Origin of the sequence: Imhoffiella purpurea (assembly GCF_000585215.1) — a bacterium.
In the GTDB taxonomy this organism is placed as follows: domain Bacteria; phylum Pseudomonadota; class Gammaproteobacteria; order Chromatiales; family Chromatiaceae; genus Imhoffiella; species Imhoffiella purpurea.
Genome location: NZ_AONC01000002.1, coordinates 1 through 57671, shown reverse-complemented (window position 1 = coordinate 57671; position 57671 = coordinate 1). Strand labels below are relative to the sequence as shown.

The 57671-nt window shown below is 64.3% G+C and carries 51 protein-coding genes (1 of these 51 running past the window's edge); 20 read left to right on the top strand and 31 right to left on the bottom strand.

Annotated elements, in window-relative coordinates:
- The 8 genes from gltB to D779_RS00630 all read right to left on the bottom strand — a co-directional run.
- Positions 1 to 2582: the 5' portion of a glutamate synthase large subunit gene (gene gltB / locus D779_RS00665; RefSeq protein ID WP_043747919.1), read on the bottom strand. The gene continues 2074 nt to the left of window position 1, outside the view; the window shows 2582 of its 4656 coding nt (coding positions 1-2582); the start codon lies at positions 2580 to 2582; its stop codon lies off the left edge, out of view.
- Between the two features lie 437 nt (positions 2583 to 3019).
- Positions 3020 to 4105: a 3-dehydroquinate synthase gene (gene aroB, locus D779_RS00660; RefSeq protein ID WP_043747917.1), complete on the bottom strand. Its 1086-nt coding sequence runs from the start codon at positions 4103 to 4105 to the stop codon at positions 3020 to 3022.
- Between the two features lie 10 nt (positions 4106 to 4115).
- Complete coding sequence (gene aroK, locus D779_RS00655) at positions 4116 to 4640, bottom strand: shikimate kinase AroK (RefSeq protein WP_043747914.1); 525 nt, start codon at positions 4638 to 4640, stop codon at positions 4116 to 4118.
- A gap of 132 nt (positions 4641 to 4772) precedes the next feature.
- On the bottom strand, positions 4773 to 7100 hold the full coding sequence (gene pilQ, locus D779_RS00650; protein ID WP_052347633.1) for a type IV pilus secretin PilQ: 2328 nt from the start codon (positions 7098 to 7100) through the stop codon (positions 4773 to 4775).
- 20 nt (positions 7101 to 7120) lie between these two features.
- On the bottom strand, positions 7121 to 7651 hold the full coding sequence (locus tag D779_RS00645; protein WP_052347631.1) for a pilus assembly protein PilP: 531 nt from the start codon (positions 7649 to 7651) through the stop codon (positions 7121 to 7123).
- Positions 7648 to 8265 (bottom strand): type IV pilus inner membrane component PilO, encoded by a 618-nt coding sequence (locus tag D779_RS00640; protein ID WP_043747911.1) that lies wholly within the window; start codon positions 8263 to 8265, stop codon positions 7648 to 7650. The genes D779_RS00645 and D779_RS00640 overlap by 4 nt, the downstream gene beginning before the upstream one ends.
- Positions 8266 to 8327: 62 nt before the next feature.
- Positions 8328 to 8900 (bottom strand): PilN domain-containing protein, encoded by a 573-nt coding sequence (locus D779_RS00635; protein ID WP_043747908.1) that lies wholly within the window; start codon positions 8898 to 8900, stop codon positions 8328 to 8330.
- The gene (locus tag D779_RS00630; RefSeq protein ID WP_043747905.1) at positions 8901 to 9974 is read right to left on the bottom strand and encodes a pilus assembly protein PilM; all 1074 of its coding nucleotides are present in this window, start codon (positions 9972 to 9974) and stop codon (positions 8901 to 8903) included.
- A gap of 450 nt (positions 9975 to 10424) precedes the next feature.
- Between D779_RS00630 and D779_RS00625 the strand changes: the two genes are divergently transcribed.
- Positions 10425 to 11060 (top strand): hypothetical protein, encoded by a 636-nt coding sequence (locus tag D779_RS00625; RefSeq protein WP_043747902.1) that lies wholly within the window; start codon positions 10425 to 10427, stop codon positions 11058 to 11060.
- Here D779_RS00625 and D779_RS00620 read toward each other — a convergent pair.
- The 7 genes from D779_RS00620 to uvrD form a co-directional block, all read right to left on the bottom strand.
- Entirely contained in the window at positions 11036 to 12331 is a 1296-nt protein-coding gene (locus D779_RS00620; RefSeq protein ID WP_043747899.1) for a citrate synthase, read from the bottom strand. The genes D779_RS00625 and D779_RS00620 overlap by 25 nt on opposite strands.
- 92 nt (positions 12332 to 12423) lie before the next feature.
- Complete coding sequence (mdh, locus tag D779_RS00615; RefSeq protein ID WP_043747896.1) at positions 12424 to 13374, bottom strand: malate dehydrogenase; 951 nt, start codon at positions 13372 to 13374, stop codon at positions 12424 to 12426.
- Positions 13375 to 13486: 112 nt separating this feature from the next.
- Positions 13487 to 14749 carry a malic enzyme-like NAD(P)-binding protein gene (locus D779_RS00610; RefSeq protein WP_081763250.1) on the bottom strand — a complete coding sequence of 421 codons (1263 nt, stop codon included), beginning with the start codon at positions 14747 to 14749 and terminating at the stop codon, positions 13487 to 13489.
- A gap of 299 nt (positions 14750 to 15048) precedes the next feature.
- Positions 15049 to 15249 (bottom strand): 50S ribosomal protein L31, encoded by a 201-nt coding sequence (gene rpmE / locus D779_RS00605; protein ID WP_043747893.1) that lies wholly within the window; start codon positions 15247 to 15249, stop codon positions 15049 to 15051.
- Between the two features lie 147 nt (positions 15250 to 15396).
- Complete coding sequence (gene hemW, locus D779_RS00600) at positions 15397 to 16596, bottom strand: radical SAM family heme chaperone HemW (RefSeq protein WP_232424030.1); 1200 nt, start codon at positions 16594 to 16596, stop codon at positions 15397 to 15399.
- Complete coding sequence (locus D779_RS00595) at positions 16593 to 17807, bottom strand: 30S ribosomal protein S1 (RefSeq protein WP_043747890.1); 1215 nt, start codon at positions 17805 to 17807, stop codon at positions 16593 to 16595. The genes hemW and D779_RS00595 overlap by 4 nt, the downstream gene beginning before the upstream one ends.
- Positions 17808 to 17942: 135 nt before the next feature.
- Positions 17943 to 20120, bottom strand: a complete 2178-nt coding sequence (uvrD, locus tag D779_RS00590) for a DNA helicase II (RefSeq protein ID WP_043747888.1) — start codon at positions 20118 to 20120, stop codon at positions 17943 to 17945.
- Between the two features lie 458 nt (positions 20121 to 20578).
- Here uvrD and hemE point away from each other — a divergent pair, with 458 nt between their 5' ends.
- A complete protein-coding gene (gene hemE, locus D779_RS00585) occupies positions 20579 to 21643 on the top strand; it encodes a uroporphyrinogen decarboxylase (protein ID WP_043747885.1) in 1065 nt (354 codons plus the stop codon).
- Positions 21644 to 21794: 151 nt separating this feature from the next.
- On the opposite strand, the gene D779_RS00580 is transcribed toward hemE, so the two are convergent.
- The 7 genes from D779_RS00580 to glgC form a co-directional block, all read right to left on the bottom strand.
- Positions 21795 to 23216: an FAD-dependent oxidoreductase gene (locus tag D779_RS00580; RefSeq protein ID WP_043748096.1), complete on the bottom strand. Its 1422-nt coding sequence runs from the start codon at positions 23214 to 23216 to the stop codon at positions 21795 to 21797.
- A 252-nt stretch (positions 23217 to 23468) separates the two neighbouring features.
- Positions 23469 to 24266: an ABC transporter permease gene (locus D779_RS00575; protein WP_043747882.1), complete on the bottom strand. Its 798-nt coding sequence runs from the start codon at positions 24264 to 24266 to the stop codon at positions 23469 to 23471.
- Positions 24257 to 24868, bottom strand: a complete 612-nt coding sequence (locus D779_RS00570) for an ABC transporter ATP-binding protein (protein WP_043747880.1) — start codon at positions 24866 to 24868, stop codon at positions 24257 to 24259. Before D779_RS00570 ends, D779_RS00575 begins: the two co-directional genes overlap by 10 nt.
- A complete protein-coding gene (gene trmB / locus D779_RS00565) occupies positions 24868 to 25578 on the bottom strand; it encodes a tRNA (guanosine(46)-N7)-methyltransferase TrmB (protein WP_232424029.1) in 711 nt (236 codons plus the stop codon). The genes D779_RS00570 and trmB overlap by 1 nt, the downstream gene beginning before the upstream one ends.
- A gap of 49 nt (positions 25579 to 25627) precedes the next feature.
- Positions 25628 to 26428, bottom strand: a complete 801-nt coding sequence (locus D779_RS00560; protein WP_043747878.1) for a thiazole synthase — start codon at positions 26426 to 26428, stop codon at positions 25628 to 25630.
- Positions 26429 to 26483: 55 nt separating this feature from the next.
- Complete coding sequence (gene thiS, locus D779_RS00555) at positions 26484 to 26684, bottom strand: sulfur carrier protein ThiS (RefSeq protein WP_043747875.1); 201 nt, start codon at positions 26682 to 26684, stop codon at positions 26484 to 26486.
- An 86-nt stretch (positions 26685 to 26770) separates the two neighbouring features.
- Entirely contained in the window at positions 26771 to 28042 is a 1272-nt protein-coding gene (gene glgC, locus D779_RS00550; protein WP_043747873.1) for a glucose-1-phosphate adenylyltransferase, read from the bottom strand.
- A 262-nt stretch (positions 28043 to 28304) separates the two neighbouring features.
- On the opposite strand from glgC, the gene glgB reads away from it, so the two are divergent.
- The 7 genes from glgB to moaE all read left to right on the top strand — a co-directional run bounded on the left by glgB (position 28305) and on the right by moaE (position 34136).
- Positions 28305 to 30581 carry a 1,4-alpha-glucan branching protein GlgB gene (glgB, locus tag D779_RS00545; RefSeq protein WP_043747870.1) on the top strand — a complete coding sequence of 759 codons (2277 nt, stop codon included), beginning with the start codon at positions 28305 to 28307 and terminating at the stop codon, positions 30579 to 30581.
- Complete coding sequence (locus D779_RS00540; protein ID WP_052347641.1) at positions 30568 to 30897, top strand: DUF2288 domain-containing protein; 330 nt, start codon at positions 30568 to 30570, stop codon at positions 30895 to 30897. Before glgB ends, D779_RS00540 begins: the two co-directional genes overlap by 14 nt.
- A gap of 2 nt (positions 30898 to 30899) precedes the next feature.
- Complete coding sequence (locus tag D779_RS00535) at positions 30900 to 31355, top strand: YaiI/YqxD family protein (protein WP_043747868.1); 456 nt, start codon at positions 30900 to 30902, stop codon at positions 31353 to 31355.
- Positions 31312 to 32205 carry a helix-turn-helix transcriptional regulator gene (locus tag D779_RS20830; protein WP_052347629.1) on the top strand — a complete coding sequence of 298 codons (894 nt, stop codon included), beginning with the start codon at positions 31312 to 31314 and terminating at the stop codon, positions 32203 to 32205. Before D779_RS00535 ends, D779_RS20830 begins: the two co-directional genes overlap by 44 nt.
- Positions 32206 to 32289: 84 nt before the next feature.
- Positions 32290 to 32928, top strand: coding sequence for a class I SAM-dependent methyltransferase (locus D779_RS00525; RefSeq protein WP_043747865.1), 639 nt, complete (start codon positions 32290 to 32292; stop codon positions 32926 to 32928).
- A gap of 178 nt (positions 32929 to 33106) precedes the next feature.
- A complete protein-coding gene (locus tag D779_RS00520) occupies positions 33107 to 33679 on the top strand; it encodes an NnrU family protein (protein ID WP_043747864.1) in 573 nt (190 codons plus the stop codon).
- A gap of 7 nt (positions 33680 to 33686) precedes the next feature.
- Positions 33687 to 34136: a molybdopterin synthase catalytic subunit MoaE gene (gene moaE / locus D779_RS00515; protein ID WP_043747862.1), complete on the top strand. Its 450-nt coding sequence runs from the start codon at positions 33687 to 33689 to the stop codon at positions 34134 to 34136.
- Between the two features lie 38 nt (positions 34137 to 34174).
- Here the strand turns inward: moaE and D779_RS00510 are convergent, their stop codons facing one another.
- From D779_RS00510 to D779_RS00485, 6 genes are read right to left on the bottom strand one after another with little or no spacing between them, the layout of a single operon-like run.
- Positions 34175 to 34522, bottom strand: a complete 348-nt coding sequence (locus D779_RS00510; protein WP_081763248.1) for a Na+/H+ antiporter subunit G — start codon at positions 34520 to 34522, stop codon at positions 34175 to 34177.
- A 14-nt stretch (positions 34523 to 34536) separates the two neighbouring features.
- Positions 34537 to 34824 (bottom strand): K+/H+ antiporter subunit F, encoded by a 288-nt coding sequence (locus tag D779_RS00505; protein WP_198295639.1) that lies wholly within the window; start codon positions 34822 to 34824, stop codon positions 34537 to 34539.
- The gene (locus tag D779_RS00500; protein WP_043747859.1) at positions 34818 to 35312 is read right to left on the bottom strand and encodes a Na+/H+ antiporter subunit E; all 495 of its coding nucleotides are present in this window, start codon (positions 35310 to 35312) and stop codon (positions 34818 to 34820) included. The genes D779_RS00505 and D779_RS00500 overlap by 7 nt, the downstream gene beginning before the upstream one ends.
- Positions 35309 to 36838, bottom strand: coding sequence for a monovalent cation/H+ antiporter subunit D (locus tag D779_RS00495; RefSeq protein WP_043747856.1), 1530 nt, complete (start codon positions 36836 to 36838; stop codon positions 35309 to 35311). The genes D779_RS00500 and D779_RS00495 overlap by 4 nt, the downstream gene beginning before the upstream one ends.
- A complete protein-coding gene (locus D779_RS00490) occupies positions 36835 to 37176 on the bottom strand; it encodes a Na+/H+ antiporter subunit C (RefSeq protein WP_043747853.1) in 342 nt (113 codons plus the stop codon). The genes D779_RS00495 and D779_RS00490 overlap by 4 nt, the downstream gene beginning before the upstream one ends.
- A complete protein-coding gene (locus tag D779_RS00485) occupies positions 37164 to 39986 on the bottom strand; it encodes a monovalent cation/H+ antiporter subunit A (protein ID WP_043747849.1) in 2823 nt (940 codons plus the stop codon). The genes D779_RS00490 and D779_RS00485 overlap by 13 nt, the downstream gene beginning before the upstream one ends.
- Positions 39987 to 40273: 287 nt before the next feature.
- On the opposite strand from D779_RS00485, the gene D779_RS00480 reads away from it, so the two are divergent.
- Positions 40274 to 41008 carry a DUF3581 family protein gene (locus D779_RS00480; protein ID WP_043747847.1) on the top strand — a complete coding sequence of 245 codons (735 nt, stop codon included), beginning with the start codon at positions 40274 to 40276 and terminating at the stop codon, positions 41006 to 41008.
- A gap of 51 nt (positions 41009 to 41059) precedes the next feature.
- Here the strand turns inward: D779_RS00480 and D779_RS00475 are convergent, their stop codons facing one another.
- On the bottom strand, positions 41060 to 42265 hold the full coding sequence (locus tag D779_RS00475) for a hypothetical protein (protein ID WP_043747844.1): 1206 nt from the start codon (positions 42263 to 42265) through the stop codon (positions 41060 to 41062).
- 331 nt (positions 42266 to 42596) lie between these two features.
- On the opposite strand from D779_RS00475, the gene D779_RS00470 reads away from it, so the two are divergent.
- The 3 genes from D779_RS00470 (at position 42597) to D779_RS00460 (ending at position 45768) form a co-directional block, all read left to right on the top strand.
- Positions 42597 to 43817, top strand: coding sequence for an ammonium transporter (locus tag D779_RS00470; protein ID WP_232424028.1), 1221 nt, complete (start codon positions 42597 to 42599; stop codon positions 43815 to 43817).
- A 10-nt stretch (positions 43818 to 43827) separates the two neighbouring features.
- A complete protein-coding gene (locus tag D779_RS00465; RefSeq protein ID WP_157726288.1) occupies positions 43828 to 44505 on the top strand; it encodes a hypothetical protein in 678 nt (225 codons plus the stop codon).
- A 129-nt stretch (positions 44506 to 44634) separates the two neighbouring features.
- Positions 44635 to 45768, top strand: coding sequence for a glycosyltransferase (locus D779_RS00460; protein ID WP_043747836.1), 1134 nt, complete (start codon positions 44635 to 44637; stop codon positions 45766 to 45768).
- A 648-nt stretch (positions 45769 to 46416) separates the two neighbouring features.
- Here the strand turns inward: D779_RS00460 and D779_RS00455 are convergent.
- Positions 46417 to 47700, bottom strand: a complete 1284-nt coding sequence (locus D779_RS00455; protein WP_043747833.1) for a capsular polysaccharide export protein, LipB/KpsS family — start codon at positions 47698 to 47700, stop codon at positions 46417 to 46419.
- A gap of 136 nt (positions 47701 to 47836) precedes the next feature.
- Here D779_RS00455 and D779_RS00450 point away from each other — a divergent pair, with 136 nt between their 5' ends.
- Both D779_RS00450 and D779_RS00445 read left to right on the top strand, forming a co-directional pair.
- Complete coding sequence (locus D779_RS00450) at positions 47837 to 48877, top strand: glycosyltransferase family 9 protein (protein ID WP_043747832.1); 1041 nt, start codon at positions 47837 to 47839, stop codon at positions 48875 to 48877.
- Entirely contained in the window at positions 48874 to 49950 is a 1077-nt protein-coding gene (locus D779_RS00445; RefSeq protein ID WP_043747829.1) for a glycosyltransferase, read from the top strand. Before D779_RS00450 ends, D779_RS00445 begins: the two co-directional genes overlap by 4 nt.
- Before the next feature lie 101 nt (positions 49951 to 50051).
- Here the strand turns inward: D779_RS00445 and D779_RS00440 are convergent, their stop codons facing one another.
- Positions 50052 to 50456: a secondary thiamine-phosphate synthase enzyme YjbQ gene (locus D779_RS00440; RefSeq protein WP_043747826.1), complete on the bottom strand. Its 405-nt coding sequence runs from the start codon at positions 50454 to 50456 to the stop codon at positions 50052 to 50054.
- Between the two features lie 259 nt (positions 50457 to 50715).
- Here D779_RS00440 and D779_RS00435 point away from each other — a divergent pair, with 259 nt between their 5' ends.
- The 5 genes from D779_RS00435 to D779_RS00415 form a co-directional block, all read left to right on the top strand.
- Positions 50716 to 51405, top strand: coding sequence for a Crp/Fnr family transcriptional regulator (locus D779_RS00435; RefSeq protein ID WP_052347627.1), 690 nt, complete (start codon positions 50716 to 50718; stop codon positions 51403 to 51405).
- 13 nt (positions 51406 to 51418) lie between these two features.
- Complete coding sequence (locus D779_RS00430; RefSeq protein ID WP_157726287.1) at positions 51419 to 54970, top strand: TonB-dependent receptor domain-containing protein; 3552 nt, start codon at positions 51419 to 51421, stop codon at positions 54968 to 54970.
- Between the two features lie 77 nt (positions 54971 to 55047).
- Positions 55048 to 55317, top strand: coding sequence for a hypothetical protein (locus tag D779_RS00425; protein ID WP_043747821.1), 270 nt, complete (start codon positions 55048 to 55050; stop codon positions 55315 to 55317).
- A 171-nt stretch (positions 55318 to 55488) separates the two neighbouring features.
- Positions 55489 to 55746, top strand: a complete 258-nt coding sequence (locus D779_RS00420) for a hypothetical protein (protein WP_043747817.1) — start codon at positions 55489 to 55491, stop codon at positions 55744 to 55746.
- Between the two features lie 302 nt (positions 55747 to 56048).
- A partial coding sequence (locus D779_RS00415; protein WP_157726286.1) for a CHASE2 domain-containing protein occupies positions 56049 to 57671 on the top strand: 1623 nt, incomplete at its 3' end.

Below are 57671 nucleotides of genomic sequence, written 5' to 3'. Positions count from 1 at the left end.
AACTTGAAGTCCAGCAGACCGCGGAAGGTCAGCAGGTGCTCGTTCTGCTCGTTGATGATGCGCGAATATTCCTGATAGGTGCTCCAGTTGTTGGAGCGGGTCGCGTGCTGCAGCTTGGCGATGGTCTCCGGGGTCCAGATATGATCCTCGCCACGGATCCGGAAGGCGTAGTCGCCGCCGACGTCCAGATGCTTGCGATAGATCTGCTCGTTGCCGTAGCCCTGCGAATGCCAGCGCACGGCCTCCTGAGCGACCTCGGCCAGACCGATCCCCTCGACCTTGGACTGGGTGCCGGTGAAGTATCTAGACAGGAAATCGCCGTTGAGACCGACTGCGTCGAAGATCTGGGCGCCGCAATAGGACTGGAAGGTCGAGATGCCCATCTTGGACATGACCTTGAGCAGCCCCTTGCCGACCGCCTTGATGTAGCGCTTCTGCGCCTCCTCGAAGGTCAGATTCTCGGGCAGGCGGGGCAGCATCGACTGGATGGTGTCGAAGGCCAGATAGGGATTGATGGCCTCGGCGCCGTATCCGGCCAGGGTGGCGAAATGATGCACCTCGAGCGCGGCGCCGGTCTCTACGACCAGACCCGAGCTGGTGCGCAGACCGCGGCGAATCAGGTGGTGATGCACCGCCGAGGTTGCCAGCAGGGCCGGAATCGGGATGTAGTCCAGATTGGTGTTGCGGTCGGACAGGATGAGGATGTTGTATCCGGCCAGAACCGCTTCTTCGGCCTCCTTGCAGAGCCTGTCGAGGGCGCCCGCCATGCCTTCGGCACCCTCGGCCGAGGGGTAGACCATGTGCAGGTTCTTGGTGCGGAAGGCGCCGCCCGAGCTGTCCTCGATATGGCGTACCCGCTCCAGATCCTGATTGGTGAGGACCGGCTGGTTCACCTCCAGGCGCCAGTGCTTGCCGGCCTCGTTCAGACCCAGCAGATTGGGCCGCGGTCCGATGAGCGAGACCAGCGACATGACCAGCTCTTCGCGGATCGGGTCGATCGGCGGATTGGTGACCTGGGCGAAGTTCTGCTTGAAGTAGGTCGAGAGATGCTTGGCCCGGCTGGAGAGCACCGAGGGCGGATTGTCCGCGCCCATGGAGCCGATGGCCTCCTGTCCCGTCATCACCATGGGGGTGAGCAGGAATTTGAGGTCCTCCTGGGTGTAGCCGAATGCCTGCTGGGCATCGAGCAGGGTGTCGTCGTCCGGCGCCATGGGGGCGACGTTGGTCGGCAGCTCATCGAGATGGATCTGGGTCTTGGTCAGCCATTCGCGATAGGGCTGCGCCGAGGCGAGCTCGGCCTTGATCTCGGCGTCGTCGATGATGCGGCCCTGCTCCAGATCGATCAGGAACATCTTGCCGGGCTGCAGACGCCATTTCTTGACGATGCGCTCCTCGGCGATGTCGAGCACGCCCATCTCCGAGCCCATGATCACCATGTCGTCGTTGGTGACCAGATAGCGCGCCGGACGCAGACCGTTGCGGTCCAGGGTCGCGCCGATCTGACGGCCGTCGGTGAAGGCGACGGCGGCCGGCCCATCCCAGGGCTCCATAAGTGCGGCATGGTATTCGTAGAAGGCGCGGCGGTCGCTGTCCATCTGCTTGTTGCCGGACCAGGCCTCCGGGATCAGCAGCATCATGGCATGGGCCAGGGAGTAGCCGCCCATGACCAGCAGTTCGAGCGCATTGTCGAAACAGGCCGAGTCGGACTGACCCTCGGGGATCAGGGGCCAGATCGAATCCAGGTCCTCGCCGAGGATGTCGGAGCGCATGGTATGACGGCGCGCCGCCATCCAGTTGACATTGCCGCGCATCGTGTTGATCTCGCCGTTGTGACAGATCATGCGGAACGGCTGTGCCAGGTCCCAGGTCGGGAAGGTGTTGGTCGAGAAGCGCTGATGGACCAGGGCCAGGGCCGAGTCGAAGCGTTCGTCGCTCAGGTCCAGGTAGTACTTGCCGACCTGGTCGGCCAGCAGCATGCCCTTGTAGTTGAGGGTACGCGAGGACATGGAGGCGACGTAGTAGGCCGTCTTGTCGTATCCGGCGCTACGGATCTCGTTGTCCATGCGCTTGCGGATCACGAACAGCCGACGCTCGAAGCTGTCCTGGTCCGAGCAGTTGTCACCGCGGGCGACGAAGACCTGCCGGACCACGGGCTCGGTCGGGAGCACGCTGACGCCGAGATCGCTGTTGTCGACGGGGACATCGCGCCACCCCAGCACGGTCTGACCGCCCTCGACAAGGCGGCGCTCGACCGTTTCCTGCATGCTGTTGCGATCCTGCTCGTCGCGCGGCAGAAAGACCATGCCGATGCCATAGGAGCCGACCGGCGGCAGATCGAAATCCACGACCGCGCGGAAGAAGGCGTCCGGGATCTGAACCAGGATGCCGGCACCGTCTCCAGCCTTGGGATCGGCGCCGACGGCACCCCGGTGGGTCAGGCGTTCGAGGATTTCGAGCCCTTGCTGGACGATCGCGTGGCTTTTCTTGTTCTTGATGTGACAGACGAAGCCGACGCCACAGGCGTCACGCTCATTGGCTGGGTCATAGAGACCCTGTGCGGGTGGTAGGGCACGAAGGCTCATCGCTGACCTCGTTGATACCTAAGGTAAGTAATTCCGACTGTATGGCATCCTTCGTCTGGGCCTTCCTTTCGAAGGCCGTGGAAGACCGAGCGGACTCGATCCTGGACGGAAGCCAACATCCTGTGATCCTTGATACCGGATAGATCCCGTCCGACGGCGGGCGGGCCGTACTCGGCGTTGCGATATCCAGTGTGATCAGACTTCAGCGATCCGGTCGTCCAGCGCGGAAGTCCGGCGGGAGATCGTCGCTCGAGGCGACGCGTCACGAGGTAACCAGACCGGGTTGAAATCGCGAACCCCCAATCATATCGCCTTTGCATTGGTCGTGCCAGAGAAAACAAGGGCATCGAAGCGGTTCTGGGGCGGGACGGGCACCGAATCCGTTCGGAATTCGCACCCTGATGGTGCGATCTGCTACAGGATCGCGCGGCCGACTATCACAAGGAACGCCGATCGGCCAGAGTGGCATAGAGGGTGTCGCGATCCACTTCGTCCGTGACGATGGCCTCTCCCAATTCCTTCAGCAGGACGAAGCGCATCTTGCCGTCGAGGACCTTTTTGTCGACCGCCATGAGTTCGAGCATCTGGTCCGGCGAAAGATCCGCCGGCGGTTCGGTCGGCAGTCCGGCACAGGAGATGAGCCGACGCAGGCGTTCCACGTCCTTGTCCTCGAGCCAGCCGAGACGCTGCGAGAGATTGGCCGCCATGCAGGTTCCGACCGCGACCGCCTCGCCATGCAGCCAGGCCCCGTAGCCGGCCCCGGCCTCGATCGCATGACCGAAGGTGTGCCCCAGATTGAGCAGGGCGCGCTGGCCGGCCTCGAGTTCGTCTTCGGCGACGATCAGGGCCTTGATCTCGCACGAGCGCTTGATCGCATGAGACAAGGCATTGGGATCTCGAGACAGGAGCTCGGCCATATGGGATTCCAGCCAGGCGAGAAAGGCGGCATCGCGGATGAAACCGTATTTCAGGACCTCTGCCAGACCGGCCGACAGCTCCTTCTGAGGTAGGGTTTCGAGCGTATCCGTGTCGGCGATCACCGCCAGCGGCTGATGGAAGGCGCCGATCATGTTCTTGCCGGCCGGATGATTGATGCCGGTCTTGCCGCCAACGGAGGAGTCGACCTGGGCAAGCAGCGTCGTCGGGACCTGGATGAAGGGTACGCCACGCTGATAGCAGGCGGCCGCGAATCCGGCCATGTCTCCGATCACTCCTCCGCCGAGCGCGACGAGCGTGCAGTCCCGTCCGAAACGTTCCTGCAACAGGGCGTCGAAGATTCGGTTCCAGACCTCCATCGTCTTGTACTGTTCGCCGTCCGGAAGCACCACCCGAGAGACCCGATAGTCGCTCAGAGCTTGCTCCAGGGGATCCAGATAGAGAGGAGCGACCGTCTCGTTGGTGACGATCATGATCCTGTCGCCCCGAACGTGCGGACGATAAGACTCCGGATCGGCGAGCAATCCGCTTCCGATATGAATCGGGTAGCTGCGCAACCCCAGATCGACGTTCAGTGTTTGCGACATAATGAAGGCTTCAGATCTCTTCGGATTCGAGTCGTCGACAGATTTCCTTCACGACCGAACTGGTTCCGCGCTTCTCGGTCGACACCACCATATCGGCAACCTGTCGATAGAGCGGTTCCCGTTCCTCCATGATACCGCGCAGTCGCTCGAGCGGATCCTGTGTCTCGAGCAGAGGTCGATTGCGATCGCGCGCCGTTCTGGCGTATTGCTGTTCGGGACTGCAATGCAGGTAGATGACGACGCCCCGCGCGGATAGATCCTGACGATTTTCCGGACTCAGTATAGCGCCGCCTCCCGTGGCAAGCACGATCCGCTCCTCCGCGACCAGTTCCTCGATGACCTGTCGCTCGCGGCTGCGGAAGCCCGCCTCCCCTTCGAATTCGAAGATGGTCGGAATATCGACGCCGGTCCGTCGCTGAATCTCCTGATCGCTGTCCTTGAAGGTGTAGGACAGCGTTTCGGCCAATTGCCGGCCGACAGTGCTTTTGCCGGCCCCCATGGGGCCGATGATAAAAATATTCTGTGCACGCATCATAGCGGAAGGTATGCCAGATTTTCGGCATGCAAGCAAGGGCGCGGCCCGTGAGCCGCGCATCGTGGACGAAAAGAATGAGCGACCGCGGAATGAACCGAACCTCTCGTACGGGCTCCAATCTTGCTCAAGACGTCAACGCTGTACGATATCCGTCTCGAGAATCTTCGGGGTGACGAAGATCAGGAGTTCGGAATTGTTTTCCTTGCGGCTCTCGTTCTTGAACAGGCGGCCGAGTAGCGGAATGTCGCCCAGCCAGGGGACCTGCTCCTTGTTGAAGGTCTTCTCCCGCTCGTAGACCCCCCCGAGAACGACGGTTTCTCCATTGTCGACCAGGACGTTCGTTTCGATGGCGCGGGTATCGATCGGGGGTACATCGTTCAGGACATTCGAAAAGTCAGGGGCATCTTTGTTGACCTTGAGGTCCATCATGATGCGGTCGTCGGGAGTGATATGCGGTATCACGTCCAATTTGAGCACCGCTTCCTTGAAGGAGACGGTGTTGGTCGCGGAATTCTGCGAGGACTCCTGATAAGGGATCTCCGATCCGACCTTGATGGTGGCCTGATGCTGGTCCGAGGTGATGACGCGTGGGCTGGATATGATCTCGCCTCGACCCTCGCGCTGCATCGCTGAGAGCTCCAGCTGGAGCAGATATGAGCCGACCTTGCCCATCAGGAAATTGATGGATCCGGAGGCCCCGGCAGCGGGCAGATTGGTGATGAGGGTCGTATTTCCATCGTCATCGCGCAGTGTCGAATTATAGGCCGTGCCCGTCTCGGTATTGAGTCCGAACGGACCCGAATCGAAACCCGAAAGCGCCAGGTTTCCGTCCTGACCGCCGCCGATGAGCAGCTGGTGTCCGTCCGACGACCCCATGGAGCCGGAAACGCCGAATCGGACGCCCAGGTTGCGCGCGAAATCGTTGTTCGCGATCACCACGCGCGACTCGATCATGACCTGCCTGACGGGAACGTCCAGCTTGGAAACGATGCTGCGGATCCCCTCGAGCTTGGCCAGGGTATCCATGACGACCAGGGTGTTGGTCCGCTCGTCGAAGCTGACGCTGCCACGATCGGAGAGGATGGACTCCTTGTCGATACTGGCCGCAGAGGGAAGGCCCGTGCCCCGAGATGTCTTGGACGCGGAACGCCCTGAGGAGCTTGAACCGCCTCGGATGAACTGTGCGAGTTCCGATGCCTTCGCATAGTTGATCTGGATGAACTCCGTGCGCAGGGGCGCAAGCTCCTCGAAGCTTTTCTCGGACTCCAGTTCGAGCCGCTCCTGGGCCGCGAGTTCCTGAGTCGGGGCGACCATGATGACATTGCCGTTGCGGCGCATGTCGAGCCCCTTGGTCTTGAGAATGATATCGAGCGCCTGGTCCCAGGGCACGTTCTTCAAACGCAGCGTGATGTTGCCCTGAACGCTGTCGCTGGCGACCAGATTGAGATCGGTGAAGTCCGCGAGCACCTGTAGCACCGCGCGCACCTCGATATCCTGAAAATTGAGCGAGAGACGATCGCCCTCGTAGACGACCTTCTGGCGCGCGAGCTCCTCCTTTTCGGCAGGGGTCAGCGGCCGAAAATCCAGGGTGAAGATCTCGTCGGTCTGATAGGCCATGTAGTCGAAATCGCCCTCTGTCTGGACTTCGATCTCGACGTTGCGTCCAGTCGGTCTGGATTCGACCGCCATGACCGGTGTGGCGAAGTCCACGACGTCCAGCCGACGGAAGAGTCGCTGCGGCAACGAGGTGTCATAGAGATCCACGTAGACGCGCGATGCCTGCTCGCGCACCGCGACTCGGGTGTCGGCGCTCGGCAGCCGGATGATGATACGGCCTTCCCCGCTGGAGCCACGCCGAAAATCGATATCCTTGACCGGAGGGCTGGATGCCGTCGTACGCGCCGACCTGGAGGAGTAGCTCCAGGCGGGAGGTGTCTGTTGGGCCTCATATCTCTGGGGCGTGGTCGAGGATGCCGGCTCGGATGCTTGCGCGGGGGCAGGCGGAACACGGGCGAGCGAACCCTGCTGATCCAGCTTGATGATGACGCGGTTTCCGGATGTAGTGACCTCATAGGCCACCGGATCGGTGAGATTCAGCACTACCCGCGTTCTGTCGCTTCCCTCGACGGCCACCAGGCTATGAACGGCCCCGACTCCGATCGGAACGGACTTGGTGTCGAGCCTGCTCGCGACCCCCGGCAGGTCCAATGCAATGCGCGCCGGAGACTCGGTCGCAAAGGTTTGAGGAGAGGCGATGGGCTCGGAGAGGGTAAGGTCGACCTCGACCCGGTTGCCTGGCAGTGCCGCGAAATCGACCTTCTGCAGATCCGCGGCCTCGGCCGAAGACGTCAGCGCCGTTGCGAGCGCCAGGAACCCAATGCCGGGCGCGATCCTGCGCAGACGTTCGAGAGGCAGGGAACGCAACCCCAGCTGAAGCCATTGTTGAAATGCGCTCTTCATCGCCGTCTTCCCTCCACTGATTATTGGGTCAGCGCAATCGTGGCCGGGCGTTCGCGCCATTGGCCAGGCGCATCGGACACAATTTCAGTCAATTGGATCTGGTCGTCACCGATGCTCGTGATCTGTCCGTTGTTCAGGCCAAGATAATTGCCGGCCTTGACCCGATGGACGATTCCGTCCTTGGTGCGAATGAGGGCCCAGCGGATTCCCTCCAGGTCGAGGGTGCCGACCATTCTGAGCGAATCCAGTGGGTGATTCTCGAGCTCCTCCTTGCGTCTCCTCGGATCCGGAGCCAGGCCATTGTCGATGACCACCTGTTGGGTCGGCTCGGTCTGCGCATCCGGGGTGAAGGGGTCTCGGCGATCCCCCGGCTCGTAAACGAAGACGTCGACCGGCTCGATCTCGGGCAGGGGCTCGATCGGCCCGGGAGGTCTCGACTTCACCTCGGCGACAAAGGCATCGAGGTCGCTCATATCCTTGCTGACGCATCCGCTCAGAAGCAGGCTGGGAAACACCCATAGCGCCAGGTTCGTACGCTGACGGCGTTTCATTGAGCCGTCTCCTCGTCGAGATAACGATAGGTTTTCAGGGTGGCTTGCAGGTTCAACTTCGTATCCATCTGACCACGCTGGTTTCTCGGAGATTTGGACGGATCGAGGATCTGAACGTCATGCACGGTGACGATTCGAGGCAAGGCGGCGAGACCACTCACGAATCGCCCGAAATCATGGTAGGTGCCAAGCACGCGGATTCGAATCGGAAGCTCCGCATAGAAATCCTTCTTCAGCTCGTCATCCGGCTGAAAGAGCTCGAACTCGAGACCATTGGCCAACCCGGTCTGGGAGACGTCGACCAGCAGCGATGCAACCTCCGTCTTGTTCGGCAGTTGCCGGAGCATGGCACCGAAGGTCTCCTTCATCTCGGCGAGCTGGTTCTTGTAGGCATTGAGATTGACGGCCTTTTCCTGCTTGGACACGAGCGAACGTCGCAGATCGACCTCGGTGCGCTGCTCGCGTTCGAGCGTCATCCGCTGATCCTTGGTGTCCATGTAATAGGCCAAGCCGCCAAGCGCGGCGCAAGCGAGGAGTATTGCAATGACCTTGACGGGAAGCGGCCATTCGCCGTATGTACTCAGGTCGAGCTCGTTGAGTTCGTTAAGATCCATGACCAGATCCCTTGAGGTTGAACCTTGACCCTGTCCAATCGCCGCAACGATGCGTGAGGGAGCTAGGCCTTCTTATCCGATTTCGCGTCCTCGGCGGGAATGGTTTGATCGAACGAAAGACGAAAATGACTGAGGCCCGTTCCCGTCTTGTCCTTGTTTTCGATCAGCAGGAGTCGCGGATTGCTGATCCACTGCGACTTGTCGATCTTATGCATGAAGGCCGAAACGCGGGCGTTGGATTGCGCCCGTCCCTCGACGACCACTGAACGACCGCTTTGCTGGACACTGGTCAGATAGACGCCCTCGGGCATGGCGGTGACCATCTCGTCGAACAGCCGCACGATCTCCGGACGGCTCTTCTGCAGCCGCTGGATGATCTCCATGCGCGAAATCAGATCCTGCTTGGTTTTCTGCAGTGTTGTGATCTCGGCGATACGCCGATTCAGGGCGGATATCTCGACGTTGAGATACTGATTCCGCTGCTGCTGATAGCCGATCATCGACTCGTAGTACATGTGAACCAGCACCACGACGCCGAAGGTGGCCAGGAGAGCCGCACCCAGGGCCGTGAGGAAATCCTTGCGTCTCTGTTGGCGCGCGGCCTCGCGCCATGGGAGTAGATTGATGCGCGCCATTTAGTCGAATCCTCGGAGTGCGAGGCCGACCGCGACCATCATTCCGGGCGCCTCTCGCATGAGTTCCTGGGATTTGATGCTGGGTGACAAGGACATCTGACCGAAGGGATTGGCGATCGTGGTCGGAACCTTCAACCGGTCCTCGATCAGAATGTCGATCTTGGGGATGCTGGCCGGACCGCCCGCCAGCAGGACCCGATCGACCCGATTGTAGGTGGTGCCGGAATAGAAGAACTGCAGGGCGCGACCGATCTGCTGCGCCAGCGCTTCCTTGAAGGGGAGCAGGATCTCCGTCTCGTAATTTTCGGCGACATCGCCATCGAGCACCCGCTGCGATGCCTGCTCGCGCGACAGGCCATAGCGACGCTGCACTTCGTCCCGCAGCTGCTGTCCCCCGAAATTCTGCTCGCGCGTGTAGATGATCTGCCCCTTGCTCAATACATAGAGCGTGGTGGTGGCAGCCCCCACGTCGGCGATGGCGATGGTCTTGTCGACCAAGTCATCGGACTTGGAGCGCAACAGCAGGGAGCAGGCGTTCTCCATCGCATAGGCCTCGACATCGACGACCGTCGCGGTGAGACCTGCGAGCTCCAGTGCACTGACGCGATCGTCGACGTTCTCTTGACGCGAGGCCGCGATCAGCACATCGACCATATCGGGCGCGTTCGGGTTGGGACCGACCACGTCGAAGTCCAGGTTGACCTCCTCGAGGGGGAATGGAATGTACTGATCCGCCTCGAGCTGGATCTGGCCCTCCATCTCCTCGTCGTTCAGATCGCCGGGCATGGTCACCATCTTGGTGATGACGGAGGAGCCGGCAACGGCGACGGCCGCGCGCTTCGTCTTCGTCTTGGCCTTGCCGAGCGCCTTGCGGATACTCTGACCGACGGCGTCCGGATCGGTGATCTTCTTCTCCGAAACGGCGTTCGGGACCAGCGGCTCGATCGCATAATGCTCGACGCGATAATGGCTTGCCGACGAGCTCGACGTCCGGGACAGCTCGATCAGCTTGATCGCGGTGGAGCTGATGTCGATTCCCAGGACCGGTTTATTGCGCTGAGTGAGGCCAAACATAGTGATCTCGCTGGGTGATATCCGTCGCCGAGTGAGTGACCTGAATTTCCATGCCGGCTCCTAAAGATAACAAATCGGATCCGTTGCGCCCCCGCCAAACGCGCATATTCCTTCTGGCAGAGGCGAATGCAGTCGGCACGAGATAGCTCGAGCGCGCACCGACCCGGCCATGAAGATCCGAGAGGATCCCGTATCGAACCTCATCTTCGATGAGGAGCGCCCTTCAGCGCAAGGCTGCTTCATCAGATAGCCTCGGGCCATTATAGCCACATCGACTCGGGTGGGTGCCAGTGATGCAGGTCAGGGAGAATGTGACTCAAATACCTTGGAACCAAGGCCGATTCGAGTCCGAATGGGCCGGACTCTGACTCGGACCGAGCCCTAGAGCATGGCTTTCGGCGTCTCAGGTATCATGACGATCAGGTTGCCCCAAATCCTCAGGAGAAGCCGATGTCCGGACGTGATCGCTCCAGCGCCTTGAAAGAACGCATGGCCTACGAGACCGCTCGCATCATGGTCGAGCAGGGCCTTTCCGATTTCGATCGGGCGCGGCGCAAGGCCGCGCAGCGCACGGGGATCATGGATCGGCGCAACTGGCCGTCCAACGAGGCGGTGCATGAGGCTGTGCTGACCCAGCGACGGCTCTTCCTGACGCCGGATCAGAGTCGCGCGTCACGCGAAATGCAGGTTCAGGCGCTCGAGGCCATGCATGTCTTCAACGACTTCGCCCCCCGTCTGGTCGGATCCGCGCTCATGGGCTCGGGCGATCCGCAGACGGGCGTCGAGCTCTTCCTCTTCGCCGATCGGCCCGAGGACGTGCTGTTCGCGCTGATGGAACGACAGATTCCCTGGCAGGAGAGCGAGCGCAGCCTGCGCTATCCGGACGGATCGCGCTGCGTCCATCCCGTCTTTCGTTTCATGGCGGGAGACATCCCCTTTCAACTGGTCGTCCTTCCCTGGCGGGCGCAGCGCCATCCGCCGCTCGATCCCGTCACCGACCGCCCCCAGCGTGGGGCGGCTCGCAACGAGATCGAGCGGATGCTCGAGGAGTCTGATTCGGCCTATCGCTTCGAGATCGGCAGATAGTCTCTCTGGGTCGGCCCGCGATAGATCTGTCTGGGCCGACCGATACGGTTGTTCGAATCCGACATCATCTCGAGCCAGTGCGAGACCCAGCCGACGGTGCGCGCCACGGCGAACATCACGGTGAACATGTTGCGCGGGATGCCGAGCGCCTGATAGATGATGCCCGAGTAGAAATCCACGTTGGGATAGAGCTTGCGCTCGACGAAATACTCGTCGTTCAGCGCGATCTCCTCCAGCTTCATCGCCAGCTCGAACAATGGATTGTTGGCGTCGGCGAGCTCGTCCAACACCTGATGGCAGACCTCGCGGATGATCTTGGCGCGCGGGTCGTAGTTCTTGTAGACCCGGTGACCGAAGCCCATCAGACGGAAGGGGTCGTCCTTGTCCTTCGCCTTCTCGATGTAGCGCTGGACGTTCTTGACGTCGCCGATTTCCAGCAGCATGTCGAGCACGGCCTCGTTGGCACCGCCGTGCGCCGGCCCCCACAGCGAGGCGATGCCCGCCGCGATGCAGGCGAAGGGGTTGGCGCCCGAACTGCCGGCCAGACGGACGGTCGAGGTGCTGGCGTTCTGCTCGTGATCGGCATGGAGGATGAAGAGCAGATTCATCGCCTTCTCGGCGATCAGGCCGGGCTTGTAGTGCTCGCAGGGCGTGGCGAACATCATGTGCAGGAAGTTCGCGCAATACCGCAGATCGTTGCGCGGATACATGATGGGCTCGCCGATGCTGTGCTTGTAGGCGGCGGCCGCGATCGTCGGCAGCTTGGCGATCAGCCGATGCGCCGAGATCTCGCGGTGGCGCGGATCGTTGACGCTCAGCGAGTCGTGGTAGAAGGCGGACAGGGATCCGACCACCCCGACCAGCATCGCCATGGGATGGGCGTCGTAATGGAAGCCGTTGAGAAAGTCCTTGAGATTCTCGTTGAGCATCGTATGGCGGGTGATGAGCTGCTCGAACCCGACCAGCTCCTTCTCACCCGGTAGCTCGCCGTAGAGCAACAGATAGGCGACCTCCAGAAAGCTCGCCTTGGTCGCCAGCTGCTCGATCGGATAGCCGCGATAGAGCAGGACACCCTGCTCGCCATCGATATAGGTGATGTCGCTGTTGCAGCTGGCCGTGGACATGAAGCCCGGGTCGTAGGTAAAGATGCCGGCCTCTTTGTAGAGAGAGGATATGTCCACGGCCATCGGCCCCATGCTTCCCTGTCGCAACGGAAATTCATGCCTATCGCCGGTGGCGTTATTGATGATCGTGATGGTTTCGTTCGCCATAAGCTCGCTCCTGGCCACACTGACGGAGATGCGCGCGCATCTACGCGGCAGCTAGTTTTGGGTTTCGAGTCTGATGTGCGCTATCCGGCGACCTATTGCTTGTTGGTATCCAAGCCGATATCGCCCAAGCGTTCGATTTCGTTACGCACGGCGGAGGCCGATCGGCTGAAATCCGTGCGCTCGCGTTCGTTCAAGTCGAGCTCGACGATGGATTCCACACCTTTGGAACCCAGGATGCAGGGAACGCCCATGGCGATGTCCGCCTCTCCGTACTCGCCCTCCAGCAAGGCAACGCATGGCAGGAGACGGCGGCGGTTGTTGACGATGGAATCGACCATGGTCGCGACCGCCGCACCTGGCGCATCGTAGGCGCTCGAGTTCTTGCGCAGGGACAGGATCTCGGCACCACCCTTGCGGGTGCGTTCGTTGATTGCCTCGATGCGATCCTCGGGCAGGAAATAGGAGAGCGGAATGCCATTGATGGTGCAGAAACGCGGAACCGGGACCATGGTGTCGCCATGGCCACCCAGCACCATGGTAGTGATGTCCCGGGCCGAGAACCCTGTTTCCTGGGCGATGAAGCTCGCCATCCGCGAGGCGTCCAGAACACCGGCCTGACCGAACACCCGGCTCTGATTCCAACCCGTTCGCTGGGCGACGCGATAGGTCAGGGTATCGACCGGGTTCGACACCATGAGCACCAGGGCGTCCGGCGCATAGGCGATGATGTGATCGGTAACCTCGTCGATGATGCGGACGTTGCTTTCGAGCACGTCCGCGCGTGACATGCCCGGCTTGCGAGGCAAGCCGGCGGTGACGACGACCAGCTCCGAATCCTTGAGGATTCGGGGGTCGTTGCTGCCATGCACCACGCTGTCGAACTCGAAGAAGGGAGCGGTTTGGAGAATATCGAGTGCGATTCCCTCCGGGACGCCCTCGCGCACATCGAACAGGGCCACCTCGCGACAGAGTTCCGCTTCCGCCAGGATCTGGGCCGTTGTTTCGCCGACCCGGCCAGCGCCTACGATAGTGATCTTCTTCACGTCGCTGTTTCTCCGGTCACTGATTGAAGACAGCCTGGGGAGACCCTGTGGGTCGTCCTGGTGAGGTCACGGAGGCCGGCGTCGACCCTGCCCCTATTTCACATGAAGGGAATCATGCGCCGGAGTGAGGTATCCGGGCAACACCGCTGGCGACCGCGGCGCGCGATACGGCGCTCGGAACGCGCTCGCGCAGACGGGGATCGAAGGGCTTGGGAATGATGTAATCGGGTCCGAAGCTCAGCTCGGACAGACCATAGGCGGCCAGAACCTCTTCCGGCACGGTTTCGTGGGCCAGTGCGCGCAAGGCCTCCACCGCCGCGACCTGCATGTCCTCGTTGATGCGCGAGGCGCGCACGTCCAGGGCACCGCGGAAGATAAAGGGGAATCCGAGCACATTGTTGATCTGATTGGGATAATCAGACCTTCCGGTGGCCATGATGAGATCGTCCCGAACCTGCTTGGCCAGATCCGGACGGATCTCGGGCACCGGATTGGACAGCGCGAAGACCACCGGGCGCGGGGCCATGCTCGCCAGCATCTCGGCCGTCACCAGATCCGGTCCCGAGACGCCGATGAAGACGTCCGCCCCGTCCATGGCGTCGGCGAGGGTCCGTTTGTCCGTATCCGCTGCGACGCCGAACTTGTAGGGGTTGAGATCCTTGCGACCGAGATGGATGACGCCTTGGCGATCGATGCAGTAGATGTTGTTGCGATGGGCGCCCAGACCCATCAGCAGACGAATGGCCGCGATACCGGCCGCACCGGCCCCCAGGACCACGATGCGGGACTCTTCGAGCGTCTTGCCCTGCAGTTCGAGCGCGTTCAGCAGACCGGCCGCGATGATGATGGCGGTGCCGTGCTGATCGTCGTGGAAGACCGGGATGTCCAGCTGTTCGATGAGCGCCTGCTCGATCTCGAAGCAGTGAGGTGCCGCGATGTCCTCGAGATTGATGCCGCCAAAGGTCGGGGCGATCCGCATCACCGTCTCGATGAATTCCTGAGGACGCTTCGCATGGACCTCGATGTCGAAGCAGTCGATATCGGCGAAACGCTTGAAGAGGACGGCCTTGCCTTCCATGACCGGCTTGCCGGCGAGTCCGCCCACGTTGCCCAGTCCCAGAACGGCCGTGCCGTCGGTGATGACCGCGACCAGATTGCCCTTGTTGGTGTAGCGGTAGGCGTTCTGGGGATCGGCATGGATCTGCCGAACGGGTTCGGCGACGCCGGGGGTATAGGCGAGCGACAGGTCGTGCTGGGTCGCGGCCGGCTTGGTGACCATGATGCCGGTCTTCCCAGGTTTGGGTTCGGCATGATAGTCCAATGCCTGACGGTTCAGTTCGGCGTCTGGATGGGCAAAACTCTCGGGGTCGGTCACGGTGATCTCCGTATGATGATGCTCGGGCGGTAGCCGGCCAATCGGATCCCGAGCGGGGACGAAGGGCTCATCCGCTGAGCGGATCTACGGAATGCCCGAAGGCGAGACGCCGTCTTTCGCGCGCGCAAAAACCAGTGGACACCTACCATCCGATCGCCGGATTCGGCGGATCGAACGATGGATGCTCCACCGATGGACGGGTCCAATACGCGATCCGTATTGGAGGATGGCCGATCTGGGTGTGGTTCCGATCGAGGCGGAACCACCACAGCTGCCGCCGTATGGCCTGGCCGGCCGAATCAGCGGGCGTACTTGCGGCGGAACTTGTCCACGCGGCCGGCGGTGTCGAGAACCTTCTGCTTGCCGGTATAAAAGGGATGGCACGCGGAGCAGACCTCGACGTGCATCGCGTCCCCTTTGGTGGAACGGGTCGTGAACTCGTTACCGCAGCTGCAGACCACCTTCACCTCGGAGTATTGGGGGTGGATTCCTTCTTTCATGATGACCCTTTTGCCACTCGGGCTGTGGAATTCTTGGAAAACGCGCGAAGTTACCATCGCACGCACTCGACTGCAACTCCCTATTGACATTTTCGTGCGAGATGGGCAGTAGGGCGCTGTCGGCCTCCAGCCATTCCGGAGGCAGATCTACCCATCCCCGGGCACGTAGAGGCTCACCAGATCGTCGAGGAAGACACGGCCCAGTTCGGTCGGGCGAATCCTGTCATCCGATAGATCCAGGAATCCGTGCGAAACCGCCTCATGGATGCCGCGACGCATCCATGACCAGTCCAATCCAGTGCGCTCTTCGAACAGCGAGCGCCGAAAGCCCTGGGTGAGTCGAAAGGCATTGAGCGCGAACTCGAAGACGCAATCGGCCTCCGTCAGGCAGCGTCTGGCTGCGACGAGCGCATCGGGCGCCGCCTTCAGATAGAACCAAGGGTCCGCAATCTTCTCCCGGCGCTCGATCGACCAGCCCCATTGGCCCAGTCTCGGGCACGATATCTTGCCGTGTGCCCCGGCACCGATCCCGAGATAGTCGCCGAACCGCCAGTAGTTGAGGTTGTGCCGGCATCGGCGCCCCGGTCGCGCATAGGCCGAGACCTCGTATCGCGCGAAGCCGGCCGCCTCGAGACGTTCCACCCCCTGAGCGGCCATGTCGGCCGAGAGATCCGGATCTGGAAGGTTCGGCGGATCGGCCTGGAAGGCCGTATCCGGCTCCAGGGTCAGCTGGTAGTAGGAGATGTGCTCGGGCCCCAGATCGATCAGCGCATCCAGGTCGGCCGCCGCCTCGGCGAGCCCCTGGTCGGGCAGGGCGAACATCATGTCCAGATTGACGTTGTCGAATCCCGACGCGCGCGCGACCGCGAAGGTGCGCCTGGCCTGAAGCGGATCGTGGATGCGTCCCAGCCGTTGGAGATGAACGGCCGAGAGGCTCTGGACGCCGATGGAGAGCCGGTCGACGCCCGCCTCGCGGTAGGCGGCGAAATGACCGGCATCCAGGGTACCTGGATTCGCCTCCAGGGTGATCTCCGCGTCCTGAGCCAATTCCATTCGCGAGCGGATGCCGTCCAGCAAGCGTCGGATCTGTCCGCCCGACAGCAGGCTTGGCGTCCCTCCGCCGATGAAGACGGATGCGAGCGCGCGCGGATGGGACAGCATCTGAATCTCTCGGTCCAGATCCGCGAGCAGACGCTCGACATAGCGGTCGAAATCCGCTCCCCGACCGGCCGCATGCGAGTTGAAATCGCAGTAGGGACACTTGCGCAGACACCAGGGAACATGGATATAGAGCGTCAGCGGTGGCCAGTCCGGCCCCTGGATGTCTTCCGCGGGGCGGGGCCTCAACGCTGCTTCTGCATGCTTTCCTTCAGCAATTCGCCGAAGCTGCCGAGGCTCTTCTCGGGCGCGGGCTCCTTGCCCTTGCGCGCGGCCGGAGCGGGCGTCTCGGAGATCTCATCGACCTGGCGATTCTCGTCGAGGCTCAGACTGATCCGATGCCGCTCCAGATCGACGCCGAGCACGGTGGCCATGACCTCGTCCCCGGGATTGACCACCTCGCTCGGATGATTGATCCGGCGTCCGGCACCCAGCTCGCTGATGTGCACCAGCCCGTCGATCCCAGGCGCCAGCTCGACGAAGGCGCCGAAGGTCTGCAGACGCGACACCTTACCCTTGACCTTGGTCCCGACGGGGAAGGATTCCACCGCGTCGAGCCAGGGATCGCGGCTCAGGGCGCGGATGGAGAGCGCGATCTTCTCGCGCTTCTTGGCGTCGGTCGCCGGCTCGATCCGCAGCACGCTCACCTCGACCGTCTGTCCGACCTGGAGCATCTCCTTGGGATGCCTGATATGGCCGAAGGCCAGCTCGCTGATATGGATCATGCCTTCCAGTCCGCCGAGATCCACGAAGGCGCCATAGTCCTTGAGCGAGGTGACCACGCCGGTCATGACCGCACCTTCCTTGAGCTCGGCCCGCGTCTGCTCGGCCTGGATGCGCTGCTGCTCCTCCAGCAGGACGCGGCGCGAGACCACCAGATTGGGCCTTCGACCGCCCTCGAACTTGGTGACCTTGAAATCGAGCTTCTGACCGACGAACTCGGCGAGATCCTCGATGAAGCGCAGATCCGCCTGAGAGGCCGGACAGAAGGCCCGTACCCCGGCGATCTGGACCTCGAGTCCGCCCTTGATCGCACCGGTCACATGGCCCTGAACCGGCATGCCCTGACGGAATGCCTGCTCGACCTCCTGGATGCCGTGGTATTTGTGACCCTGCTGGTTGCCCAGCAGCAGCATGCCGCTCTCCTCGTCCTTGCCGGTCACCAGGGTTTCGATCTCGTCGCCGACCCCGTACTTGAGCTGGCCCTCGTCGTCCTTGAGCTCCGAGATGTCGATCCGACCCTCGGACTTGGCACCCAGATCGACGAATGCATAGTCCTCGCCGATCGCAATCAGCGAGCCGCGCACCTTGTGGCCCGCGGCCGGTTCGGCTTGCTGGGTGCCTGGGTGGGTTTGGTCGAATTCTTTCAGTAGGTCTTCGAAGCTTTCAGGGTTGGACATGATGAGCCGAACGTCGCAGGGTTGTTGATGGTGATGAATCGTCGATCGCGCGGCCCGCCGACCGGGCCGCCCCGCGATCTCCGTGCAATTGTAGGGCGGATCGCATGGCCGCCCCAGTGTGACCGAATCCAGTCGTCACGAACCGGCCGGTTCCAGTCTGGCATAGGCGAGCACCAGCCACTTGGCGCCCACCTCGCGGAAATTGACCTGGATCCGGGCATTGGTCCCGCTGCCCTCGCTGCTGAGCACCACGCCCTCGCCGAACTTGGGATGGCGGACGTGCTGGCCCAGCTGATAGCCCCCGGCCGCGGCCGCTCCGGCCTTACCGGCCATCTTGGCTGCAGGGGCCGGATGGCGCCGGGCGACGCCGGCGGCGCGGACCTCCTCGACCAGATCGGGCGGCAGCTCTCTCAGAAAGCGCGAAGGGGCAGGGTAGTCCTCGCGTCCGTAGAGACGTCGATTCTCGGCATGGGTGACGAACAGCTGCTGCATGGCGCGCGTCATGCCCACGTAGCAGAGTCGCCGCTCCTCTTCGAGCCGCTCCGGGTCCTCGGCCGAGAGGCTGTGCGGGAAGAGACCCTCCTCCAGGCCGACCAGGAAGACGATCGGGAATTCCAGACCCTTGGCGCTGTGCAGCGTCATCAGCTGAACGCTGTCCTCGTAAGCGTCGGCCTGGGTCTCGCCCGCCTCCAGGGCCGCATGGGCGAGGAAGGCGCCCAGGATGTCGCCTTCCTCCGGATCCAGATCCTGTTCGAAACGGGCCACCGTATCGACCAGCTGCTCCAGGTTCTCGATACGGTCCTGGCCCTTTCCGTCCTTGCTCTTGAGATAGAAATCCGGAAGTCCGGTCGCCTGGATCAGACGATTGACGGTCTCCGCCAGGTCCAGTTCGGCGTCGATCCGACGCTGTTCCAGGATCAGATCGAGGAATCTGCGCACGGCACCGCTCGCACGTGGACCCAGAGCGCTGGTTCGGATCAGGTCCTCGGCCGCGCGCCATAGCGAGACCCTGGACTCGCGAGACTGCTGACGCACCATCTCCAGCGTCCGTTCTCCGATTCCCCGGGTCGGGGTGTTGACCACGCGCTCGAAGGCCGCGTCGTCGTCCGGGTTCGAAACCAGTCTCAGATAGGCCAGGGCGTCTCGGATCTCGGCGCGCTCGAAGAAACGCAGTCCACCATAGACCCGATAGGGAATGCCCGCCTGCATCAGGGACTCCTCGAAGAGTCGCGACTGGGCCGTGGTGCGATAGAGAATGGCGCATTCGTCCCGCCGATAGCCTTCGTTCTGGACGAAGCCTCGGATCCGTTCGACGACGAAGCGGGACTCCTCGACCTCGTTGAAGGCGGTGTAGCGGCGGATCGGCTCGCCGTCAGAGTCGTCGGTCCAGAGATTCTTGCCGAGACGGGTCGGGTTGTTGGCGATCAGCGCATTGGCGGCCGCCAGAATGTTTCCGGTCGAGCGATAGTTCTGCTCCAGACGCACCGTCCGGGTGTTGGGATAATCCTGCTGGAAGGACTGGATGTTCTCCACCCGCGCGCCGCGCCAGCCGTAGATGGACTGATCGTCGTCGCCGACCGCGAACAGGTTGTCGTTGTTGCCGGAGAGCAGTCGCAGCCAGGCGTACTGGATGGCGTTGGTGTCCTGGAACTCGTCGACCAGGATGTGACGGAAACGCTGCTGGTAGTGATGCAGGATGTCCGGACGCTCGCGCAGCAGCTCGAGCGAACTCAGCAGCAGATCCGCGAAATCCAGCAGTCCGGCCTGGATGCGCGCGCTTTCGTATTCGCGATAGACCTCGACCATCTTCTCCATGTAGAAATCGCCGGCCGGATCCAGGTGAGAGGGCCGCAGACCCTCGTCCTTCTGCTTGTTGATGAACCCCTGGACCTGACGCGGCGGCCAGCGCGATTCATCGAGCTGCATCGCCTTGAGGGTGCGCTTGATGGATCGAAACTGGTCGTCCGCGTCCATGATCTGGAAGTGCTGAGGCAACTTGGCGTCCTGCCAGTGCGCGCGCAAAAAGCGATGCGTCAGCCCATGGAAGGTTCCCACCCACATGCCTCCGACCGGGGTACCGAGCATCTCCTCGATCCGGCCGCGCATCTCGCGCGCCGCCTTATTGGTGAAGGTAACGGCCAATATGCCCCATTGCGGCACCTGCGCGACCTGCAGCAGCCAGGCGATGCGGTAAACCAGAACCCGGGTCTTGCCCGAACCGGCGCCGGCCAGAACCAGAAGATTGCCCGAATCGGCTGAAACTGCCTGACGCTGGGGCTCGTTGAGTGAATCGAGAAGAGGGGTCACGTCCATCGGCGGATTCTACCAATCTCGAGGCCCCAGCCCTAATCCCCGGTTGAGCTTTCCGCCAGATCATGGGGACGATTTGGCTCGCGGATATATTTACATCAAATTGTTCATTCAAATTAATAATAATAAGCCTTGTGGATAAGTTTATTTTGTATATAAACCCTTTATGAACAAGTTGTTGCAAACATAAGGCAGGTATGCCTGCTTGTGGATAAGCCGTGTCTAAAATGCTCCGCCGAAAAAGCCCACAAGCTATCCACAGTTATGGATACAGAGTTGCGAACAGCTTGTTCAATATCATAAAATATTGATTTTATTGGTATTATTTTTTTGGCGGGATTTGGATGCGGGCGCGACTCGTCCATTTGAGCCCAAGGCGAGCCTCAAGCCGCTGGCCCGTAGTAGAATGCCTGGCTCGACCAATCAGGTCTTATCACCAAACACTTCTCGGGCACTGCTTCATGACCCAACTGACCAACGACACCTTTCTCCGCGCACTCCTGCGCGAACCTGTTGATTACACGCCGGTTTGGATGATGCGCCAGGCCGGACGCTATCTTCCCGAGTACCGCGCGACCCGTGCCAAGGCCGGAAGCTTCATGGATCTGTGCAGGAACCCCGAGCTCGCCTGCGAGGTCACCTTGCAGCCGCTCGATCGCTATCCCCTGGATGCAGCCATCCTCTTCTCGGATATCCTGACGGTGCCCGATGCCATGGGTCTGGGTCTCTACTTCTCGGAAGGCGAGGGCCCGCACTTCGAGCGTCCCGTACGTACCGAGGCGGACGTGGAGAGACTCCCGGTGCCGGATCCGGAAGGTGAGCTGAAGTACGTCATGGATGCGGTCTCGACCATCCGTCGCGAGCTGAAGGGCCGGGTTCCGCTGATCGGTTTCTCGGGTAGTCCCTGGACGCTGGCGACCTATATGGTCGAGGGAGGCGGCTCCAAGAATTTCTCCAAGATCAAGGGCATGATGTTCGACCGTCCGGATCTGCTGCATGCCCTGCTGGCCAAGACCTCCGACGCGGTCACCGCCTATCTCAACGCCCAGATCGCCCGTGGCGCCCAGGCCGCCATGATTTTCGACACCTGGGGCGGGGCCCTGGCCCCGGCGCACTATCGCGCCTTCTCGCTGGCCTACATGCAGCGGATCGTCGAGGGTCTGACCCGCGAGGCCGAGGGCCGCAAGATTCCGGTGATCCTATTCACCAAGAACGGGGGTCAGTGGCTGGGGGATATGGCCAAGACAGGCTGCGACGCACTGGGCGTCGACTGGACGACCGATCTGGCCGATGCACGGCGCATGGTCGAGGATCGCGTTGCGCTGCAGGGTAACATGGATCCCTGCACGCTGTACGCCTCTGCGGATCGCGTGCGTGAGGAAGTGGCGAACGTCCTGGCGAGCTACGGACACGGCTCCGGCCATGTGTTCAACCTGGGGCATGGGATCACGCCGGACGTTGATCCCGAGATTCCGGCCGCGATGGTCGCCGCCGTCCACGAGCTGAGTCGTCCTTACCACGCCTGATCACTGGCGGGGTCAGAAATCGAACCGCGAAGGCGCGAAGAGCGCGAAGGATTTTAGAAGATTGCACCTGGAATTTCCTTCACCCGAATGGTGAAGGATCCGCTCCAGGCAATCTCCAGATTATCTTTGCGTCCTTTGCGGTTCAGATTCTTCAGACCGCCGTGGCCAGCGGTCCGCGGTCGGTTTCTGGCGTATCCATGCCAGGGGTACGGGTGTCCTCGTGTCCCATGAGCATCTCGCGCTCGAAGGCATGCTCGTCGATGCGTGCGCCCAGATAGCGGGCAATGGAGCGCATGTCCGTTTCGCCGCTGCCGAGACAGCTGGTTCCGCCGGGCGATGGTGTCATGTTGAAGATGATCCCGGACCCGTCCGTGATCTTGGCCTCGCCCATCCGCAGTTTCTTGGCCTCCTTGTCGATCAGCTGGGGTCGGATGCCTCCGAATCCCTCGGCATAGCTGATGTCCTCGACCGAGATCGATGGCACGATCTTGCGGATCTCCTTGGCGAACAGATGGCGGTTGAGCCGCGGCACCTCGTAGAGGAAGTTGCGCAGGATGTAGTTGCGGATGTCCGGTACCCGGATCTGGTCCCAGAGCACGGCCGCCACCCGCCGGTCGAAACGCAGCACCTTGAAGAATTCGGCGATCGATGTGCGGTCGTAGCGTTCGAGCATGGGCAGCATGAGCGCCGTGGGTCCGAAGCGGGTCTTGCCGCGCTCCTTGACGTCGTGGTCCCCGTGCACGGCGGCGAAGGGCAGATTCGGATTCTGCACCGTGTAGACCTTGCCGTTCAGCGCCTCGGGGGCGAAATAGAAGGATCCGGCGACCGGCAGGCAGGAATAGTTCAGACCCAGACCCATCTCCTGCGCCATCAGCAGCGAGTGTCCGCCAGCGCAGACGACCACCGCGCGGGCCTGGAGCAGTCCGCGATTGGTCGAGAGCCGATAGAGATCCCCCTCTTTGCGGATCCAGTCCACCTTGGTCGAGAAGAGCTGGCTGATCTGTTTGCTGGTCGTGCGGTCCATCTGGACGCAGGCGTCCGAAAAGGACTGCGCCAGCGCCTGGAAGTCGACCGCGCAATAGTCGTCCGGGGTTCCGGTCGCGACGATCTCCTCATCGCGCCATTTGCCGTCGACCAGGGCCACGTTGGGCTCGATCTCGGCGATCTGCTCGCGCTCCAGCAGCTGCATGCGCGGGAACAGTCCCTTGAACGACTCATAGCGTTTGCGGATGCCCGCGCATTCCCTTTCTCCCACGCCGAGCACCATCTTGGGCATCTTGAAGACGATCTGGTCGCGCTCGGGTTCCGGGAGCTTGGTGGCGTAGTTGACCACCATGAAGGCGGTGCGCTTGACCGAGCGGGCCTTCTCCAGGGTGTAGTTGGTCTCGATATCGCCACAGTGGATGGTCTGGCTGTTGCTGTGGGCGTGGGAGTTGACCTTGGCGACGCTGTCGTATTTCTCGACCAGGCACAGGCGGTTGAGATCCGTGAATTTCGCCAGTTCGTAGAGCAGGGCCGTGCCGGTGACGCCGGCACCGACGATGAGGACGTCGTAATGGGTCGAGGGGGTCATCGTTTCTGTCTCCTCCAGCGGCCGAGGCCGAGCGCATTCGCGTTTGTGCGGCGCAACAATGCAGACACAGTAGCGGAAGTCGAGCATTGAGAGAATGCAGGGAGACGGATTTAATAGATTGATTTAGTCAATTATTCGGGCATTGAAATTGCCGCAGACCAGATGCCTGGCAGTATCCGAGCCAATCGGCGATGGGGTGTGGAGCCGATTACCGGATTCGGAACAGGGTCATCGACCCTTCTTGGGATAGCTTCAGACGGTGCGCAGACGGTCCAGACGTAGCCTCTGACGCTCGTCGAACAGGCGTCTCGACCCGAGCCAGACCGCCGCGACCGAGCCGAGCCCCGTGCCGCCCGAGATGAGGAACATGATCAGCAGCTGGTATTTGGCCGCCTCCAGTGGCGGGCTGCCGGCGAGGATCTGGCCCGTCATCATGCCCGGCAGGCTGACCAGACCGGCGCTGCCCATGGCGTTGACGATGGGGATGAGCCCGGAGCGCAGGGCGTCGCGTCGGATGTCCCCGATCGCCTGTTCCCAGGTTCCGCCAGCCAGCAGTCTCGCCTCGATCCGTCCGCGCGACTCCCAGGCCTGTCGGGTCAGGTTCTCCAGTGCGATCGCCACCCCGTTCATGGTATTGCCGAGCAGCATGCCCAGGAGCGGGATCAGATACTGAGGCTGATACCAGGGCTCGACGCCGATGACCAGATTGAGCGCAAGGACGGTCACTGTGAAGGAGGACAGGAACATGGAGAAGGCGCCGATCCCGTAGCCCCAGATGCCTCGGTAGCGTCGTTTCTGGCGCTGCATCACCTCGAAGCCCGCGGCCGAGAGCATGACCATGGCCATGAGCCCGATGAGCGGCAGGCTGGTCTGGGCGAAGAGGACCTTCAGTACCAGACCAACGAGCATCAGCTGCACCGTGCTGCGTGCCGCGGCGATCAGGATCCGCCGCTCGACGCCCAGATGCAGCCGCCAGGACATGAGCGCCAGCAAGAGGACGAGCAAGGCCGCGAGGGCCAGGTCCCAGGGCGTCAGGTGGATCATGCCCATGATTCGGGTTCCAGGCGTCCGTCGCGGATCAGAAGGGAACGGCCGTCGAGCCGTCGGCGCTGATCCGGATCGTGGCTGACCCAGAGCAGGCTGGCGGATGCGTCCTGACGATAGCCTTCGATCAGGGATTCGACGCGGTCGCGATTGTTCGGGTCCAGGTTGGCGGTCGGCTCGTCGAGGAGCAGGACCTCCGGCCGCTGGGCCAGGAGACGGACGAGCGACAGACGCTGGCGTTCACCGGTCGAGAGTCGGGCGATCGACCAGTCGAGCGTCTCGGGCCCGAATCCGAGACGTTCCAGCCAGTCCTTCAGTGCCGGTTCCGCGGGTGGTAGATGCTCGCCGACCCGATCGGCCCACCAGAAGGACTCGGCGGGCAGGAAACCGACACGTCTCCGCCAGACCGGGGCCGGCATGGACGAGCGTGCCTGGTCGCCGATCCATGCCTCGCCCTCGTGCGGATCCAGGTCGGCGATGGCGCGCAGCAGCAGGCTCTTGCCCGAACCCGAGGGGCCGGAGACGAACGCCAGCTCGCCGGACTCGAGCGACAGCTCGACCGGTTCGAGGAGTCGGTGACGCAATCCCGAGAGGCGCAGACTCGCCATCACAGCCGACGATAGAGGAGATCGCAGACCCGGTGGCCGAGCCGCTCGCCGCGCTGCTCGAACTTGGTCGGGGGGCGGGATTCCGGACGTGGCGCATAGCGGCCGGGGCCGGCGGTGTTGACGAAGCTGTCCTGGGCCGAGTCCAGGATCTCGAGCATCTGCTCGGCATAGGGTTCCCAGTCGGTCGCGGCATGGAAGATGCCGCCCGGACGCATGACCCTGGAGAGCAGCTGGACCATCCGGGGCGAGAGGATCCGGCGCTTGTGGTGCTTGCGCTTGGGCCAGGGGTCGGGGAAGAACAGCTGGACCCGATCCAGACTGGCGTCGGGGATCGACTGGGTCAGCACCTCGATCGCGTCGTGACGCATGACGCGCAGATTCGTCAGTCCCAGCCGCTCGATCTCGAGCAGCAGATGACCGACGCCCGGGCGATGCACCTCGATCCCGAGCCAGTTGCGTTCCGGATCCTGCTCGGCCATCTGGGCGAGCGACTCGCCGTTGCCGAAACCGATCTCCAGCACGACGGGCCGGTCGTTGCCGAACAGGGCCGGGAGATCGATCGTCCGCCCGGCCTGCCAGTCCACGCCGAACCTGGGCCAGAGTTCGGCGAAGGCGCGCTCCTGGGCGCTGGTGAGACGCCCCTCGCGCAGGACGAAGCTGCGGATGGCGCGCAGACGCGAGGGGCTGTGCGGTGGTTCGGAGGGATTCACGGTCGGTCCATCGGCCTCGATTCGAGGCCGTCCATCGGTGCAAAAGGCTTCAGAAGAAGAGTCCTTCGATCGGCGACGAGGCCGAGGCGAAGCGCTTGGCCGGCATGCGTCCGGCCAGGAATGCCTCGCGTCCGGCCTCGATCCCCTTGCGCATGGCGCTGGCCATGAGCACCGGGTCCCTGGCTGCGGCGATGGCGGTGTTCATGAGCACGCCGTCGCAGCCCAGCTCCATCGCCTCGGCCGCGTCGGAGGCGGTGCCCACGCCGGCATCGACCAGCACCGGGACCTTGGCGTTCTCGACGATGGTCAGGATGTTCAGCGGATTGCGGATCCCCAGGCCCGAGCCGATGGGGGCGGCCAGGGGCATGACGGCGACGCAGCCGATGGACTCCAGCTCGCGCGCCACGATGGGGTCGTCGTTGGTGTAGACCATGACGTCGAATCCGTCCTCGACCAGCACCTTGGCCGCCTCGATCGTGGCCATGACGTCCGGGAACAGGGTCTTCTCGTCGCCCAGGACCTCGAGCTTGACCAGCGTGTGTCCGTCGAGGAGCTCGCGCGCCAGCTTGCAGGTGCGCACGGCGGTCTCGGCGTCGTAGCAGCCGGCCGTGTTGGGCAGGATGGTATAGCGCTCGGGAGAGAGGACGTCCAGGATGTTGGGCTCGCCCGGGTTCTGGCCCAGGTTGGTGCGGCGGACGGCGACGGTGACGATCTCGGCGCCGCTGGCCTCGATGGCCCGGGCCGTTTCGTCCATATCCTTGTACTTGCCGGTGCCGACGAGGAGGCGCGAGCGGTATTCGCGGCCGGCGATCAGCAGTCGGTCGTTGGTCTGGTTGTCTTCTTGGGACATGGATTTCCTGCGCTGGTGTTGACTGTGCGATGTGGGGCGATGAAGGGGAATGGCGCTAGCCCCCACCGACTGCCTGGATGATCTCGACCTTGTCGTCGGGCTCGAGCCGATGTTCGGCGAAGCGGCTGCGTGGGACCAGTTCGGCGTTGACTTCGATCGCGAAGCGCTGGCCGCCGAGCGCCAGTTGCTCGACGAGATCCGACATGAGAGCGCCCTCGGCGATCTCCATGGGCTCTCCATTGAGAAGGATGTGCATCTCGACTCCGGTCGTTCTGGAACGAGGCCGCCGGGCGGCGGCCTCCACGCGGATCAGTACCCGGGACCGAGTCCCGGCACGGCGGGTCAGCGAACGTGGTTGGCCTCCTGGCCGAGCATCTCGGGCGTCACCAATGTGATGCCGCCCTCGCTGACATAAAAGCCCGCCTTGCGATCGGCCTCGGGATCCACGCCGATCTGGGTCCCCTCGGGGACTTGGCAGTAGCGGTCTAGGACCGCGTTGCGGATGATGCAGTTCCGTCCGATGTCCACATCGGGCAGGATGACCGAATCGGAGATCTCGGCGTACGAATTCGCCCGCACGCTCGAGAACAGCAGCGAATGGCGCACGGTCGCCCCGGAGATGATGCATCCGCCCGAGACCATGGAATCCACCGCCATGCCGCGGCGGTCCTCGTCGTCGAAGACGAACTTGGCCGGCGGCAGCTGTTCCTGATAGGTCCAGATCGGCCAGTTCTTGTCGTACAGGTTCAGCGGCGGGGTGACGCCGATCAGCTCCAGGTTGGCCTCCCAGAAGGCGTCCAGGGTACCCACGTCGCGCCAGTAGGACTGCTCGCCGCTCTTGGGGTCGCGGAAGGTGTAGGCCATGACTCGGTAGAGCTTGATCACGGCAGGAATGATGTCCTTGCCGAAATCGTGACTGGAGCCGGGCGTTCCCGCGTCCTTGAAGAGCTGCTCGAAGAGGAATCCCTTGTTGAAGACGTAGATCCCCATCGAGGCCAGGCAGCGGTCCGTGGTGCCCGGGATGGGCTCCGGGTTGTCCGGCTTTTCGGCGAAGCTCGTCACCCGGTTTTCCTCGTCGACCGACATGACGCCGAACTCGCGGGCGCGCTCCACCTCGACTTCCAGGCAGCCGACGGTCATGTCGGCCCCGCTTTCGACATGGTGGGCGATCATGGCGCCATAGTCCATCTTGTAGATGTGATCGCCGGCAAGGACCAGGATGTAGTCCGGATTGTGGTCGCGGATGATGTCCAGGTTCTGGAAGACGGCGTCGGCGGTGCCGGCATACCAGGCCGTTTCGGCGACCCGTTGCTGGGCAGGCCAGAGCTCGACGAACTCGCCGAATTCGCCGCGCAGGAATCCCCAGCCCTTCTGAATGTGAAGGATCAGGGAGTGCGCCTTGTACTGGGTGAGCACGCCGATCTGTCGGATGCCCGAATTGAGGCAGTTGGAGAGCGGAAAATCGATGATTCGGAATTTGCCGCCGAACGGCACGGCGGGTTTGGAGCGCCAGGCGGTCAGGTGCTTGAGTCGGGAACCCCGCCCCCCTGCCAGGATCAGCGCCAATGTATTGCGCGTCAGGCGGCTGATGAACCTGGGGTTTGTGTGGGGCATAAATCCTCCTGTCATGGATGACGCAGCAGCATATATCAGAGCGGCCTTATGGTACCATCAAGCGCAACTCAAACCCCCTGATTATCGGGATCGGGGCGGCATTGGAGATCCATCGGATCACTCTGGGTTTCGTCGCGCCTGGGACGATGCCTGAGCCAGCCTGATTTCACCGACCCGCTCACAGGATCGATGTCCTACGATCCGGCAGCGATGCTCTGACACCCAACGATTACCTGACACCCAATTGAGGAACACGAACGACATGGCAACCGCACATGGCTCCTCACCCAATCTCCCGGAACCCTTGCTGCGCATCGTCGAGGCGCGCCATCACGATCCCTTCGAGGTACTGGGTCGGCACGACGAGGAAGGGCGGACGGTCGTTCGGGTCTTCCTGCCGCTCGCCGAGCGGGTGACCCTGGCCGAATCCGGAGAGCCCATGACGCGAGTCGAGGGAACCGATCTCTTCGTCTGGGAAGGGGACGGCTCCCAGCTGCCTCCGCGCTATCGGATCGAATGGGAGGATCAGGGGGGAACCAAATATCTGACCTACGATCCCTACTGCTTTGCCCAGCAGCTGTCGGATTTCGATCTGCATCTGTTCGGCGAGGGCCGCCACTGGCATGCCTACCGTCTGCTCGGCTCGCACGCGGCCGAGGTCGACGGCGTGCCCGGAATCCAGTTCGCAGTCTGGGCGCCCAACGCCGCGCGCATCAGCGTGGTCGGCGATTTCAATGCCTGGGACGGACGCGCCCATCCGATGCGGGTGCGCGGCGGGACCGGCGTCTGGGAGCTCTTCATCCCGGGACTTGCGCGCGGCGGCTTCTACAAGTACGAGATCCGCGACCAGCACACCAACATCCATGTCAAGATCGACCCCTATGGTCAGGCCTTCCAGGAGCGTCCCCAGACCGCCGGTCTGATCGCTCCCGACAGCAGTTTCCGCTGGGCCGACGAGGACTGGATGACCCAGCGTGCCGATGTCGACTGGCAGCATCGGCCCATGTCGGTCTACGAGGTGCATCTCGGTTCCTGGCGCCAGTCGACCGACGGACGCTTCCTCAACTACCGGGTGCTGGCGAAGGAGATCGCCGACTACGTAATCAAGCTCGGCTTCACCCACATCGAGCTGCTGCCCATCACCGAGCATCCCCTGGATGCCTCCTGGGGCTACCAGTGCACCGGCTATTTCGCCCCGACCGCGCGCTTTGGATCGCCCGACGACTTCCGTTTCTTCGTCGACTACTTCCACCGTCAGGGCATCGGGGTGCTGCTCGACTGGGTCCCGGCCCACTTCCCCAAAGACGCCTATGCCCTGGCCCAGTTCGACGGTACCGCGCTCTACGAGCACGCCGATCCGCGCATGGGCGAGCACAAGGACTGGGGGACGCTCATCTTCAACTTCGGCCGCAACGAGGTGAAGAACTTTCTGCTCTCCAGTGCCCTTTATTGGCTCGAAGAGTTCCACATCGACGGTCTGCGGGTGGATGCGGTCGCCTCCATGCTCTACCTGGACTACTCGCGCAATCCGGGCGAATGGATCCCCAACAAGTACGGCGGCAACGAGAATCTGGAGGCGGTGGACTTCATCCGCGAGCTCAACAGCGTCACCCACGAGCAGCATCCGGGCAGTCTCATGATCGCCGAGGAATCGACCGCCTGGCCGGCGGTCTCGCGCCCGACCTATCTCGGCGGTCTGGGATTCAGCATGAAATGGAACATGGGCTGGATGCACGACACCCTGTCCTACATGCAGAAGGATCCCATCTATCGCCACTTCCACCACGATCTGCTGACCTTCGGCCTGCTTTACGCCTTCACCGAGAACTTCGTCCTGCCCTTCTCCCACGACGAGGTGGTCCACGGCAAACGTTCCATGCTCGACAAGATGCCGGGCGACGCCTGGCAGAAGTTCGCCAGCCTGCGTCTGCTCTATACCTTCATGTTCAGCTACCCCGGCAAGAAGTTGCTGTTCCAGGGCTGCGAGTTCGGTCAGGGGCGCGAGTGGAACTTCGCCGAGTCGCTCGACTGGGACCTGCTCGAGCGCCCGCCGCATCTGGGGCTGCAGCAGCTGGTCGCGGATCTCAATGTGGTCTACCGCGATCACACCCCTTTGCACGACGTGGATTTCGATCCCTCCGGATTCGAATGGATCGACTGTCACGACAGCTCTCAGTCGGTGCTGAGCTATGTCCGCAAATCCCAGTCCGGGAAGGAGGTGGTCGCCGCGGTGTTCAACTTCACCCCGGTGCCGCGCAACAACTACCGCATCGGCGTGCCCGAGCCCGGCTTCTACCGCGAGGCCATCAACTCGGACGCCGAGATCTATGGCGGCAGCAACGTCGGCAATCAGGGCGGCATCGAATCCGAGCCCCTGAGCTGGATGGGGCGTCCACATTCGCTGCCGATCTCGCTGCCGCCGCTGGCCGGTCTCATCCTGGTCCACGAATCCGGTCCCGAGACCGGTGACGAGGAGCCGGCCGATCCGGACACCGAGCAGGATGCCATGGATGCGGATGGGACCGATGCAGCCGATTGATCCTCAGGCCGATTCCCAGCCGGACATGGATCCGCTGGAGCTCGAGCGCGTCAAGCTCAACCAGGAGACGGCACGGATCGCCTGGACCGAGCTTCAGCGCTTCTTCGCCCAGGGGACGGTCATTTGGGTGAGCGCCGACCTGGATCTGGTCGAGATGGGTCAGCGATTCACCCGAGACGATGCTCAGGGCGTCGCCGCCGAGATGGAGCGGGGCGCCATCGCCCGGGTCGGCGACGATCAGGCTCGCGCCTGGCTCCAGGCCGATGCGAGTCTCTGGGCACTGGTGGTCAGGCCCTGGATCCTGGTGCAGGAGTAGGGATGCGGATCTGGGTCGACGCCGATGCCTGTCCCAAGGCGATCAAGGAGATCCTCTTTCGCGCGGCCGAGCGTGTCGGGGTTCGGCTGACCCTGGTCGCCAATCAGCCGATGAGCGTGCCGCCCTCGCGTCTGATCGACAGCATCCGGGTCGGCGCCGGCTTCGACGTCGCCGACAACGAGATCGTCCGGCGCCTGGAGCCGGGCGATCTGGTCGTCACCGCCGACATCCCGCTGGCCGCCGAAGTCATCGCCAAGGATGGGCTCGCCTTGAATCCGCGGGGACAGATGTATACCAAGGAGAACATCCGCGAGCGTCTCAACATGCGCGACTTCATGGAGACACTGCGCTCCACCGGTGTCCAGACCGGCGGACCGGCGGCGCTCGACGCGCGCGATCGCCAGGCATTCGCCAATGCCCTCGACACCCTGCTCAGCCGGGCCGCTCGCGCCGAATGAGGGCGCGACGAACCGCTTCCCGGCACGTTGCGCGTGCCGGACCTTCGATTGTCACGAACTGTCGCTGCTGATCGCCGACGCCGCGCCCACCATCGACCCCGATCCGGTCGTTGCGACATCGCACCGTCATCCGCAGTGGCTGTTCCTGGTGGTGCTCGACGGTGATCAATGGATGGAGGTCGAGGGTCGGCGACTGAGGATCGAGCGCGGTCGTATGCTGATGCTGCCTCCGGCGCGAATGCACCGGCCATTGCCGCAGCGCGGCATGCCCACCCAGTTGGTGCTGCTGGTCGAGGACTCTTGGCTCGTTGCCCTGGCCAGCACACAGGAGCTCGACCTCGAGGCGTTGCGGGCACCGATGCTCAAGCCGGTCGAGGGACACGAGGTACTCGCGGTCGCCGAGCGGCTCGCCCGCGAGCACCTTGGGCGGCTGCCGGGCCGCGAGGCGATGCTGCGCCTGCTCGCCGAGCAGCTGGCGCACCTCTGTCTGCGCGCCTTGGCGGAGCGACCGGCTAGCGCGCGGACCGCGCGGCTGGTCGAGCAGGCGGTGGTCTATGTCGAGACCCATCTCGCCGAGCCGCTGTCGCGCGAGACGATCGCCTCACATCTCGGGGTCTCGCGCGCCACCCTGGATCGGCTGCTGAGCGCCCGGCTCGGCTGCAGTTCGCGCGAGTTGATCTACCGTTCGCGACTGGCGCGTGCCCGTGCCCTGCTGGCGCACACCGAGTGCTCGATCACCGAGGTCGCCGCCGAGTGCGGTTTCGCCTCGCCGTCGCACCTTGCCTCGCGCTTCCGTGTCGCCGAGGGATGCTCGCCGCGTCGCTATCGGGCGCGATTGCGGCGCGGGTGACGGATGCTGCGTCGGTGGTGAAGGTTCTCCCGATCGGTTGTCCGCTAGCCTGGAGCTCCTCGCAATCCATCGGAGATCATCCTCATGTCCAATCCCTATCCGCGTACCGATTTCGAACAGGCCGCCCCGACCTGGGACGAGAATCCGCTGATCCAGGAGCTCGCCCGAGCGGTCCGCCTCGCCCTGGCCGATCATTGTGCCCTGCGCCCGGGGATGCGGGTGCTCGACTACGGTTGCGGCACCGGTCTGGCCGCGCTTGCGCTCGCTGCAGAGGTTGCGGAGGTCGAGGGCTGGGACAGCAGTCCCGCGATGCTCGCCGAGCTCGAGGCCAAGCGGCTGGCCGCCGGGGTCGACAACCTCCACATCCGCCGGGTCGATCTGGTCGACGAGCCGGCACCGGCCAGTGGCTTCGATCTGATCCATTCGGCGATGGCACTGCACCACGTGCCCGACGTTGCCGCTATGATCGAGCGTTTCGCGGATCTGCTGGTCCCCGGGGGAATGCTCTTCCTGGTCGACCTGGATCTCGAGGACGGCAGCTTCCACGCCGACCACGAGGGCGTCTGTCACCATGGTTTCGACCGCGAGCGGATCGCCGAGATGCTCGCCGCAGCCGGTCTGGAGCAGGTACGGGTGGAGACCGCGCATCGCCTGGTCAAGCCCGATACCGACGGCGTCGAGCGTCGCTATTCGATGTTCGGCGCCAGCGCCGTGCGCGGCTGAACCGGTTTACCATGGGGAGCTCCGTCAGAAGCTCGAACCCTTGAGCCGACAAGGACGGATAGGCCTTGAATCCGCGGGGACAGATCTATACCAAGGAGAACATCCGCGAGCTACCGCTGATCGACGATTGGAGCCGTAGACGCAAGCAGCCGCTAGCCTTCGACATAGGAGTCATCCAATGGCCGTACTCGTACTAGGTCTGATTCTGTTCATCGGGACGCATTCCATCTCCATCCTCAAGCCGGATCTCAGGGCGAATGCCGTTGCGCGGTTCGGCCTGGCTCCCTGGCAGGGCATCTATGCCGTCCTCTCGCTGGCGGGGTTCATGCTGATCCTCTACGGGTATGGCGCGGCACATCAGTCGGCCATCATCCTCTACCATCCGCCGGCCTGGATGCGGCACGTCGCCCTGCTCTTGATGCTGCCCGTCTTTCCGATCCTGTTCGCCGCCTATCTGCCCGGGCGCATCCAGTCCGCGGTCAAGCACCCCATGCTGCTCGCGGTGAAGATCTGGGCCTTCGCGCATCTTCTGGCCAACGGCAATCTGGCCGACCTGCTCCTGTTCGGATCCTTCCTGGCCTGGGCCGTGGCAGACCGCATCTCGCTCAAGCACCGGGTCGGACCGCCGGTGCAGGGCGCGCCGCCGAGCCGCGCCAACGATGCCATCGCCATCGTCGGCGGTCTCTTCACCTATCTGCTCTTCATCTTCTGGCTGCACGAGGCGCTGATCGGTGTCGCACCCATCGCCTGATAGAGCCGTGCGCCGGATCCGGGTCCAGGCCGAGCCCTTCGACAGCGCCGCCGAGCAGGCGGCGCTCGTCGGAGACAATGCACGGATCGGTGCGTTGGTCAGCTTCGTCGGGCTCATGCGCGATCTCAACGCCGGTCTCGGCGTCGCGCGAATGAGGCTCGAGCACTATCCGGGCATGACCGAGAAGGCGCTCGAAGCCATCGCCGAGGAGGCTGCCGAGCGCTGGCCGCTGGAAGGTCTCAGCATCGTCCACCGCGTCGGAGACCTGGAGCCCGGGGACCCGATCGTCTTCGTCGGCGTCGTCAGCCGGCATCGCGGTGACGCCTTCCGCGCCTGCGAATTTCTGATCGACTATCTCAAGACCCGCGCGCCCTTCTGGAAGAAGGAGGTCACCGAGGAGGGGGAGCGCTGGGTCGAGGCGCGCGCAACGGACCGGGCGGCCGCCGAGCGCTGGTGAGACTGAATCGACGTCTGCGACCGACGGCCCCCACTGACTCAGTCCGATCGCTCCGTCTCTTCGATGATCGCCGGCAGCTTGGCCACCGACCGGACCCGCAGATGGATCGCCGCCTTGGACAGCAGATGGGCGCTGACCGGCGCGGTGATGAAGAGGAAGAGAGTGATCAGCAACTCGTGCAGGCTCAGGCCGGTCTCTTGGGTGCTGAAATGAATCACGGAGGCGATCAGCAGGCTGCCGACGCCCAGCGTGGTGGCCTTGGTCGGGCCGTGCAGCCGGCTGTAGAAGTCGCGCAGACGCACCAGACCGAGCGAGCCGATGAAGGTGAAGATCCCGCCGAACAGGATGAGGACGGACAGAAAGATGTCCAGCAGTGAATATTCCATCGCGTGTATCCCGGCTATTCGATGATGTCGCCGCGCAGCAGATACTTGCAGAGCGCGACCGTTCCCACGAATCCCATCATGGCGATCAGGAGCGCGGCCTCGAAATAGAGCGACGAATTGCGCTGGATGCCGATCAGGACGAGCAGGGCGATGGCGTTCACATAGAGGGTATCCAGCGCCAGGATGCGATCCGGCTTCTCGGGTCCGCTCAGCAGTCGCCACAGGGTCAGCGCCAGCGCGGCCGTCACCAGTCCCTGTCCGATCAGGATCGCCAGTTCCAGCAGGTTCGCGGGATTCAGCATGACTCGAAAATCTCCAGCAATGGCGCCTCGTAGCGCTGCTTGATGCTCTCGACCAGTGCCTCGGGATTGCGCACGTTCAGTCCGTGTACCACCAGATGGCGCCGCTCCGGATCGAGCCAAGCCGAGACGGTTCCAGGGGTGAGCGAGATGGTGTTCGCCAGCAGGCTGATGCCGAAATCGGATTCCAGTTCGAGCGGAACCACGACGAACCCGGGCGTCACCCGGCGCGATCCGCGCAGGATGTAATAGGCGACGGCGACGTTCGCGGTCAGGATGTCATGGAACAGCATCCCGACGAAGCGCAGCAGTGCCAGCGGTCGTTTGATGTGGATGCGATCGGGCCAGAAGCGGAGCGTGAAGATGGGGATGATCCAGCCCAGGAGCAGCCCGAGCAGCAGATGACCGATCGTGAAGCCGTTGGACAGCAGGATCCAGACGATCGCGAGCACGGGGGTCAGGATCGGATGGGGCAGCAGACGTATCTTCATGGCGAGGCTCTCCCCGCGTTCGGGGCCAGGACCGCCTGGATATAGTCCCCGGGCCGAAGGAGCTGCTCGCCGACCTCCGTCATGAGCTTCAGCACGGGCTCGGCCCAGACGGTCAGGGCGAGACAGATACCCATGAGGGCCAGGATGGGAAGGATATTGGAAAGCGGTGCCGAGACCGGTGGAGGATCTTCGGCCCTACCCTCGGCACGCAGGAACAGCAGACTGCCCGAACGGACGACGGCTACGATTCCCAGCAGCGAGCTGCCCAGGATGGCCGCCGTCAGCCAGGGCCAGATGGGCGTCTCGAGGGTCGCGCGCAGCACGGCCAGCTTGCCGACGAATCCCGATAGCGGCGGCAGTCCGGTCATCAGGAGTCCCGAGACGAAGAAGAGTCCGCCGAGCCATCCCGCCAGGGGGATGACGGGGCCTGGGTCGAGTCGATCCGAGAGCTGTCCTCGTCCGTTGGCGATCAGTTCGGCGATCAGGAACAGCGCCGCCGTCGCGAAGGTGGTGTGTGCCAGGTAATAGAGGCCCGCGCCCATTCCGCTGCGTGTCGAGAGCCCGAGCGCCGTCAGCAGGAGTCCCACCGAGACCAGAACCAGATAGCCCACCTGGGTGCGCAGTCTGGTCGCCGCGAGTGCGCCGAGCGAGCCCAGGATCAGGGTCGCGACCGCGAGCGGCAGCAGCCAGTCGGCATAGAGTCCGGCGAGCGGGCCGGCATCGGGTCCGAACACCAGCGTCCCGACGCGCAGCAGACAGTAGGCGCCGACCTTGGTCATGATGGCGAAGAGCGCCGCGACCGCCGCCGAGGTCGCGGCGTAGGTGGTGGGCAGCCACAGATGCAGCGGGAACAGTGCCGTCTTGAGCGCGAAGACGCCGAACAGCAGCAGCCCGCCGACCCGCACCGGCCCCAGATTCTCCTCGGAGACCCGTGACACCGCGACCGCCAGATCGGCCATGTTGAGCGTGCCCAGGGTGCCGTAGAGGGTGCCCGCCGCGAACAGGAACAGCGTTGAGCCCACCAGATTCAGGGCGACGAAGTGCAGACCGGCGCGGACGCGCTCGGCCCCGCCACCGTGCAGCAGCAGGCCGTAGGAGGCCAGCAGCAGGATCTCGAAGAAGACGAACAGATTGAAGAGGTCCCCGGTCAGGAAGGCGCCGTTGAGTCCGAACAGCTGCAGCTGGAACAGCGGGTGGAAATGACGGCTGCCGCGATCGGTTCCCTTCGCCACCGCGAACAGCAGCGCGAAACAGGCGAGTGCTGCGGTGATCAGCAGCATCCAGGCTGCCAGCCGGTCGGCGACCAGCACGATCCCGTAGGGTGCCGGCCAGTTCCCCAGGGCGTGGACCAGGATGTCTCCGGTCTCGACTCGGCTCAACAGCAGTGCGGCGAGGGCCAGTTGGAGGAAGGCGGCGCTCAGATTCAGTCCGCGCCTCAGGTCCAGCGGGATCCAGCGGCGGGTGAGCAGCAGCAGGGTTCCCGCCAGGAGCGGGACCAGGATTGGCAGGATGGCGAGCTGGCTCAAGATGCGTCTCCCTCGTCCTGGCGGCCATCGACCTGATCGGTGCCCAGCTCGGCGTAGGCCTTCAGCGAGAGCATGATCACGAAGGCCGTCATGGCGAAGCTGATGACGATGGCGGTCAGGACCAGCGCCTGGGGAAGCGGATCCGCATAGCCCATCGACGAATCCGAGACGATCGCCGGCTGGCCGACGCCGAGCCGCCCGCTGGCGAAGAGGAAGAGATTGACTGCGTAGGAGAGCAGGGTCAGGCCGATCACCAGGGGAAAGGTCCGGGCGCGCAGGATGAGATAGATCCCGATGCTCGTGAGGACGCCGATCATGGCACTCATCAGGACTTCCATGCCGTACCTCTCATGGCTTCGATGGCCGGTGTGTGGCTGGCGCTGTGCATCAGGCCCAGGTGGACCAGGATCAGCAGGGTCGATCCGACCACCACCAGATAGACGCCCAGGTCGAAGATCATGGCCGAGGCCAGCTCGAAGTCGCCCACCACCGGCCAATGCACGTGGGTGAAGGTCGAGGTCAGGAAGGGATATCCGAGGACCAGGCTCGCCAGTCCGGTGCCCGTGGCCACCAGCAGTCCGGCGGCGATCAGCGGGTGCATGTTGGACGAAACACGCCGATGGGTCCAGGCCACCCCGTTGGTGAGGTACTGCATGATGAGCGCGGCGGCGGTCACCAGGCCCGCGATGAATCCGCCGCCGGGCTGGTTGTGGCCGCGCAGGAAAATGAACACGGAAACCAGCAGGGCCAACGGCAGGAGCAGCCGCGCCAGGGCCGCCATGATGTCGGGATGGCGGTCCCAGTTCCAGGGGCGGCCCAGCGGATTGTGCATGGGGCCGGGCAGATGCAGCTTGAACAGCATGGCGTAGATGCCCAGTCCGGCCAGGGCCAGAACGGAGATCTCGCCCAGGGTGTCGAAACCGCGGAAGTCGACCAGGATGACGTTGACCACGTTGTGACCGCCGCCGCCCGGCACGCTGTTGGCCAGGAAGTAGTCCGAGATGGGGTCGTAGTCGCGGGTCAGGATCGACCAGGCCAGGGCGCCGGCGCCGCCGCCCGCCGCCAGGGCCAGGCCCAGATCGCGCAGACGGCGCCAGAGCGGGGACTCGGCCGGGCTGCGCGCCGGCAGGAAATAGAGCGCCAGCAGCAGCAGGACGACGGTCACCACCTCCACCGTGAGCTGGGTGAGCGCCAGGTCGGGCGCGGAGAACTTGACGAAGAGGAGCGACACCATGAGTCCGATCGCCCCCATTACGATGAGCGCGGTGAGCCGGAGCCGATGCAGCAGCAAGGTGGCGCCGGACACCAGGGCCAGGGCCAGGGCGATGAATAGGGTCACGCCGTCGATCGGCATCCGAGGACGCTCGCCCGTCAATGGCGAGCCGCTGCCGATGGCCCCGGCCAGGCCCAGCCCGATCGCCGAGAGCAGCAACAGCAGGATCAGACGCTGCAGCGATCCTCTATCCAGTACCCCGGTCACCGCCCTGGCGAAGGTGTAGAGACGGGCGAGCAGGTGGTCGAAGACCGCCCGCGCATCGAGCCGGCCCTTCAGCTGGTCGGCGATCTCGAACAGGGGCCTGCGCTCGGCATAGACCACGAGTCCGCCGATGAGCGCGACACCGCTCATGACCACGGGGAGGCCGAATCCGTGCCAGATCGCCAGGTCGTAGCTCGGGGGGGGCTCCTGAAGCAGGCTGGCGGCGGCGACCTGGAGCAGTGGAGCCACGGTCAGTGCCGGCAATATGCCTACGACCAGGCAGATGGCGACCAGGATCTCGACCGGCGCCTTCATCCAGAAAGGGGGCTCGTGCGGTTTGCGCGGCAGGTTGACGGGCTCGCCGTTGAAGAAGACGTCGTGACTGAAGCGCAGCGAATAGGCCACGGCCATGATGCCGGCGAAGGCCACGGCCACCGTCAGCAGCCAGCCCATGGGGTGCTCGGCCAGGAAGCTGGCTGTCTCGGTGAAGAACATCTCCTTGGACAGGAATCCGTTGAACAGGGGCACGCCGGCCATGGACGCGGCGGCGACCATGGCCAGGGTGGCCGTGTAGGGCATGTAGCGCCAGAGTCCGTTGACCCGGCGCATGTCGCGGGTGCCGCACTCGTGATCGATGATGCCGGCCGCCATGAAGAGCGATGCCTTGAAGGTCGCGTGGTTGAGGACGTGGAAGATCCCGGCCACGGCCGCCAGCGGCGTCCCCAGCCCGAACAGCAATGTGATGAGTCCGAGGTGGCTGATGGTCGAATAGGCCAGCAGTCCCTTGAGATCGTGCTGGAAGAGCGCGAACCAGGCGCCCACCAGCAGCGTGGTCAGCCCGGTGCCCACCACCAGCCAGTTCCATTCGATGGTTCCGGACAGCACCGGGAACAGCCGGGCCAGCACGAAGATCCCGGCCTTCACCAGGGTCGCCGAGTGCAGATAGGCCGAGACGGGCGTGGGTGCCGCCATGGCGTGCGGCAGCCAGAAATGGAAGGGGAACTGGGCCGACTTGGTGAAGGCCCCGAGCAGGATGAGGACCAGCATGGGGGTGTAGAGCGGGTCGGCGCGTACCTGATCGCCCGCCTGCAGGATCTGCGACAGATCGTAGCTCCCGACCATCTCCCCCAGCAGCAGGAAGCCGCCCAGCATCGCCAGGCCGCCGAATCCGGTCACGGCGAGCGCCATGCGCGCCCCGTTGCGCGCCTCCTCCTCGTGGCGCCAGTAGCTGATCAGGAGGAAGGAGGAGAGGCTCGTCATCTCCCAGAAGATCAGCAGCAGGATGAGGTTCTCGGCCAGCACCACGCCCAGCATGGATCCCATGAAGAGCAGCAGGAAGGCGTAGAAACGCCCCATGTCGTCGCGCTCGGAGAGATAGTAGCGGGCATAGAGGATGACCAGCAGCCCGATGCCCAGCACCATGGCGGTGAAGGCCAGGCCCAGTCCATCCAGTCTGAAGGCCAGTTCCAGCCCCAGTTCGGGAATCCAGGGCCAGCGCTGGATCAGGGTCTCGCCGCCGAAGGCGGCCAATACCGAGGGAGATAGACAGCCCAGGGCGGCCAGGGCGACCAGCCCCGCCATCCAGGCGGACCAGAGGCGGCCGAATCTCGAAATCCAGGCAGTCAAACCGGCGCCCATCAGTGGGATGAGCACGACGAACAACAGATTCATGCGCGAGGGTTCCCTGATGTGAGCTGTTTCCTGTCGTGCGCCCAGGATACCATCGAATTCGCGCGAGACGGATCGTTCGGGCGCGGCAGCGAAGGCGGCCGTCGCGGGCTGTTCGTTCTGCGGCGCGAGTGGGGGAATCGGCTTCGCTGTTTGAGGTCGCCGGGCGCGGCGAGGCTGCGTTCGGACGCGACGTCCACGGGCGGCGCCGTTGGAGCCTTGCTGGTGCGATAGGTTCCTGCGGGTGGGTATAGAATCACGCCCCCTTTCGGCCGATCGAGCGCAACGCCATGTTCCTTTCTCCCTTCTTCACCCAGGACGCGGATCGCGTCCGTATCTCCGCCGCTCAGGGCAGTGCCTTCGCCAAGGACGTCGCGGGCGACTTCAATCCGATCCACGACGCCGGCAATCCGCGCTTCTGCGTGCCCGGCGATCTGCTGTTCGCCATCGCCCTGAGCCGGTTCGGCGTCGCGCGCAAGATGGCGTTTCGTTTCACCGGCATGGTGGGCGCGGACGCGCCCCTGACCTTCGCCGAGATCGAGGGCGGCGTCTTGGTCGCGGATGCCTCAGGCAAATCCTGTATGGAGATCGGGTCGAGCGGCGAGGTGACCCGCGATGGGGCCTTCACCGAGTCCCTGGTGCGGCGCTACGTGGCCTTTTCGGGCCACAACTTTCCCCATATCCTGGTGCCGCTGATGGAGGCGCGGGGCGTGATGATCAATACCGATCGTCCGCTGGTGATCTACGAGCGCATGTCCTTCGAGTTGGATCGGCTGGATGCGACCGATCTGGATCTGTCGCTGGTCGGCAGCGGCTTGGAGGTGAATGGCCGCCGTGGCGAGGCGCGGCTGGAATTCCAGGTGAGCAGCGCCGACGAGCCGATCGGCCGGGGCGCCAAGACCCTGATCCTGAGCGGTCTGCGCGACCTGGATCGGGATCTGCTGCAAGGACTGGTCGATCGCTATGCCGGCTGGAAGGCGGCCTATCTGTCCCGACCTGATATGAAGGTCTCCTCACATCCTTGACCAAATCCCTCTTCCTGTGATTTCAGGAGTAGCCCCCCGTGGAGATAGTCTCTAACGGTGCGGCCTGTAGGGCGCGACGAAGAAGAGGATCGCCAGGCCGATCAGCGACACCAGGGCCAGTCCCGAGGCGATGCGATGGATCAGGCGCCAGCCCGGATTGGATGTGCGGGTGATTTGGAAGTCCTCGACATAGACGGTCTCGCAGGCGCCGTTGCCGCTGTCGTCGCGGCGGGTGCTGGTCCCGCGGCTGAAACCGCCGGCGTGCGAGTAGCTGACCAGCTTGCCGCTGAAATGGATCTGATCGCCGATCTCGGCCGACTTGATCGCACGGTAGAGATAGGGGCTGTGGGTCAGCAGATGGTTGTTGGAGAGCTGGTTCGGGGCGAATGCGCCTGCGGCGACCGGGTCTCGGGTGGAGACCCAGCAGGTCCAAGTGGTGTTCTTGTAGTCCATGCCGCGAAAGGCGCCGCTCGAGACGTTGTCGCCCCAGACCACGCAGAGATCGCGGATGTTGATGAAGTCCTTCCAGTCCTTGAAGTGATAGATGTCCCAGAAGACGTCGCTGTCGTGCAGGCTGACGACCACGCCGTCGAGCGCGTAGTCGAACAGTGGATCGATGCGATATGCGACCCCCTCGGCCTCGATCTGGAAGGGCTCGGTCGCGGTCGGCGTTTGACGGGGGTCGGTCAGCCGCGGCTGATCGTAGAAATCCGCCGGAGGAAACTGTCCCTTCTTCCAGCCGCTCCAGAGCAGGAGTCCGATGCTCGACAGGAAGACGAGCAGCAGGAGCTGGTTGACCAGCCGGTAGGGAAAGCCGTGGGTTTGCGTTCGGCTGATAGGGATCTGGCGCGCGGATGCGGTTTCACGGCCTCTGGCGTGATCGAATTTGGCGAAGGCGATGCCGCAGGCCCGACAGATCTCGCCGGACGGTTGCAGCTCGTCGCAGCTCGGGCAACGCATATCGGTTGCATCCATGCCGAAGTCGCCGGGCTGATCGAAGACGGCCGCCGCGGTCGGCGGTGTCTCCCTGACCTCCTCGCGAATCAGGCAGTCGATTCCCGCGCCTTCGAACCGCTGCTGCGCGGCCTTGGCCTGCTCCAGGGTAAACGATCCCTCGAGTCGGTGTGGGCGTCCGTCGAGCGTGGTATCGGCGCGCGGAAGCGTCAGACGGAGCAGCTCGGCGAGTGCCGCGACGGCCTCATGACGTGGAGTACCTGGATGGGTTTCTCCCGACAGCGTGAGTGAATAGCGTTTCATGAGCCATGTTCCTCTCCTGGCCTCGCCTAGGTACATGGTACAGGCTCGCTGCGGCCGCGCCATCGGATCGGTCACGGGTGCGTAATACACTGAACGTCAGCGTTCAATTAAGGGAATTTCCCTATAATCCGCACCCAAGACTTCTTTTCAATCCATTGTTTTTTCTGTTTCGTCATCGGCTGCACGGCCGCTGGCGGTATCCATCCATCCTCACAAGCGAATTCAAGGTCTGACGGATATGCCGTTCTTCCGCCACCCCCGCAGCCCCATCCCTTTTCTCGTAATCCTGTGTCTCTTCGTCACCCGGCCGGCACTGGCCGATGGGGGTCCGTTGCAGACCTCTGCCGACATTAGCTGGGTGGTGATCGCCGCCGCTCTGGTGTTCTTCATGCAGGCGGGCTTCGCCCTGCTCGAGAACGGAATGGCCCGTTCGAAGAACGCGATCAACGTCATCATGAAGAATTACGCCGACATGAGCTTCGGGGCGCTCGCCTTCTGGCTGGTCGGATTCGGCGTCATGTTCGGCGCGAACCCAAGCGGCTGGCTGGGAACCGATCATTTCGCGACCGGCGTTCACGACGGGCGCGATGCCGCCTTTCTGCTCTTCCAGATCATGTTCGCGGCCACCGCGGCCACCATCGTGTCCGGTGCCGTCGCCGAGCGCATGCGGTTCCTGCCCTATGTGCTCGTCTCCATTCTCATCACGACGCTGATCTATTCGGTCTTCGGGTCCTGGGCCTGGGGCGGGTGGTTCGGTGGAGAGGGATGGCTCGCGAGGATGGGATTCGTGGACTTCGCCGGATCGACCGTGGTGCACTCGGTCGGCGCCTGGTGCGCGCTCGCCGCCGTCATCGTCATCGGCCCACGGCTGGGCCGGTTCAGCAGCTCGGGTGCCGCGCGCGAGATCCCGGGGCACAATCTCCCCAACGTCGCGCTCGGCGCCTTCATCCTCTGGCTCGGCTGGTTCGGATTCAATGCGGGAAGCACGCTGACGGCGAGTCCCGACATCGGGCCGATCGCCCTCAATACCCACATGGCCGCCGCATCCGCCTTCGTCGGCGCCCTGATCTTCCAGAGCCTCACCCGCCGCACGACCGTCATGACCACCACGGTGAACGCCGCGATCGGTGGGCTCGTCGCCATCACGGCCGGCTGCGCCTCGATCGATCTGCCGTTCGCCGTGCTCACCGGGTTCGTCGCCGGGATCCTGGTCTGTCTGGGACAGGATCTCATGGCTCGCTTGAGGCTGGACGACGTGGTCGGCGCCATTCCGGTGCACGGCTTCTGCGGGGTCTGGGGCACGCTCGCCGCAGGGCTGTTCCATCGCGACGGCCTCTTCGATCCGGATCGCATCCTGATTCAGCTGATTGGCATCTGGGTTTGCTTCGTCTGGACCTTCGGAATCTCATTCATCCTCTTCTGGGTGATGGATCGCCTGATCGGGCTGCGGGCCGACAGCCTGCACGAGCAGCGCGGTCTCGACATCACCGAGCATTACGAGGTCGGGTATCCGGAGTTCCACAGCGATCTGACCCACCGCGGGAAATCCTGAGCGCACAGCCATGGCAAACACCATGTCCGCCACCCAGCGGCGAGAGGCCGTTCGTCTCGCGCTCTCCGAAGCCTTGGAACCAGAGGATGCCCGATCGGCGCTTCGGCTCTGGGATTCGGGGTTCGCCGACAGCCCATCGATCAACATCATCGCCTTCGTCGCGGAGACGGCCGGTCTGATCGATCTGTCGACGAAACAGCGTCACGATCTCAGGCGAGCCCTGTATCATTTTCTGCTGAAATCGGGAACCCAAGCGGATTCCTCCTCGGTGTCCGATCCGGTGCCGCCGGCGGCACCGGATCGGGAACCCGAGACTCCGGCGCCGACTCAGACACGTCCAAGCTGGGTGGTATTCGTCTGCATGGTGACGAATATCCTGGCCGGGGTGCACATGGAAGGGTCCGATGCCATGCAGGAGTTCAGTCACTCGCTGAGGCAAAGGAAGAAGAAGGTCCGCGTCTCGGAGCCGCTTGACAGGGCCTTCGTGGCCTGGTCGGCGGGGCAGGTCCGGATCGAAGCGCTCGAGACGGCGACGGATGCGGATCTCGCGCGCCTCTTCCACGCGGTCTATGTGGCGACGGCGGAGGCCATCGGTCCGGTCGAGGCCGATCGGTTACTGACCCGGTGCATCAACGAGGCGGAATCTCTGCCCGAGGCAAGGCTGTATCCGCCGAGGAATTTCCTCTGAGCCTCGGATGGCTCGGGATACAGGGGCGAATCGCTTCAGGCCGGCCGCTCTCGTTCGGGTAAGATCGGGACTTCCTAGAGCTCGGATGTCTTGATCCCCCATTCAGGTCGTCCCGCCGACGAGTACCTCATGCCCGATCCGATCCGTATCGCCTGTTTTTTCTCCACCTCCGGCCACAGCGGAGTCGACCGCGCGGCCCGCCATCTGATCCCGGCGCTGGCTCGGCGCGGCTACCGGGTCGATCTGCTCAAGGTGCGCCGGCATGGTCCGGAACTGGTCGATACCCCAGACGGAGTGCGCGTGATCGATCTGGGTTCGCGTCACACCTTGGCCTGTCTGCCCGCGGTTGCGCGCTATCTCAGACGCTATCGGCCCGCGGCCATGCTTTCGGACAAGGATCGGGTGAACCGGGTCGCGCTCTTCGCCCGTCTGCTGGCTCGGGCGCCGACGCGTCTGGTGCTGCGCTCGGGCACCACCATCTCGATCGACCTGGCCAGCCGCGGCGCCTTCGAGCGCTGGGTCCAGCGCCGTTCGATGGGGCATCTCTATCCGTTCGCGGATCAGGTCATCGTCGCCAGCCAGGGTGTGGCGGACGACATGGCCGACTACACGGGGCTGGCGCGATCCCATATCCGGGTGGTGCCGCCCCCCGTCGTTCCGGCGGCGCTGTTCGAGACCGCTCAGCCGCTTCCCGATCATCCCTGGTTCGCTCAGCCGGGATCGCCGATCATCCTGAGCGCGGGCGAACTCTGCAGCCGCAAGGACTTCGAGACCCTGCTGCGCGCCTTCGCCCTGCTGCGCGCCCAGCGTCCCTGCCGGCTCATGATCCTCGGCAAGGGGGCCGCGCGCGAGCGGCTCCTGGTCCTGGCCGAGCAGCTCGGGATCGCCCAGGACTTCGATCTGCCCGGCTACGTGTCCAACCCCTATGCCTACATGGCCCATGCGGATCTCTTCGCCTTCACCTCGCGCTGGGAAGGGCTGGGTTTCGTGCTGATCGAGGCGCTTGCGGTCGGCACGCCGGTCGTCTCGACCGACTGTCCGAGCGGTCCGCGCGAGATCCTGGGGCATGGCCGCTATGGCCTCTTGGTGTCCGTCGGTGACGCGGAGGGCCTGGCCGAGGCCATGCGCGCCACCCTGGATGCGCCACTGCCTGCCGATCTGCTGAAAGCTGCGGTTCGTCCCTACGAGATCGAGTCGAGCACGGACATATATCTGGAGGCCATGGGGTTGCCGCCCTTGGCTACCGAGGCCGTGCCGAAATGAAGAACGGGGCCTGAGGCCCCGTTGCGGTGGAGGATGCTCCTGGATCGATGAGGATGATCCAGGAGCCGGTCACCCCATCCTTGGTGTCATGCGCGACGTTCAGGATCCGCCACGTAGGGCATAGGGAATCAGCGGAACCACACAGATGGCGATTGCGAGCCAGAATGCACGACGCTCGTTGCTACGCACGGTTTCTTGGGTCATGTCGTTCACCTCGGTTCGATGGTTGCGGATGGCTGATATGGATGGAGAGGATCGGCGTCGAACGGAAGTACCCGTCCTCAGGCACCTCCCCGCAGTGCATAGGGAATCAGCGGAACCACACAGATGGCGATTGCGAGCCAGAATGCGCGACGCTCGTTACTGCGCACGGTTTCTTGGGTCATGTCGATCACCTCGTTTCTGATATGTGCATATTTGATCGGACAAACCCTGTTCGCTCTTCTGTCACCGAAACAGGGACCAAGTGCTGTCTTCGCTGGCTTCATACTTCTCTGCCCAGTCACTTGTTCCGACCGCCCTCGGTTTCCAAGATAGAACCATTGGCTCAAACGTCAATGAATACCATGTTCAATAGGTGGTCATTTCGCAGTTTTTTACTGCGAAATAGCCGGCGGCGCACCGGCCGACATGCCGATTTGCCGCCGGCTAGTCCCCGGCCATCAGCCGGATGCGCCGAGCCAGATTGTCGAGCGAGGCGGGCGAATGGTCGCGCCAATGGGCGCGGACGAAGGCGTGGAAATAGAGGTAGCGCAGATACTGGGCGATCAGCTCCCGGTCCGGCGGCCTGGTCAGTGCCTCGGACAATCGGGCCGCGAGCTGCTGGCGTTCAGTCACTGGATGGACCAGTCCCTCTCGGACATAAAAGTTGTCGCCGAGCGTCACCACGGGTTTGTCGAAGAGGAGTCCCTCGATCCCGACCGTGGAGTTGACGGTCACGACGCACTCGGCCGCCCGCAGGATTCCCCGCACGTCGCCGCCGCCGATCCAGATCACGTCCGGGAACTCCCGCACGATCGGATCGTAGTCCGTCTTGCCCAGATCCGCCGGATGGAGCTTGACGACCAGCTTCAGGTTCGGCGCGACCGCGCCGATGGCCTCCCTGAGATCCGCGATCGCCTGGTCGAGCCGGTTGCCGTAGATGGGCGAATGCATGGTGAGCTGGCTGTCGCTGCGGACCTGCAGGGGAAAGAAGACGAACCTCTCCGGCAGCGTCGGGATCTCGCGCGGGATCAGACGATTGCCGTCGATATGGTGATCGCGCTCGCGCCAGTCGTGCCAGGCCTGGATCAGATAGGCGAGCGGGGAGGGGCGCACCCGTCCTTCGGGCGGCAGCGTGCGCCGCGGTGCCCGGCCGGCTCGGTAGTCGGCGAGCATCCGCTCGAATTCCCGGATCTGCTCCGGGCCGTAGCTCAGTGAACGGATCTCGTCCAGATCCATCCCGCGACCGATCGAGGCGAAGGCATTGACCCCTTGCGGATCCACCTGAAGGGTGTTGGGCAGATAGCCGTTCTCGGCGAAGATCCGGGGGATGCCGCGCCGGCTCGCCAGCTGATCGGCGATGGCCGCGCTGAGGCCCGATCCGTTCCAGAGAAAGATGCCGGCCGGCTCGTGCCGATCGAGGAAGTCGTCGAGGTCGCGAGCGAGTTGGATCACCTCGGGCGAACGCGCTTCCACCAGGGCACGGTCGCCCGTCTTGCGCAGCCGCGTCAGCAAGGACGCCATGTCCAGCGGCGGTCCAGCGTCCGCGTCCGGTCTGGACCGCCGTCGCGGCTGCGGATCCTGGCCGAGCCGGCGCAGCAGGCTGCGGCTCTTGACCCGAGTCGAGAAGAAGGCCGCTCGATGGTCGGGACCCAGTCGCCGGCCGACCGCCGCGAGAAATTGGACGAGGTTCGGTCCGGGTTCGATGAAGGCGATGGTCTTGTGCGTCATGGATAGCCTCCTCTCAGGCGCGTCGGGCGCGGAGTGGATGCTAACATGTCGACCATTCCGCCTCGGTTCCGCGGCGCATCGCGGATGCCCGAGACCCCATTTCCGACATCAGGCCGCGACACCCGGCGCGATTCGCATGAAATCCATTCTCGTCGTTCGACTCAGCGCCATCGGAGACATCGTCTTCTCCTCCCCCCTGATCGCGGCTCTGAGACGCCGATGGCCGCAAGCGCGCATCTGCTGGCTGGTCCAGCCCGAATGCGCCGCGCTACTCGATCGCCACCCCGACTTGGACGAGGTGATCGTCTGCCCCCTGCGCCGCTGGCAGCAGCTGCTGCGCGAGCGTCGTTTCGGCGAGCTCCGGAACTGCGTCCTGACCCTGCGCGAGAACCTGATCGCGCGCGATTTCGATCTGGCCATCGATCTCCAGGGGCTGCTCAAGAGCGGTCTGCTGACCTGGCTGTCGGGCGCCCGCGAGCGCGTCGGACTCGGTTCGCGCGAGGGCAGCCAGTGGCTCATGACCCGCCGCCTGGATCGCGGCGGCGATCCGGACCGGATCGGGTCCGAATATCTCTATCTGGCCGAGCAGCTCGGGTTGCCCGTCGATGACTTCCGCATGGCGGTCCACTATGGTCCCGCCGAGTCGGCCTTCGCGGAGGCGCTCATCGCGCGCGAGGAGCTCGGCGGCGGCTATGCCGTCTTCTGTCCCTTCACCACCCGGCCTCAGAAGCACTGGTTCGAGGGTCACTGGGCGCGTCTCGCGCCACGCATCCGGGATGCCTTCGGTCTGGTCCCGGTGCTGCTCGGCGGTCCGGCGGACCGCGCGGCCGGGCAGCGCATCGCCGACGAGGCCGAGGAGCATCTGGTCGATCTCACCGGCCAGACCAGTCTCACCGAGGCGGCGGCCGTCATCGACCGGGCCGACCTGCTGGTCGCCGTGGATACCGGGCTCGGTCACATGGGGATCGCCTTCGGTACGCCGAGCCTGCTGCTGTTCGGCTCCACCTGTCCCTATCTGGACACCACCCGGGAGGACGCCAGGGTGCTCTACCATCCGCTGCCCTGTTCGCCCTGCAAGAGACGGCCGACCTGCGAGGGCCGCTTCGATTGCATGCGCGCCATCACCACCGACGAGGTCGTCGAGACCGCCCGGCAGGTGCTGGGGGTGACGGCATGAGGGTGCTGCACGTCGAGGGTGGGCGTCATCTCTACGGCGGTGCCTTCCAGGTGCTGAATCTGCTGCGCGGACTGGCCGCGCGCGGGCACCGGAACCTGCTCGCCTGTCCGCGCGGCTGCCCCCTCGCCGCCGCCGCCGAGCCGTTCGCCCAGGTCATGGGCATGCCCATGCACGGCGACGCCGATCCGCTGATGGCGATGCGCCTGCGGCGTCTGATCCGGGCCCACGAGCCGGACCTGATCCATCTGCACAGCCGGATCGGGGCGGACGTCATGGGCGGGATCGCCGGGCGTCTCGCCGGTGTGCCGGTCATTCACACCCGACGGGTCGACAATCCGGAGCCGCGCTGGCTGGTCGCCCTCAAGTACCGGCTGCACGACCGGGTGATCGCCATCTCGGAGGGGATCGGCCGGGTCCTGGTCGGCGAGGGTCTGCCGCCGGACAAGCTGCGGCTGGCACGCAGCGCGGTCGATTTCGAGAGCTATGCCCATCCCTGCGAGCGGTCCCAGGCCGCCGCGCGGCTCGGGGTCGAGCCGGAGGCCCTGCTGGTCGGCGTGATCGCCCAGCTCATCGAGCGCAAAGGGCATGCCGTCCTGCTCGACGCACTGCCGCCCCTGTTCGACGCCCATCCCGATCTGCGTGTCGTCTTTCTCGGCAAAGGCCCCCTGGCCGGGCCGCTGCGCGAGCGCGTCGAGCGCGAGGGCTGGACCGGCCGGGTCGTCCTGGCCGGTTTCCGCGACGACCTACCGGAGCTGCTGCCCTGTTTCGATCTCATCGTGCATCCGGCCCTCATGGAGGGGCTCGGGGTCTCGTTGCTCCAGGCATCGAGCGCCGGCGTCCCCATCGTCGCGAGCCGGGCCGGCGGCATCCCCGAGGCGGTGCGCGACGGCGAGAATGGTCTGCTGGTGCCGCCGGGCGATCCGCTGGCCCTGCGCCGGGCCATCGCAATCCTCTTGTCCGACCCCGAGCGCCGACGGATCCTCGGCCAGGCGGGACGCGCCCTCATGGTGCGCGAGTTCTCCATCGACGCCATGGTCGAGGCCAATCTCGCGGTCTATCGCGAGCTGGTCTGATGCTGGTCTGATGGAACCCGGAAGTTCCCCGAAACATCAAAGGGACGGTTGGGGCGAGGTACGAGGCCCAACACAGAGCCCTGTCGCTCGGCGCCGGCGGCTCATTCGCCGATCACCGTGACCACCACCCGCCGGTCCGAGCGCGGTCCGTCGAATTCGCAGAGGAAGAGGTTCTGCCAGGTCGAGAGTCCCAGCTGTCCCTCGATCAGGGGGATGGTCTCCGATGGTCCGACCAGCCCGGCCTTGAGATGGGCGTCGCCGTTGCCGTCCTGGCGGTCGTGAAGCCAGACGCCCTTGGGGATCTGCTTGGCGAGAAATGCGATCACGTCCTGCTGAATGCTGTCGTCCCAGTTCTCCTGGATCATGATGGCCGCCGTGGCGCCCTGGGCGTAGACGTTGACGATTCCGTCACGGATGCCGCTGCGACCGATCACGGCCTTCACCTTCTCGGTGATGTCCACCAGCTCCTGGTCGCAATGGGTCGATAGATGGATGCTCTCGCGCATGTCGTCGGTCTCCCGAGGGATCGGCGAGTCTCCCGCCCAATCCCTTTCACGTTCGCCTCTGTTGCAATTGAGGTTTTTACTGATGGGCGACAAGCCGATAGTTGCATGACGCACACCCAAACTGTAGTAATATCCCTGCAGATTCTAAGGCCGTCAGGTGCCCAGCGCGCCTGCGCCCCGCCCGACAGCGGACCGTCGCAACCTCCGGAGCGCTCCGGTGCGCCGAGCGTCCCGCGAACGGAAAGAGAGCCAGTCCTCGATGACATATTCGACGCCCACCGCGTCGCTGGCGAACCCCGCTCCGCGGCGTGTCGGCGACCTGGGAAAGAACCTGGACATGAATCCCGCCCTCGCGGCCTGCATCGAGAAGGCCCTGGTCCGCACCTATCCCAAGGGGGCCATCCTGATGAGCGAGGGCGATCCCGGCGGCTTCCTGCTGCTGGTGATGTCCGGGCGCGTCAAGGTCTACAACAGCGACGAGAAGGGCCGGGAACTGGTACTCGACGAGTGCGGCCCCGGCGAGATCCTGGGTGAGATCGCGATGGACGGAGGCACCCGTTGCGCCTCGGTCATGGCCACGGAGACGACGCGCTGCGCCATGCTCACCCACGCGGATCTGAGCGAACGCCTCGCGACCGATCCGGTCCTGGCCATGGAGCTGATCGAACTGCTGATCCAGCGCGCGCGCGCCGCCACCCACAGAGCCAAGGAATTCGCCCTCGCCAACGTCTATCAGCGGGTCGCCCGGCTCCTGGAGTCGCTTGCCCGGCCAGAGGCCGATGGGACCGCCAAGGTCTGCGAGGGGCTCAGCCGCCAGGCCCTCGCCGACCGGGTCGGCGCTTCTCGGGACATGGTCCGCCGGGTCCTCAACACCCTCATCGAGGGCGAATACCTGGAGGTCGAGGGGCGCAGCGTTCGCCTCCTGAAAAAGCTGCCGACGGATTGGTAGGGGAGTCGGATAGGTGTCCAGGCCGATCTCCGCAGCCATTCTCGGGATGCTTCCGGTCCATCGGGCGCTCGGAGCCCATTCCGAACGGCGACCCGCGGGACGGTGCGCGACGCGCCGTTGGCTGTCGACGCTGCTGTGCACCGGCCTGCTGCTCCTGGTCGCGGCGGGAGAGGGGACCGCGGCCGATTGCGCCGAATCCACCGCCCGGCTCGTCTCCGCCGAGGGCGCGGTCTCCCGGCGCGAGGGCGCTACGGGTCCCTGGACAGCGGTTTCTCCCGGCGCGGGTCTGTGCGAGGGCGACACCCTGCGCACCGGCCGCAATAGCCGGGCGGCCGTGCGCTTCGTCGCGGCGGACACCCAGATCCGTCTCGATCAGTCGACGACCCTGCGGATCCTCCCGCCCGACAGCGCCTCCAGCGACGGGCACCTGGACCTCATCGAGGGCGCCGCGCGCTTCTTCAGCCGGGTCAAGCGCCGGCTGCACATCGACACCCCTTTCGCCAACGCCCTGGTGGACGGCACCGAGCTGCTGGTGCGCGTGGATCCGGAGCGGACCCGGGTGGACCTCTTCGAGGGCAGCCTGCTGGTCGCCAACGCGCGCGGACAGCTGCGCCTGAGCGCCGGTCAGGGCGCGAGCGCGGGCCGCGGCGAGGCGCCCAGGCTCTATCGCCTGCTCGATCCCAAGGACGCGGTGCAGTGGGCGATCTCCTACGAGCCCATGCTCTCGGCGCTCCTCTGGAGCGGCCGGGGCGCGGGCGAGGAGGCGGCTTCCGAGCGGCTGCGCGAGGCCCGCCGGCGGCTCCTGGACGGAGACGCCGAGGCCGCCTTCGCCGCGCTCGACCGGGTGCCGCCGGCGCGCCGGGACGCCGAGTTCCACAACCTGCGCGCCGCCCTGCTCCTGAGCGTCGGGCGCGCGGACGGGGCGCGCGCCGAGCTCGCCGCCGCCCGCCGGTTCGCGCCCGGCAACCCGGACTCGGACGCGATCGAGTCCGCCATCGCTCTCGGGCTCGACGAGGCCGAGCGGGCGCTGGCCCTGGCGCGGGGCGCGACCGAGTCGGCGCCCGAGCGCCCGCTCCCCTGGCTCGCACTCTCCTATGCCGAACAGGCCCGCTTCGACCTGCCCGAGGCGCGGGCGGCGATGGACCGGGCGCTCGCCGCCGATCCGGGCAACGGCGTGCTGCGCGCCCGGCTCGCCGAGCTGCTGCTGGCCCTGGGCGAGCTCGACGCGGCCCGGGAGGCCGCCGACCTGGCGGCGGACCAGGCCCCGCGGGCGGCCCTGGTCCATCGCGCCCAGGGCTTCGCGGCCCTGCTGCGCATCGATCTCGGGGCCGCGCGGGCGGCCTTCGGGCGCGCGCTCGACCTGGACCCGGCGAACCCCGTGACCCATCTGGGTCTCGGAATCGCCCAGATCCGCTCGGGCCGGCTCGCCGAGGGCCGCGCCCGGATCGAGACCGCGGTCTCGCTCGATCCCTTCCAGTCCCTGCTGCGCACCTATCTCGGCAAGGCCTACCTCGACGAACGGCGCGGCGGACGGGCCGCCACCGCCCTGGAGATCGCCACCGATCTGGATCCCAGGGACCCGACGCCATGGCTGTACCGCGCCATCCAGCTGCGCGCCGACAACCGTCCGGTGGAGGCCCTGGAGGCACTGGAGACCTCCTACGCGCTCAACGACAACCGCGCCCAGTTCCGCACCCCCGGCGCCCTGGAGGCGGACGCGGCCGCGCGCACGGCGGCGATCGGCCAGGTCTACCGCGACCTCGAATTCGATCAGCTGGCCCTGGTCCAGGGCTTCCAGGCCGTCGACGAGGCCCCGGACGACCAGTCCGGACACCGTCTCCTGGCCGACGTCTATTCCGCCCTCCCGCGTCACGAGGAGGCGCGGGTCAGCGAGCTCCTCCAGGCCCAGCTCCTCCAGCCCCTGACCCGCACCCCTGTGCTCCCGCTCCAGGGCGAGACCCGTCTGCTGATCACAGACACACTGGGACCCTCGACCCTGGGGCTCGCCGAGTACGGCCCGCTCTTCGAGCGCGACGGCGCCAGCGCCTGGGTCTCGCTCTGGGGCGGCGGCCGCGACAGCCTGGGGGATCAGATCCTGGCGACCGCGCTGTACGACAAGGCGGCATTCAGTGTCGGCCAGTATCACTTCGAGACCCAGGGGTCGGGCGGGATGCGGCGGCAAAACCAGGACATTCAGGTTGGATTCGCGCAGGTGCAGGTTACGCCGAGACTGGGCGTGCAGGCGGAGTTTCGGAATACGGATGGGGATGAGGGGCCTTATCTTGACGAGACGGGCACCGATACACGGGAGCACATCCGCAGCCAGAGCGCTCGACTGGGTTTGACCTACAGATGGTCGCCCAGGTCGGTGCTGATGGCTTCCTATATCCATCGACGCTACGACACGGACCAAAACACCAGCGGAATTGCCGACCCCGCAGACCCCTTGAGCATCGCGATGGTTTCAGGAACAGGTTCGGATGATGGTTCGAGCGCTGAGTTGCGCCAGGATTGGCGCTCCGAGGGGATGCGGTTATCGCTCGGAGCAAGCCGATTCGATTATGCCATCGATCTCGATCTGGACTACCTTGGGATCTTTGGTCCGGAGGAGTCACGCATTCGAACCAATATCGTCTCTGACTATCGCATCGACAATACGCTCAACTCGCTGTGGCTCTATAGCACCTGGCGTCCGCTTCCTCGACTGGATCTTACACTAGGCTTGAGCTGGGACCAGATGGATTGGGACGAAAATCGCTTAGACCGGAGCCAAGTGGAACTGTTGATCCCCGGGCTGGGCTGGGTCGAACTACCGAGCGATAGCTCTCAGACCACAGGGTTTGGGGCCTCCATTGAGCAGCTCAATCCCAAAGTCGGCCTCACTTGGCGCCCCTTTTCTGAGACAACTGTTCGTGCGGCGGCCTTCCGGACTCTGCGCGGTCCCGATACGCTGAGACAGACGATCCAACCAACCCAGGTTGCAGGCTTCAATCAGCTTTTTGATGGGAGTCTCGGCGAAAGTTCATGGCGTTACGGTTTTGGCATCGATCAAAGTCTCTCCGCGCGTCTATCCGTGGGTGTCGAGGCATCGCGACGAGACGTATTGGTACCCAAGCTAGAGCCTGGCGGAGCGGATTTTTTGGAAAAAAGGCATGAGCGCTTCGTACGCGCCTACGCGGCTTTAACTCCTTCGGAACGGCTTGCCCTGCTGTTCGAGTATTTCTATGAAGAGAATATCCTGCGCATCCAAGATAATACAGAGGATAGTACCCACCGGGTACCTCTGACACTGTCCTATTTCGAGCCGAGCGGGATATTTTGTTCGATCCGAGGAACCGGCGTTTGGCAATCCCTCGTACCCGAGGGCGCGGTATATCGGGCCAGCAACTCATTCTGGACGCTCGATCTCTCGATTGGTTACCGTTTGCCAAGCCGCCGGGGACTCGTAGCACTTTCGATCGACAACCTGTTCGATCGTGAAATCCCATTTGTCGAAACTGATCCCAATCGGCCGCTGTTCGTCGGCGAGCGAATCCTGAGCCTGCGCACGGCGGTTCATTTCTGAAACCGCACGATTCACAATAGACTTGGCGGCTGGATTCGTTCCGGTCGATGTCCCCGTGAGGCAAGAGGAAAGCGCACATGAGCGAGAAGAGAAAACTAGTGGCTTTGGTCTACTTGGACGACGATGGCGAAAAGCTCGACATCGAACGAGTTGTTATGCTGGAAAATCCCGACCAAAACTGGGATGAGGAAAAGAAAGTGCTTGAGCTGTCGGACTATACGGATTCCGGCGTGGACGAGCAGTCGGGGACGACACAGCCTCCAAGCGTTACTTTCAGCAAGGAGGAAGACAGCGCTGCTGTCGACCGCTTTTGCATTATCATCTGCAACGTAGTTGTTTGCTACTAAGAGAGCGCCGATACATCGCGTATCCCGCTTTGGCAAACGATGGATTTACATCTTCCAGCATATGAATAGCTGAAAACTAAGCGAGCCGGAAACCACGTTTTCGACTCACGAGCCGATCGAGTACCCGGAAGGCATTCGATCGGCATCCTCCCAACCGAACGAGGTGGAATCATGAAAAAGAATAACGCACGACTCTTGGCAATCATGCTCCTGGCGGCCGCCGTAGGCCCCGTGTCGGCATCCGTGCCCCCTGCCGAGGGTGCAAGCTGGAACAATCAGACGCTGGATCTCAAGCTGGCTGTCGACACAACCTTCGGCGTGGTCGAAGGCATGGATATGGCTCAACTTCCTGGTGTTGTTGTCGATGAGGAAGATCCCATTTTCGTTAGTTTTTGCACCATTATCTGCAATATTCGCGTTTGCTTTTAGGCTAAAAAGCTGACAGATTTATTTGTCGCTCATTTGCTATGAAAATGGTGCCGATTGGATGCGATTCCGGCTCCAATGAAACCCCGATTCATCGCCTGTCCCATTCGGGCCAAGGATGGCCCTGGATCATCGTGAAAGAAAAAGGGGACAGATTTATTTGTCGCTCATTTGATATGAAGATGGTGCCGATTGGATGCGATTCCGGCATCCAATGAAACGCCAATTCCTCGTCTGTCCCGCTCGGGCCAAGGATGGCTCGGACGCCTCGTTTTTATAGTCGCCCAGACGCCGTGACCTGAAACATGCGCGTCTCTGGGACTACTCGCCGCATCCCCGGATCCAAGCGCCTGTCTAGGACCCTGCTGCTCGGACTCGCCCTGGGTCCGCTCGGCGCCTTGCTGGGGCTCTCGCCCGCCGGGCTCGCGCTCGAGGAGAGCCCGGTCCTCGGCTGGCTGTTCCGGCTGCGCGGTCCGCTTCCGCCGCCGGACGAGGTGGCGCTCGTCGTCGTCGACCGCGCCTCCCAGCACGCCTTCGGGCTGAGCGGCCGGTATCCCGAATGGCCGCGCACTCTCCACGCCCGGCTGGTCGAGCGGCTGCACGCGGCCGGGGCGCGGGTCATCGTCTTCGACATCCTCTTCGCCGGATCCCGCGCGGCGGACCCCGATCTGGCCCGGGCCTTCCGGGACGCCGGGCGCGTGGTCCTGGCACAGGGCATCGAGCGCCACGACCTCCCGCTCGGAGGCCGGGACGCGCCGGTCCTCAAGCAGGAGGTCCTGCGCGATCCCGCCCCGACGCTCGCCGACGCGGCGGCGGCCCTGGCGCCCTTCGTCCTGCCCGCTGGGTCCGAGCGCGTGACCCAGGTCTGGCTCTTCCGCCCGGAGAGCGGGGATGCGCCGACCCTGCCGGCCGCCGCCTTCCAGCTGGGGGCGCTGGACCTCTATCCGGCGCTCCGCGGGCTGCTGACGGGGTTCGACCCGGCCCGGTTCGCCGACCTGCCGGCGGACTCGGCCAGCCTTCTGGAGCCGCCCGGGCTGGTCGAGACCATGCGCCGGCTGCGCGGTGCCCTGGCCTCGAATCCGCCGCTGCATCGCGCCGCGCTGGCCGCCGCCTCCGCGCGAGACGGGCTCTCCGCGGCCGACCGCGCCCGGCTGGCGGCGCTGGTCGACCTCTACGGCGCCGACTACAGCCGCCATCTTAAGTTCTACGGCCCGCCGCAGACGATCGAGCCGCTGTCCTTCGCGCGCGTGCTGACGATGGACGCGGCGGAGCTGGAGCGCTTCCGCGGCCGGACGGTCTTCGTCGGCGTCTCGACCGTGCGCGGATCGGAGCAGCTGGACACCCTCGCTACGACCTATCCGGGGGCGGGATCGGACATCCGCATGAGCGGGGTCGAGATCGCCGCGACCGCCTATGCCAACCTGATGCGCCACGAGTCGGTCCGTCCCCTGGCGCCCGCCGCGCTCCTGGCGCTGCTGCTCGGCTGGGGGCTGCTGACGGGCGGCCTCGCCGGGCTGCTGCCCGCCCGCCGGGCCGTGCCCGTGCTGCTGCTGCTCGCGGGCCTCTATTCGCTCCTGGTCTACGGGCTCTTCGCGCGGGCGGACCTCTGGCTGCCCTGGCTGGTACCGATCGGGGCGCAGGCGCTCCCCGCCCTGATCCTCGGCCTGGCGCTCGGCTGGCGCGAGGAGGCCCGGGGGAGACGGCGCATTACCGCCGCCCTGGCCCGCTATCTGCCGCTGCACGTCGCCGAGGGTCTGGCGGTCGGGATCCATCGCGCCGAGGCCGGCGGCCAGGTTCTGAAGGGGGTCTGCATCGCCACCGACGGCGAGCGCTACACCAGCCTGGCGGAGCGGCTCGCGCCCGGCGATCTGCACGCCCTGCTCAATGCCCACTACGGCGTGGTGTTCGAGCCGATCCGCCGCAGCGGC

Coding starts and splice junctions, on each gene's coding strand:
- aroB (WP_043747917.1), bottom strand. CDS start 4,105: ATGTCGCAAACACTGAACGTCGATCTGGGGTTGCGCAGCTACCCGATT.
- aroK (WP_043747914.1), bottom strand. CDS start 4,640: ATGATGCGTGCACAGAATATTTTTATCATCGGCCCCATGGGGGCCGGC.
- pilQ (WP_052347633.1), bottom strand. CDS start 7,100: ATGAAGAGCGCATTTCAACAATGGCTTCAGCTGGGGTTGCGTTCCCTG.
- D779_RS00645 (WP_052347631.1), bottom strand. CDS start 7,651: ATGAAACGCCGTCAGCGTACGAACCTGGCGCTATGGGTGTTTCCCAGC.
- D779_RS00640 (WP_043747911.1), bottom strand. CDS start 8,265: ATGGATCTTAACGAACTCAACGAGCTCGACCTGAGTACATACGGCGAA.
- D779_RS00635 (WP_043747908.1), bottom strand. CDS start 8,900: ATGGCGCGCATCAATCTACTCCCATGGCGCGAGGCCGCGCGCCAACAG.
- D779_RS00630 (WP_043747905.1), bottom strand. CDS start 9,974: ATGTTTGGCCTCACTCAGCGCAATAAACCGGTCCTGGGAATCGACATC.
- D779_RS00625 (WP_043747902.1), top strand. CDS start 10,425: ATGTCCGGACGTGATCGCTCCAGCGCCTTGAAAGAACGCATGGCCTAC.
- D779_RS00620 (WP_043747899.1), bottom strand. CDS start 12,331: ATGGCGAACGAAACCATCACGATCATCAATAACGCCACCGGCGATAGG.
- rpmE (WP_043747893.1), bottom strand. CDS start 15,249: ATGAAAGAAGGAATCCACCCCCAATACTCCGAGGTGAAGGTGGTCTGC.
- D779_RS00595 (WP_043747890.1), bottom strand. CDS start 17,807: ATGTCCAACCCTGAAAGCTTCGAAGACCTACTGAAAGAATTCGACCAA.
- uvrD (WP_043747888.1), bottom strand. CDS start 20,120: ATGGACGTGACCCCTCTTCTCGATTCACTCAACGAGCCCCAGCGTCAG.
- hemE (WP_043747885.1), top strand. CDS start 20,579: ATGACCCAACTGACCAACGACACCTTTCTCCGCGCACTCCTGCGCGAA.
- D779_RS00580 (WP_043748096.1), bottom strand. CDS start 23,216: ATGACCCCCTCGACCCATTACGACGTCCTCATCGTCGGTGCCGGCGTC.
- D779_RS00575 (WP_043747882.1), bottom strand. CDS start 24,266: ATGGGCATGATCCACCTGACGCCCTGGGACCTGGCCCTCGCGGCCTTG.
- D779_RS00570 (WP_043747880.1), bottom strand. CDS start 24,868: ATGGCGAGTCTGCGCCTCTCGGGATTGCGTCACCGACTCCTCGAACCG.
- D779_RS00560 (WP_043747878.1), bottom strand. CDS start 26,428: ATGTCCCAAGAAGACAACCAGACCAACGACCGACTGCTGATCGCCGGC.
- thiS (WP_043747875.1), bottom strand. CDS start 26,684: ATGCACATCCTTCTCAATGGAGAGCCCATGGAGATCGCCGAGGGCGCT.
- glgC (WP_043747873.1), bottom strand. CDS start 28,042: ATGCCCCACACAAACCCCAGGTTCATCAGCCGCCTGACGCGCAATACA.
- glgB (WP_043747870.1), top strand. CDS start 28,305: ATGGCAACCGCACATGGCTCCTCACCCAATCTCCCGGAACCCTTGCTG.
- D779_RS00540 (WP_052347641.1), top strand. CDS start 30,568: ATGCAGCCGATTGATCCTCAGGCCGATTCCCAGCCGGACATGGATCCG.
- D779_RS00535 (WP_043747868.1), top strand. CDS start 30,900: ATGCGGATCTGGGTCGACGCCGATGCCTGTCCCAAGGCGATCAAGGAG.
- D779_RS20830 (WP_052347629.1), top strand. CDS start 31,312: ATGCCCTCGACACCCTGCTCAGCCGGGCCGCTCGCGCCGAATGAGGGC.
- D779_RS00525 (WP_043747865.1), top strand. CDS start 32,290: ATGTCCAATCCCTATCCGCGTACCGATTTCGAACAGGCCGCCCCGACC.
- D779_RS00520 (WP_043747864.1), top strand. CDS start 33,107: ATGGCCGTACTCGTACTAGGTCTGATTCTGTTCATCGGGACGCATTCC.
- D779_RS00510 (WP_081763248.1), bottom strand. CDS start 34,522: ATGGAATATTCACTGCTGGACATCTTTCTGTCCGTCCTCATCCTGTTC.
- D779_RS00505 (WP_198295639.1), bottom strand. CDS start 34,824: ATGCTGAATCCCGCGAACCTGCTGGAACTGGCGATCCTGATCGGACAG.
- D779_RS00500 (WP_043747859.1), bottom strand. CDS start 35,312: ATGAAGATACGTCTGCTGCCCCATCCGATCCTGACCCCCGTGCTCGCG.
- D779_RS00490 (WP_043747853.1), bottom strand. CDS start 37,176: ATGGAAGTCCTGATGAGTGCCATGATCGGCGTCCTCACGAGCATCGGG.
- D779_RS00485 (WP_043747849.1), bottom strand. CDS start 39,986: ATGAATCTGTTGTTCGTCGTGCTCATCCCACTGATGGGCGCCGGTTTG.
- D779_RS00480 (WP_043747847.1), top strand. CDS start 40,274: ATGTTCCTTTCTCCCTTCTTCACCCAGGACGCGGATCGCGTCCGTATC.
- D779_RS00475 (WP_043747844.1), bottom strand. CDS start 42,265: ATGAAACGCTATTCACTCACGCTGTCGGGAGAAACCCATCCAGGTACT.
- D779_RS00465 (WP_157726288.1), top strand. CDS start 43,828: ATGGCAAACACCATGTCCGCCACCCAGCGGCGAGAGGCCGTTCGTCTC.
- D779_RS00460 (WP_043747836.1), top strand. CDS start 44,635: ATGCCCGATCCGATCCGTATCGCCTGTTTTTTCTCCACCTCCGGCCAC.
- D779_RS00455 (WP_043747833.1), bottom strand. CDS start 47,700: ATGACGCACAAGACCATCGCCTTCATCGAACCCGGACCGAACCTCGTC.
- D779_RS00450 (WP_043747832.1), top strand. CDS start 47,837: ATGAAATCCATTCTCGTCGTTCGACTCAGCGCCATCGGAGACATCGTC.
- D779_RS00445 (WP_043747829.1), top strand. CDS start 48,874: ATGAGGGTGCTGCACGTCGAGGGTGGGCGTCATCTCTACGGCGGTGCC.
- D779_RS00440 (WP_043747826.1), bottom strand. CDS start 50,456: ATGCGCGAGAGCATCCATCTATCGACCCATTGCGACCAGGAGCTGGTG.
- D779_RS00435 (WP_052347627.1), top strand. CDS start 50,716: ATGACATATTCGACGCCCACCGCGTCGCTGGCGAACCCCGCTCCGCGG.
- D779_RS00425 (WP_043747821.1), top strand. CDS start 55,048: ATGAGCGAGAAGAGAAAACTAGTGGCTTTGGTCTACTTGGACGACGAT.
- D779_RS00420 (WP_043747817.1), top strand. CDS start 55,489: ATGAAAAAGAATAACGCACGACTCTTGGCAATCATGCTCCTGGCGGCC.